Annotated in this window: 55 protein-coding genes and 2 tRNA genes (2 of these 57 only partly in view); 40 read left to right on the forward strand and 17 right to left on the reverse strand. The window is 44.6% G+C overall.

The features are described from left to right. The 6 genes from E7X56_RS03780 to E7X56_RS03805 all read left to right on the forward strand — a co-directional run. On the forward strand, positions 1-434 hold the 3' portion of the coding sequence (locus E7X56_RS03780) for a GyrI-like domain-containing protein (RefSeq protein WP_135605012.1). 37 nt of this gene lie to the left of the window's left edge; the window shows 434 of its 471 coding nt (coding positions 38-471); its start codon lies beyond the left edge, outside the window; its stop codon occupies positions 432-434. Positions 435-607: 173 nt separating this feature from the next. Continuing rightward, positions 608-1,393 (forward strand): HNH endonuclease, encoded by a 786-nt coding sequence (locus tag E7X56_RS03785; protein WP_167879438.1) that lies wholly within the window; start codon positions 608-610, stop codon positions 1,391-1,393. A 334-nt stretch (positions 1,394-1,727) separates the two neighbouring features. After that, a complete protein-coding gene (locus E7X56_RS03790) occupies positions 1,728-2,948 on the forward strand; it encodes a peptidase U32 family protein (protein WP_135605016.1) in 1,221 nt (406 codons plus the stop codon). A gap of 64 nt (positions 2,949-3,012) precedes the next feature. Then, on the forward strand, positions 3,013-3,444 hold the full coding sequence (locus E7X56_RS03795) for a nucleoside deaminase (protein ID WP_135605018.1): 432 nt from the start codon (positions 3,013-3,015) through the stop codon (positions 3,442-3,444). 272 nt (positions 3,445-3,716) lie between these two features. After that, positions 3,717-5,585 carry a DNA topoisomerase VI subunit B gene (locus E7X56_RS03800; protein ID WP_135605020.1) on the forward strand — a complete coding sequence of 623 codons (1,869 nt, stop codon included), beginning with the start codon at positions 3,717-3,719 and terminating at the stop codon, positions 5,583-5,585. 1 nt (position 5,586) lies between these two features. Continuing rightward, the gene (locus tag E7X56_RS03805; protein WP_135605022.1) at positions 5,587-6,708 is read left to right on the forward strand and encodes a DNA topoisomerase IV subunit A; all 1,122 of its coding nucleotides are present in this window, start codon (positions 5,587-5,589) and stop codon (positions 6,706-6,708) included. Between the two features lie 99 nt (positions 6,709-6,807). Here E7X56_RS03805 and E7X56_RS03810 read toward each other — a convergent pair whose 3' ends face one another. Next, a complete protein-coding gene (locus E7X56_RS03810) occupies positions 6,808-7,071 on the reverse strand; it encodes a hypothetical protein (RefSeq protein ID WP_135605024.1) in 264 nt (87 codons plus the stop codon). 112 nt (positions 7,072-7,183) lie between these two features. Between E7X56_RS03810 and E7X56_RS03815 the strand changes: the two genes are divergently transcribed. Genes E7X56_RS03815 through E7X56_RS03830 form a run of 4 tightly spaced genes read left to right on the forward strand, consistent with a single transcriptional unit; the run spans position 7,184 to position 9,914 of the window. Next, positions 7,184-8,194 (forward strand): bifunctional N(6)-L-threonylcarbamoyladenine synthase/serine/threonine protein kinase, encoded by a 1,011-nt coding sequence (locus E7X56_RS03815; protein WP_135605026.1) that lies wholly within the window; start codon positions 7,184-7,186, stop codon positions 8,192-8,194. After that, complete coding sequence (locus E7X56_RS03820; RefSeq protein WP_135605028.1) at positions 8,194-8,766, forward strand: Kae1-associated kinase Bud32; 573 nt, start codon at positions 8,194-8,196, stop codon at positions 8,764-8,766. Before E7X56_RS03815 ends, E7X56_RS03820 begins: the two co-directional genes overlap by 1 nt. Next, complete coding sequence (locus E7X56_RS03825; protein ID WP_135605030.1) at positions 8,759-9,304, forward strand: XTP/dITP diphosphatase; 546 nt, start codon at positions 8,759-8,761, stop codon at positions 9,302-9,304. The genes E7X56_RS03820 and E7X56_RS03825 overlap by 8 nt, the downstream gene beginning before the upstream one ends. A gap of 19 nt (positions 9,305-9,323) precedes the next feature. Beyond that, complete coding sequence (locus tag E7X56_RS03830) at positions 9,324-9,914, forward strand: hypothetical protein (RefSeq protein ID WP_244603390.1); 591 nt, start codon at positions 9,324-9,326, stop codon at positions 9,912-9,914. A 197-nt stretch (positions 9,915-10,111) separates the two neighbouring features. Here the strand turns inward: E7X56_RS03830 and E7X56_RS03835 are convergent, their stop codons facing one another. Next, entirely contained in the window at positions 10,112-10,750 is a 639-nt protein-coding gene (locus E7X56_RS03835) for a histidinol phosphate phosphatase domain-containing protein (RefSeq protein WP_135605032.1), read from the reverse strand. 187 nt (positions 10,751-10,937) lie between these two features. Here E7X56_RS03835 and E7X56_RS03840 point away from each other — a divergent pair, with 187 nt between their 5' ends. After that, positions 10,938-11,237 (forward strand): DUF211 domain-containing protein, encoded by a 300-nt coding sequence (locus E7X56_RS03840; RefSeq protein WP_167879274.1) that lies wholly within the window; start codon positions 10,938-10,940, stop codon positions 11,235-11,237. A gap of 51 nt (positions 11,238-11,288) precedes the next feature. On the opposite strand, the gene E7X56_RS03845 is transcribed toward E7X56_RS03840, so the two are convergent. Genes E7X56_RS03845 through E7X56_RS03855 form a run of 3 tightly spaced genes read right to left on the reverse strand, consistent with a single transcriptional unit; the run spans position 11,289 to position 13,700 of the window. Then, positions 11,289-12,068, reverse strand: a complete 780-nt coding sequence (locus E7X56_RS03845) for a 23S rRNA (uridine(2552)-2'-O)-methyltransferase (protein WP_135605034.1) — start codon at positions 12,066-12,068, stop codon at positions 11,289-11,291. 31 nt (positions 12,069-12,099) lie between these two features. Then, on the reverse strand, positions 12,100-12,675 hold the full coding sequence (locus E7X56_RS03850) for a hypothetical protein (RefSeq protein WP_135605036.1): 576 nt from the start codon (positions 12,673-12,675) through the stop codon (positions 12,100-12,102). Between the two features lie 11 nt (positions 12,676-12,686). Further along, positions 12,687-13,700 (reverse strand): Vms1/Ankzf1 family peptidyl-tRNA hydrolase, encoded by a 1,014-nt coding sequence (locus tag E7X56_RS03855; protein ID WP_135605037.1) that lies wholly within the window; start codon positions 13,698-13,700, stop codon positions 12,687-12,689. A 94-nt stretch (positions 13,701-13,794) separates the two neighbouring features. Between E7X56_RS03855 and coaBC the strand changes: the two genes are divergently transcribed. From coaBC to E7X56_RS03960, 21 genes are all read left to right on the forward strand, one after another. Then, entirely contained in the window at positions 13,795-15,039 is a 1,245-nt protein-coding gene (gene coaBC / locus E7X56_RS03860) for a bifunctional phosphopantothenoylcysteine decarboxylase/phosphopantothenate--cysteine ligase CoaBC (RefSeq protein ID WP_135605040.1), read from the forward strand. Next, complete coding sequence (locus E7X56_RS03865; protein ID WP_135605041.1) at positions 15,029-15,910, forward strand: pantoate kinase; 882 nt, start codon at positions 15,029-15,031, stop codon at positions 15,908-15,910. Before coaBC ends, E7X56_RS03865 begins: the two co-directional genes overlap by 11 nt. Positions 15,911-16,013: 103 nt before the next feature. Continuing rightward, positions 16,014-16,964 carry a prohibitin family protein gene (locus E7X56_RS03870; RefSeq protein WP_135605043.1) on the forward strand — a complete coding sequence of 317 codons (951 nt, stop codon included), beginning with the start codon at positions 16,014-16,016 and terminating at the stop codon, positions 16,962-16,964. A gap of 14 nt (positions 16,965-16,978) precedes the next feature. Further along, positions 16,979-17,731 carry a 4-phosphopantoate--beta-alanine ligase gene (locus E7X56_RS03875; protein ID WP_135605045.1) on the forward strand — a complete coding sequence of 251 codons (753 nt, stop codon included), beginning with the start codon at positions 16,979-16,981 and terminating at the stop codon, positions 17,729-17,731. An 8-nt stretch (positions 17,732-17,739) separates the two neighbouring features. Continuing rightward, the gene (locus tag E7X56_RS03880) at positions 17,740-18,378 is read left to right on the forward strand and encodes an HD domain-containing protein (RefSeq protein ID WP_135605047.1); all 639 of its coding nucleotides are present in this window, start codon (positions 17,740-17,742) and stop codon (positions 18,376-18,378) included. Between the two features lie 17 nt (positions 18,379-18,395). Continuing rightward, positions 18,396-19,700 carry an amidohydrolase family protein gene (locus E7X56_RS03885; protein WP_135605049.1) on the forward strand — a complete coding sequence of 435 codons (1,305 nt, stop codon included), beginning with the start codon at positions 18,396-18,398 and terminating at the stop codon, positions 19,698-19,700. Between the two features lie 70 nt (positions 19,701-19,770). Then, positions 19,771-21,006, forward strand: coding sequence for an adenosylhomocysteinase (locus E7X56_RS03890; RefSeq protein WP_135605051.1), 1,236 nt, complete (start codon positions 19,771-19,773; stop codon positions 21,004-21,006). Between the two features lie 395 nt (positions 21,007-21,401). After that, positions 21,402-21,478 (forward strand) — tRNA-Lys (locus tag E7X56_RS03895). A 45-nt stretch (positions 21,479-21,523) separates the two neighbouring features. Next, complete coding sequence (locus E7X56_RS03900; RefSeq protein WP_135605053.1) at positions 21,524-21,760, forward strand: DNA-directed RNA polymerase subunit H; 237 nt, start codon at positions 21,524-21,526, stop codon at positions 21,758-21,760. Positions 21,761-22,001: 241 nt separating this feature from the next. Next, positions 22,002-23,594, forward strand: a complete 1,593-nt coding sequence (locus E7X56_RS03905; RefSeq protein WP_244603391.1) for a DNA-directed RNA polymerase subunit B'' — start codon at positions 22,002-22,004, stop codon at positions 23,592-23,594. After that, positions 23,591-25,405, forward strand: coding sequence for a DNA-directed RNA polymerase subunit B (rpoB, locus tag E7X56_RS03910; protein WP_135605057.1), 1,815 nt, complete (start codon positions 23,591-23,593; stop codon positions 25,403-25,405). The genes E7X56_RS03905 and rpoB overlap by 4 nt, the downstream gene beginning before the upstream one ends. Before the next feature lie 11 nt (positions 25,406-25,416). Next, on the forward strand, positions 25,417-28,062 hold the full coding sequence (locus E7X56_RS03915) for a DNA-directed RNA polymerase subunit A' (RefSeq protein WP_135605059.1): 2,646 nt from the start codon (positions 25,417-25,419) through the stop codon (positions 28,060-28,062). Positions 28,063-28,115: 53 nt separating this feature from the next. Then, on the forward strand, positions 28,116-29,231 hold the full coding sequence (gene rpoA2 / locus E7X56_RS03920) for a DNA-directed RNA polymerase subunit A'' (protein WP_371413347.1): 1,116 nt from the start codon (positions 28,116-28,118) through the stop codon (positions 29,229-29,231). Between the two features lie 93 nt (positions 29,232-29,324). Next, a complete protein-coding gene (locus tag E7X56_RS03925; RefSeq protein ID WP_135605064.1) occupies positions 29,325-29,612 on the forward strand; it encodes a 50S ribosomal protein L30e in 288 nt (95 codons plus the stop codon). A gap of 18 nt (positions 29,613-29,630) precedes the next feature. Further along, positions 29,631-30,056, forward strand: a complete 426-nt coding sequence (locus E7X56_RS03930) for a NusA-like transcription termination signal-binding factor (protein ID WP_135605066.1) — start codon at positions 29,631-29,633, stop codon at positions 30,054-30,056. Positions 30,057-30,122: 66 nt separating this feature from the next. Beyond that, positions 30,123-30,551, forward strand: a complete 429-nt coding sequence (locus E7X56_RS03935; protein WP_135605068.1) for a 30S ribosomal protein S12 — start codon at positions 30,123-30,125, stop codon at positions 30,549-30,551. 4 nt (positions 30,552-30,555) lie between these two features. Beyond that, positions 30,556-31,116: a 30S ribosomal protein S7 gene (locus tag E7X56_RS03940; protein ID WP_091688695.1), complete on the forward strand. Its 561-nt coding sequence runs from the start codon at positions 30,556-30,558 to the stop codon at positions 31,114-31,116. Between the two features lie 47 nt (positions 31,117-31,163). Beyond that, on the forward strand, positions 31,164-33,356 hold the full coding sequence (locus E7X56_RS03945) for an elongation factor EF-2 (protein ID WP_135605070.1): 2,193 nt from the start codon (positions 31,164-31,166) through the stop codon (positions 33,354-33,356). A gap of 128 nt (positions 33,357-33,484) precedes the next feature. Then, positions 33,485-34,756, forward strand: a complete 1,272-nt coding sequence (tuf, locus tag E7X56_RS03950; protein WP_135605347.1) for a translation elongation factor EF-1 subunit alpha — start codon at positions 33,485-33,487, stop codon at positions 34,754-34,756. 32 nt (positions 34,757-34,788) lie between these two features. Continuing rightward, positions 34,789-35,100 (forward strand): 30S ribosomal protein S10, encoded by a 312-nt coding sequence (gene rpsJ / locus E7X56_RS03955; protein WP_048195085.1) that lies wholly within the window; start codon positions 34,789-34,791, stop codon positions 35,098-35,100. Between the two features lie 199 nt (positions 35,101-35,299). Next, positions 35,300-35,500, forward strand: coding sequence for a helix-turn-helix domain-containing protein (locus E7X56_RS03960; RefSeq protein ID WP_135605072.1), 201 nt, complete (start codon positions 35,300-35,302; stop codon positions 35,498-35,500). Between the two features lie 12 nt (positions 35,501-35,512). Here the strand turns inward: E7X56_RS03960 and E7X56_RS03965 are convergent, their stop codons facing one another. Then, positions 35,513-37,132, reverse strand: coding sequence for a PAS domain-containing protein (locus E7X56_RS03965; protein WP_135605073.1), 1,620 nt, complete (start codon positions 37,130-37,132; stop codon positions 35,513-35,515). 347 nt (positions 37,133-37,479) lie between these two features. Here E7X56_RS03965 and E7X56_RS03970 point away from each other — a divergent pair. Continuing rightward, positions 37,480-37,551 (forward strand) — tRNA-Arg (locus E7X56_RS03970). Between the two features lie 39 nt (positions 37,552-37,590). Here the strand turns inward: E7X56_RS03970 and E7X56_RS03975 are convergent. After that, the gene (locus E7X56_RS03975) at positions 37,591-37,998 is read right to left on the reverse strand and encodes a hypothetical protein (RefSeq protein WP_135605075.1); all 408 of its coding nucleotides are present in this window, start codon (positions 37,996-37,998) and stop codon (positions 37,591-37,593) included. A gap of 196 nt (positions 37,999-38,194) precedes the next feature. Here E7X56_RS03975 and purB point away from each other — a divergent pair, with 196 nt between their 5' ends. Together purB and E7X56_RS03985 are read left to right on the forward strand one after the other, a co-directional pair. Then, positions 38,195-39,535: an adenylosuccinate lyase gene (purB, locus tag E7X56_RS03980; protein WP_135605077.1), complete on the forward strand. Its 1,341-nt coding sequence runs from the start codon at positions 38,195-38,197 to the stop codon at positions 39,533-39,535. Between the two features lie 9 nt (positions 39,536-39,544). Next, positions 39,545-40,129, forward strand: a complete 585-nt coding sequence (locus E7X56_RS03985; protein ID WP_135605079.1) for an FmdE family protein — start codon at positions 39,545-39,547, stop codon at positions 40,127-40,129. A gap of 274 nt (positions 40,130-40,403) precedes the next feature. Here the strand turns inward: E7X56_RS03985 and uvrA are convergent, their stop codons facing one another. The 3 genes from uvrA to E7X56_RS04000 form a co-directional block, all read right to left on the reverse strand. Continuing rightward, the gene (gene uvrA, locus E7X56_RS03990; RefSeq protein WP_135605081.1) at positions 40,404-43,229 is read right to left on the reverse strand and encodes an excinuclease ABC subunit UvrA; all 2,826 of its coding nucleotides are present in this window, start codon (positions 43,227-43,229) and stop codon (positions 40,404-40,406) included. A gap of 91 nt (positions 43,230-43,320) precedes the next feature. Then, a complete protein-coding gene (locus E7X56_RS03995; protein WP_135605083.1) occupies positions 43,321-43,902 on the reverse strand; it encodes a hypothetical protein in 582 nt (193 codons plus the stop codon). Beyond that, positions 43,899-44,747: a TatD family hydrolase gene (locus E7X56_RS04000; protein WP_210409240.1), complete on the reverse strand. Its 849-nt coding sequence runs from the start codon at positions 44,745-44,747 to the stop codon at positions 43,899-43,901. Before E7X56_RS04000 ends, E7X56_RS03995 begins: the two co-directional genes overlap by 4 nt. A gap of 198 nt (positions 44,748-44,945) precedes the next feature. On the opposite strand from E7X56_RS04000, the gene E7X56_RS04005 reads away from it, so the two are divergent. The 3 genes from E7X56_RS04005 (at position 44,946) to E7X56_RS04020 (ending at position 49,360) form a co-directional block, all read left to right on the forward strand. Then, on the forward strand, positions 44,946-45,128 hold the full coding sequence (locus tag E7X56_RS04005) for a hypothetical protein (RefSeq protein WP_091688710.1): 183 nt from the start codon (positions 44,946-44,948) through the stop codon (positions 45,126-45,128). 55 nt (positions 45,129-45,183) lie between these two features. Beyond that, positions 45,184-47,409: an NADP-dependent isocitrate dehydrogenase gene (locus E7X56_RS04010; RefSeq protein ID WP_135605085.1), complete on the forward strand. Its 2,226-nt coding sequence runs from the start codon at positions 45,184-45,186 to the stop codon at positions 47,407-47,409. Positions 47,410-47,920: 511 nt separating this feature from the next. Beyond that, entirely contained in the window at positions 47,921-49,360 is a 1,440-nt protein-coding gene (locus E7X56_RS04020; RefSeq protein WP_135605087.1) for a dicarboxylate/amino acid:cation symporter, read from the forward strand. A 137-nt stretch (positions 49,361-49,497) separates the two neighbouring features. Here E7X56_RS04020 and E7X56_RS04025 read toward each other — a convergent pair whose 3' ends face one another. After that, the gene (locus tag E7X56_RS04025) at positions 49,498-50,775 is read right to left on the reverse strand and encodes an isopropylmalate synthase (protein ID WP_135605089.1); all 1,278 of its coding nucleotides are present in this window, start codon (positions 50,773-50,775) and stop codon (positions 49,498-49,500) included. 335 nt (positions 50,776-51,110) lie between these two features. Between E7X56_RS04025 and E7X56_RS04030 the strand changes: the two genes are divergently transcribed. Then, positions 51,111-51,614, forward strand: a complete 504-nt coding sequence (locus tag E7X56_RS04030) for an amino acid-binding protein (RefSeq protein ID WP_135605352.1) — start codon at positions 51,111-51,113, stop codon at positions 51,612-51,614. Positions 51,615-51,619: 5 nt separating this feature from the next. On the opposite strand, the gene E7X56_RS04035 is transcribed toward E7X56_RS04030, so the two are convergent. The 3 genes from E7X56_RS04035 to E7X56_RS04045 are packed head-to-tail and all read right to left on the reverse strand — an operon-like array spanning position 51,620 to position 54,804. Next, positions 51,620-52,819 (reverse strand): NAD(P)/FAD-dependent oxidoreductase, encoded by a 1,200-nt coding sequence (locus tag E7X56_RS04035; RefSeq protein ID WP_135605091.1) that lies wholly within the window; start codon positions 52,817-52,819, stop codon positions 51,620-51,622. A 47-nt stretch (positions 52,820-52,866) separates the two neighbouring features. Further along, positions 52,867-54,150, reverse strand: a complete 1,284-nt coding sequence (aroA, locus tag E7X56_RS04040) for a 3-phosphoshikimate 1-carboxyvinyltransferase (RefSeq protein ID WP_135605093.1) — start codon at positions 54,148-54,150, stop codon at positions 52,867-52,869. Further along, the gene (locus E7X56_RS04045; protein ID WP_135605095.1) at positions 54,151-54,804 is read right to left on the reverse strand and encodes a thymidylate synthase; all 654 of its coding nucleotides are present in this window, start codon (positions 54,802-54,804) and stop codon (positions 54,151-54,153) included. Between the two features lie 179 nt (positions 54,805-54,983). On the opposite strand from E7X56_RS04045, the gene E7X56_RS04050 reads away from it, so the two are divergent. Then, complete coding sequence (locus E7X56_RS04050; RefSeq protein ID WP_135605097.1) at positions 54,984-55,430, forward strand: DUF488 family protein; 447 nt, start codon at positions 54,984-54,986, stop codon at positions 55,428-55,430. A 5-nt stretch (positions 55,431-55,435) separates the two neighbouring features. Here the strand turns inward: E7X56_RS04050 and htpX are convergent, their stop codons facing one another. The 3 genes from htpX to E7X56_RS11945 all read right to left on the reverse strand — a co-directional run. Continuing rightward, a complete protein-coding gene (gene htpX, locus E7X56_RS04055; protein ID WP_135605100.1) occupies positions 55,436-56,293 on the reverse strand; it encodes a zinc metalloprotease HtpX in 858 nt (285 codons plus the stop codon). A gap of 366 nt (positions 56,294-56,659) precedes the next feature. Then, positions 56,660-56,911: a hypothetical protein gene (locus E7X56_RS04060; RefSeq protein ID WP_091688730.1), complete on the reverse strand. Its 252-nt coding sequence runs from the start codon at positions 56,909-56,911 to the stop codon at positions 56,660-56,662. After that, positions 56,911-57,671, reverse strand: the 3' portion of a protein-coding gene (locus E7X56_RS11945) for a hypothetical protein (protein ID WP_210409241.1). Its footprint extends 718 nt past the window's final position; 761 of the gene's 1,479 nt are visible here — the last part of the coding sequence; its start codon lies beyond the right edge, outside the window; it ends in the stop codon at positions 56,911-56,913. Before E7X56_RS11945 ends, E7X56_RS04060 begins: the two co-directional genes overlap by 1 nt.

Genomic DNA, 57,671 nt, shown 5'->3' on the forward strand with positions numbered 1-57,671 from the left:
TGGTAATTGGCATGAGGAGGACTGGGAAGTATGAGCAGATCGCAGTAATGCTTCCTGAACTTTTCCAGTATACTTTTGATAAGGGTATTGAGATCACAGGTGGTCCAATATTCGTCTGTCATGAAGCAGGCGAAGAAGAGGCCATGAAAGCTGATGCTGAAGGAACTGCTGACGTAGAGGTTGCTATTCCTATAGCGAAGAATGTCGAAGATACTGACAAGGTGAAGTGCTATGAACTTCCCGGTGGGAAGATGGTAAAGACCATTCATAAAGGTCCTTACGAGGATTGTGGGCCAACGTATCAGGAACTTTTTGCATGGATCGCTGAAAAAGGATTGACTATAACAGGGCCAACAAGGGAGATCTACCTGAACGACCCTGCAGAAGTTCCGCCTGAGGAGATCCTTACTGAAATTTATGCACCGGTGGATTGATTCTGTCGGACTTTATTTTTTTCTTTAGTATTTAATGGAGAAACCGATTATTGATTCCATGAAAATTATCTTTATGGGAATCTTTTTATTTCCGATCATTCTTTATAAATATTGTAAAGTGTAATATTTACCAATTAAAATATTTTATGTCAACAAATAGGATGTTAGTGACAATGCGCTGCTTGTTTTGCAAAAAAGAATCTACAACATCTAAGAGCGTTGAACATATCATTCCAGAGTCACTCGGGAATCTGTCGCATATTCTGCCAAAAGGCGTAGTTTGTGACAATTGCAATAATTATTTTGCTAGAAAAGTCGAAAAGCCATTTCTTGAACTGCCAGCTATGACTATTCTACGATTTAATCAAATGGTACCAAATAAACGTGGTAGTACTCCTCCAGTTTCAGGCTTTCTTATGCCTTCTAAGTGTCCGGTTGTACTCCAAAACCATTTAAAAGGACCCTCTACTATTTCAGTAGAGGTGCCCGATGAAGTATTTGAAAGTTTGCGTAACTCAAATAAAATGAGTGTAATTCTTCCAACTGAAGCTCCTCTGCCAGAAGGCCCAATAGTTTCAAGATTTTTGTCAAAGGTTGCTATTGAAGCTATGGCATTGAAATTGGTTGACCATCCTAAAGGATTAGAATATATAGTTGATGAAAAGCAACTTGATCCTATCCGCAACCATGCACGCTATGGACAAAATACTGAATGGCCATACCATTCTCGGAGAATTTATGATGCAAACAAGGGGTGGAGAAACAAAACAGGTAAAAACATACAAGTAATTCATGAATTTGATATATTCAAAACTGAGGATGGAGAATATTATTTTGTTATTTGCATATTTGGGTTGGAATTTTCAATCAATTACGCCGGTCCAGAAATAGAAGGCTATACTAAATGGTTGAAAAATCATAATGATACAAGCCCCTTATACTCGAGAAAAAAACCCTAAAGACAACTATCATTCTGAGATTGCTAGTCATGAGTATCTATGATAAAAACGCAAAATCTATTATTACTACTTTGTTAACAGTTTGGAAGTCCTAGGGGATATTAAAAAACTGAAAAAAGTGTGTTCTTAATCATAAGACTCAAGTAGGGATTAGAAGGGAATGTATTTTTGTTACTGCATCCCTATTTTTCAGTGTTCTTGAAATCATCATGCTTTTATTATAGAGGAGTATTTTGGTCTGGATCACTCTCCTTTTTTTGTATTTTGTCAGCGTCTGCACGAATGCAGAACTCTGACAATAACTAATTTAAACCATCACTTACGATGCTAACCCATGGACCAGCCTGATAAATCCGGCAAGATTCCGGAACTTATGATGGGTGTAAAGAACCGTGCAGCCCTTTCTGCATGTAAGGATCATGCTGATGGCGTTTATTTTTCCGTTGATAGGTTCAGTCTCAGGGCAAGGGCCTGTGATATTACTCTTGATGACCTGAACTCATTTGTTACTGATGTTAAAGAGCAGGGCATGAATGCTTACCTTGCACTGAATACTGTGATCTATCCTGATGATCTTCCTGAGCTTGACGATGTGATCGACGCAGTGGCATCATCTGATGTGGATGCTGTCATTGCCTGGGACCCTGCGGTGATAACAAAAGCCGTGGATGCGGGTTTGCGGGTTCATATTTCCACACAGGCGAACGTGTCCAACTGGCAGACGGTCAATTTCTATGCATCTCTTGGAGCTTCCCGTGTGGTGCTTGCAAGGGAACTCAGTCTTGAGCAGATAAAGAATATCCGACAGAATACCGATACAGAACTGGAGGTTTTCATACATGGTGCCATGTGTCAGGCAATATCAGGCAGATGTTATCTTTCAGCCTACATCCTTGGCAAGTCCGGCAATTGCGGAGAATGCTCCCAGCCATGTCGCTGGGGCTGGAAACTGGTAGGTGAGGATGGAAGTGAAGTTGATGTTGAAGGTAAGTACCTGCTGAGTGCAAGGGATCTCTGCATGATAGAACATATTCCTGAACTCATCGATGCAGGTGTGGATGCTTTCAAGGTTGAAGGGCGTTTAAGGGATACGAGATATACTTCAACCGTTTCCCGATGTTATCGTGAAGCACTTGATGCATACAGGGATGGAACGTATAGTCGGGAGAAAGCCGCTGGCTGGAAAGAAGAGATGGCATCGGTGTTTAACCGGGGTTTTTCCACAGGCTTCTATTTTGGTGTTCCAGGTCCCGATGGCATGTATGTCGAGCAGGATATGAATATCTCTGTTGTTAAAAGACAGGCTGTAGGTGTAGTGACCAACTACTACAGGAAACAGGGTGCTGCAGAAATAAGACTTATGGAGTCTGGTCTTGAGGTGGGTGATGATATTATCATTGAAGGAAAGAATACCTATCTTGAACAGAAGGTCACAGAGTTAAGGAGTGATGATGGTCCTGCCCGGAGAGCTGAACCTGGGGATGAGGTAGGTCTTGCTGTCGAGGCGAAGGTACGTGAGAATGACAGGGTTTACAGGTTGGAAGTCCCGGATTAAATTCAATTGAGAAGTTATTTCTAACATTAAAGTATTTTTGTTTGAAGTATCTGGATGTGATGTTATGGATAAATTTATGCAAGTAGCAATAGATGAGGCAAGATTGGGACTTAATGATGGCGGAATTCCTATTGGTTCGGTTCTTGTAAGGGATGATAGTATCATTGGTCAGGGTCATAATTTACGTGTTCAGCAGGGTGATCCAATGGCACACGCTGAAATTTCATGCCTCAGGGATGCAGGAAGGATCGGGCATTACCGGGATTCAATTCTTTATTCCACTTTGATGCCGTGCTATCTTTGTGCTGGCGCTGTCGTTCAATTTGGAATAAAAAAGGTCATTGTCGGAGAATCCAGGACCTTCCCGGGTGCAAGGGTGTTCATGGAATCCCATGGGGTTGAAGTGGTCGACCTTGATGCCGATGAATGTGTATCCATGATGGAAGATTTCATTAATAAGAATCCGAAACTCTGGAACGAAGATATTGGTGAATGATCCTGACATGGCATGACATGACATGATCTGATCTATTCTGATATGATATGGTCTAATGCGGTGATCGGTGCAGTCTTCATCGATTTAACCTTTTTGTGGAAATATTTTGAAGAAATCGTTTTGTAGTACTCACACCGAAAGTTGTGATGGCTGCAAACTAATAAATATCTTGTATTCCTTTTTTTACTGATTACAGCAGTAGGCCCTGAAATTCTCAGGAAATGTACAGTCGTTATTCCTATCAGTTTTTACCATAGCAGGATGAATATTTTATGGCAGCCCCAATTGCAGAAGAACTTGCAAAAAAGCAACAAGCGATAAGTGTTGCGGAATTTTTTGAAAAGAACAGGCAGATCCTTGGTTTTGATTCAGCCCCTCGCAGTCTGATCACAACCGTAAAAGAAGCAGTGGATAACTCCCTTGATGCATGTGAAGAAGCGGAGATCCTCCCGGATATCCTGCTTCATATTGAACGTGTGGGAAAAGATAATGTTTCTGTGATCGTGGAGGATAATGGTCCGGGTATCGTTAAAGACCAGATCCCGAAGGTATTCGCAAAACTGCTTTATGGTTCACGATTCCATGCATTAAAGCAGAGCCGTGGACAGCAGGGTATCGGAATATCTGCTTCTGTTCTTTATGCCCAGCTGACAGCAGGTCATCCTACCAAGATCATCTCCAAGATAGGCAGCGGTTCCCCTGCTCATCACTATGAACTTATGATCAATACCAGTACAAATGATCCTGAGATCCTTCGTGATGAGGTAATTGACTGGGACCGTCCTCATGGTACACGTGTGGAACTGGAAATGGAAGCATCCTATGTCAAAGGACGCAGGCAGTCCATCTATGAATACCTGAAGGCTACTGCCATTGTTAACCCTCATACCAGACTCACATTGATAGAGCCGGACGGCAATGAAGTGGTCTTTGAAAGAGCAACAGACAAACTTCCTATACCTGCAAAGGAGATCCTGCCACATCCCCATGGTATCGAACTTGGTACGCTTATGAAGATGCTTCGCTATACTGAGCGCCAGAAGCTTGCACCATTTTTGCGATACTCTTTTTCCAAGATCGGTTTGCTCACTGCTGAGGAGATCTGCAAAGCAGCCGGACTTGATCCCGAGTTGCCTCCTTCGGAAATATCAAGGGATATGTCTAAGAAACTGCTGGATGCATTCAAGAAAGTAAAGATTATGTCTCCTCCTACCGATTGCCTGTCTCCTATCGGTGAAGACCTGATCTACAAAGGTCTTGAGAAAGAATTCAATGTTGACTTTATTGCAACCACCACCCGATCAGCTTCCGTGTTCTCAGGAAATCCTTTCGTTGTGGAAGTGGGTATTGCATATGGTGGCGATCTCCAGAAGGATGATCGTATCGATATAATGAGATTTGCTAACCGTGTTCCACTTCTCTACCAGCAGGGTGGTTGTGTAACAACCCATGCAGTAGAGGGTATCAAGTGGAAACAGTATGGACTGAACCAGCCCGGAGGCGGGATGCCTACCGGACCTGTAGTACTTCTTATTCATGTTGCATCCACCAATGTTCCATTCACTTCCGAGTCCAAGGATGCTATTGCAGAGATCCCTGAGATAAGGGATGAGGTGGAGCTTGCTATCAAGGAAGTGTCAAGGAAATTGAACCGTTACCTGAACCGCCAGGGTACATTGAAGAAGAGGCGGGAGAAAGAGGTCATAATTACCAAAGTGCTTCCTAAGATGGCACAAAAACTTGCTGATACCCTTGAGCGCGAAGTTCCTGACATCAATCCTGTGGTTGCAAAGGTCATGGGTAATCTCCTTGTGATGCGAAAGGTTGTGCAGAATGGTGATGGAGGGGTGAATGTTTCCGTAACGGTGAAGAACTATGGCAACAAGCTTGCTGAATTCAAATTGCATGACATGCTTCCCTATGAGATCAAGGATGTTGTTCCCGAACCGAAGATCATCTCAATGGGAAGTGATTTTGATTATGTGTGGGCCATGAAACTTTCTCCTGAAGCTTCCAAGGCAGTGACCTATGATCTTGAAACCATTGCCGAAGCTGAGGTAGCAAGGCTTCCGCAGTTGATCGTCGAGGGTCTTGAGGAAGAGCTTGTTACAGGTGCAAAAGCTATCAAAGGGGTGATCTGAAATGGCAGATGATGTCAATTCCAAATATTCAAAACAGAAAAAACAGCATGATCTGCTGGCAAAGAACCGCTTGCTCGGCTTGACCGAGAATTTGTATGACCAGTTCGTAGACGAGATCGTCCCGAACGTCAGTATTTCAAGTCGTACCAAGAACAACATCGAGTATAGTGAGAAAAGTGATGTCTGGGTCTATGGTGATCGTGAGACCCAGAGGACCGCCAAGACCGTCAAGGGAGCTTTCCAGCTTCTCAAGACCGTGTATTCGATCGATTTCCTGGTAAAGAACCATCTGGCACAGGACCGTGGTTCGACCTTGAGGGAGTTATATTACATCTCAGAGAACTGGGACATTGCCAAGTTCCGTGAACAGGCTGAGAGTAACAGGCTGATCGAAGACCTTGAGATCATAACAGCACTCCAGAGGGAATATTTCCACATGCGTCCTGAGGAGGACGGTGCTACCATGTTCGGTCCTATCAGGATACGGGAGGAAACAAAGCGTGGTGCACGTGTCATACATTGCCAGGAAGATATTGGCGAAAGTGGTTACCAGATACCATTCAATGTTGAGAATATAGAATTCCTTGACCACGATGCCAAGTTCATTATTGCGATCGAGACTGGTGGTATGTACGCGAGGCTTATTGAGAATGGCTTTGATGAAAAGTACAATGCCATCCTTGTGCACCTTAAAGGACAGCCTGCAAGGTCAACACGCCGTCTTATCAAAAGAATGAACGAAGAGCTGGGCATCCCTGTAGTGGTCTTTACTGATGGCGACCCGTGGTCCTACAGGATATTTGCATCGGTCGCTTACGGTGCTATCAAAAGTGCTCACCTTTCGGAGTTCATGGCAACACCTGCAGCCAAGTTCATTGGTGTACAGCCGTCCGATATCGTAGAGTATGAACTTTCCACTGACAAGCTGACCGACAAGGATATTGATGCATTGAGAAGTGAGCTGACAGATCCGAGGTTTGCAAACGACTACTGGAAAGAACAGATAAGCCTGCAACTTAGCATTAAGAAAAAGGCGGAACAACAAGCCTTTGCAGGAAAAGGACTTGATTTCGTGACGGATACTTATCTTCCGAACAGGTTGAGTGAGATGGATATTATCTGATCCATCCTTCTCTTTTTATTCCTTTTTTAGTTAGTTTTTTGATGAAATGATCTGAATGATAGGTTTGCTTCAGATCGTCTCACTTCAAATCGTCTGAATTTAGAGTGTCTTACCTTTCAGGATCTTTTCCACAACAGTTTTTTTATGAAGGTTATCACTGATCCTTGCTTTGTCGATCCACATATCTGCTGGTGATTGTAATCCGGCTGTCTTATGCGGCATGAACTCAATTCCATCAAGGGCAGGAAGTTCATCATTTAGTGATGGCGGAATGTGTGTTCCAAGATGTGGCTGACCGATGTTCCGCAGGAGTTCCTCGGTAGTGATTTCTGGTTTACTTGTTCTTTTGTTCTTCTCTTCCATGGTGGTGGATTGTCTTGCTAACTACTAAAACGTTTCTCAACTGGTAAGTTATATGTAAGGAAGCAAGGTTAATACACACAAAAAACGATTACTTTTCAAGGAGACTTATTTATTGACCACAGTTCTTGGTATAGAAGGCACAGCATGGAACCTGAGTGCAGCTATTGTTAACGAAGACGATGTTATCGCAGAGGTCACGGAGACATATCGTCCGGCGACCGGGGGAATTCATCCCAGGGAAGCTGCCCAGCATCATGCGATGTATGCATCTGCTGTTATCGAAAGGCTCCTTAAGGAACTCAGGGATAAAGGTCATCATCCACAGGACATTGATGCAATTGCATTCTCCCAGGGCCCGGGCCTTGGTGCTTGTCTCAGAACGGTTGCCACATCTGCAAGGGCACTTGCAATGTCACTTGATGTTCCTCTGGTAGGGGTGAATCATTGCATTGCTCACATTGAGATAGGGAGGTGGAAAACACCTGCAAATGACCCGGTCGTACTATATGTCAGCGGGGGCAATTCTCAGGTCCTTGCACATAGGGCTGGAAAATACCGGATATTCGGAGAGACTCTTGATATTGGAGTCGGGAATGCACTGGATAAGTTTGCAAGGGGTGCGGGCTTAAGCCATCCCGGAGGACCAAAGATCGAAGAATATGCAAAGAAAGCTACAGGCTATGTCAGGCTACCTTATGTCGTCAAAGGTATGGATTTCTCCTTTTCCGGACTTTCAACAGCTGCTAAAGATGCGTTAAAGTCCTCGCCCCTTGAGGATGTCTGTTATTCTTTCCAGGAGAATGCCTTTGCAATGCTTGTGGAAGTTACAGAACGTGCACTTGCACATACCGGCAAGAACGAGGTGCTGCTTGCAGGCGGGGTAGGTGCGAACATGAGGCTCAGGGAGATGCTGGATGTGATGTGTGATGACCGTGGTGCCCAATTTTATGTTCCGGAAAAGAGATTTATGGGTGACAACGGGGCAATGATCGCATATACTGGGCTCCTTATGTTCAGATCAGGAACCACCACTCCAATCGAAAATTCACATGTTGATCCAAGCTTCAGACCGGATACTGTGGATGTTACATGGATCGCGGATAAGCATCAGGAGGTGCTTTGATGTACCTGAGAAGTGGTGCTGAGGCCAATGTAAGCCTTAAAGGTGGCTTCGTGGTCAAGGAACGCATGCCTAAGCGATACAGGGTTCAGGAACTGGATGAGCGGATTCGCAAGGAAAGGACGCGAGCAGAAGCACGCCTGATGTCAGAAGCACGGCGATGTGGTGTTGCGACCCCGATAATACATGATATCTATGATTTTACCATTGAGATGGAATTTATCGATGGGAAACCATTGAAGTATATGGTGGATGCTAACCGGTGTGAACTTGTGGGTGAGGTTATCGGAAGACTTCACAGCGGTGGGATCATTCATGGAGATCTTACCACTTCCAATATGATCGTAAAGGATGGTCGTATCTACCTGATAGATTTTGGTCTGGCATTCGTTGACAGTTCTGTGGAATCCAGAGGGGTGGATGTTCATGTGCTGTTCCAGACATTTGAAAGTACACATACAAATTATGAAGACCTGATAGAAGCATTCTGTCGTGGTTACAGAAGGAAACTTGACAAAGCAGATGATGTTCTGCTTCGGGTAAAAGAGATCGAGAAGAGGGGTCGCTATGCGTAAAATGGTATTCGTTACTGGAAATAAGGGAAAGTTTGGAGAAGCAAAGGAGATACTGGCTGCAAAGGATATTGAGATGATACAGAACACTGATGGTTATCCCGAACTTCAGGAAGATGACCTTGAACCTATTGCTGCATACGGTGCAAAATGGGCTGCTGAAAAGCTGAAACATCCTGTCATGGTGGATGATTCCGGTCTGTTCATCAATACGCTGAATGGTTTTCCAGGTCCATATTCCGCATTTGTGGAGGACAATCTTGGAAACCAGAAGGTCCTTAAGCTCATGGAAGGTGAGGATGACAGAAGTGCCGTTTTCAAATCGGTGATCGGCTATTGTGAACCCGGGGGAGAACCTTCCGTATTCACAGGTACTGTGGAAGGCAAGATCGCTTTTGAGGAGCGCGGTACCGGCGGGTTTGGTTATGATCCTATATTCGAATACGAGGGTAAGACATTCGGTGAACTTGGGACCGAGATCAAGAACACTATCTCTCACAGGCGCAGGGCACTTGACAAGTTTTTCGAGTGGTTGGATTGATCCTGTTTGGTGAGTAATTGTGGACTACCTTCAACGTTTTCTCGCAGATACGCGTGGTGTGGATACCATCCCACTGAAAATGGTGGTCTATCTTACAATTACCGCTCTGATAGTTGTGCTTGCAGCCGTTTCATGGAACAACATTGCTCCTGTAATGGATGATGCGGATGTTGACAGGCAGCTGGAAGATGCTGCCTTGAAGATCTCATCCATACAGCATGGCTATGCCAGGGAGATTACTTCAAAGGGCACGGATGGGTCGATGTGCACTGTGGAACTTTCCCTGCCGGAACATGTGAATTATGTTGCTTTCGGAGTTGATCCTGACCCTGATTCAGATGGGAATCTTACGAATTTAGAATGGTCTGTAGAAGAGAATACAATTATTTGCAGCTATTCCAGTGGAGTGAAAACACGTGTTCTTATCAGCGGTGAACCTGTGGAATTCAGGAAAGGTATCCAGGATGAAGGTGGCAAATGGATATTCCATGAAGATTTCTATCCTGATGGCAGCCTGAGCGAGGGCGTAGTGATAGAAGGTCCGATAAACGGGGATTTCAGCTTCGAACTCGTTTTCGATGGGGGAAAGCAGACTCTCAGTCATTTCTAACTTCAACAGCTTTCAAAAAGGAATGATAATATCTTTTTGTGAAAATGTACTATTCGCAGAACCAATTTTGATAAAGACCAGCTATCATCTTAAACTGGCTCCATTTGAAAAAGGTAGAATAAAAAGAATTATGTGTCGGATATACGCCGACACGAATGTACGTTGTTCTTACAGCCGGTAATTAGATCGTCCCGGCATTATTCGATGAAGCGGACAGAGTTCTCGAGAACTTTCTTTGCCTGGTCTCCTGTCAGTCCGGCTCCCATGGCGACTTTCAAAGCTGTCTCTTTTGTGATAAGGTTTTCAGGGCTGTGGGTATCGGTATTGACGACCATGGTGGCACCGACCTCAGTACCGATCCTGGCAACGTGTCCGTTAGTTCTGTTGTGTCCGTTCCTTGCGGTGATCTCAATGCAGATATCGTTATCCACTGCCATCTGTGCTTCCTCGATGGTGAGGAATCCCGGGTGTGCAAGGATGTCGACATCTTCACAGGCAACAGATGCGGCATTGGTTCCAGGTGCAACGGGTTCTACCGGTGATTCTCCGTGAACTACTACGATCTCTGCTCCCAGCTCCTTTGCCATCTTTGCAAGAGGTGCGATCTTTGCAGGGTGGACGTGTGTGAGCTCAACTCCCGGCAGTATCCTGATGTCCATGACCTCTTCCATGTATTTTGCTTTCTTTACGCATGAAAGTACATGTTCTATGTTAGTATAATCAACGTGGTCCGTTATTCCTATGGCTCGGTATCCGAAGGTGACAGCCCGACGGACGAGTTCGCTTGGGATGAGTTCTCCGTCACTGAAAACGGTGTGTGTGTGTAGGTCTATCATTTTTTCACCTGCAAAAATGTATAAAATGAATGGTCTCTAAATGTCATTCCAATATAAATCGTTTATGTACGAACAGTATTATAATCAATATTTATATAAAGTTTGCTGACAAAATCTAAGATTGATCATCATATTATGTTGTCTGTATTTCTATAATTCTCCGTAACTATCGGAAACTTTGGGAAGGATGAACAAATTGACAGGAATAAGAAGATTGGTTCTGGATGTGTTGAAACCTCACCATCCCTCTACCATTGAACTGGCAGAAAATTTGAGTGTTATTGATGGTGTTACTGGTGTGAACATCGGTTTGTATGAAGTCGATCAAAAAACAGAGAACATCAAGATCACTATTGAAGGTGATCAGATCGACTATAATGTGATAAGGCAATCCATCGAAAATCTTGGTGCAGTTGTGCACAGCATAGATGAAGTGGCTGCAGGCAATCGGCTTGTAGAAGAAGTGGAAACCCTTCAGGATCGCTGAAGGGATGATTTTTTTGTTATTAATTCAACTAATTTAACCTTTTTATTGGAGTCATTGCTCTTCATAACGTTCAATGACCTTTGCAAAAGCAAAGTTCGGTTTGACATCTGTGATCTGGATCTTCACAGAGTCTCCTTTTTCTGCCATTTTAACAAAAACCACGAAGTCCTCAATATAGGCAATGCCATCTCCGGATGCGCCCATTTCCTTGATAACGACATCGAACTCATCGTTCTTGTGCAAAGGTGCGGTGAGGAACTTCTTACCGATCACATATATCTCTGCGCTTTCAGACCTTGATGCCTGTGGTGAGTATGCCTTGGTAAATGTGAAACTGTCGCGAACCTTGTCAATGAAGTCTTTGAACATATCTCCCTGAAATACCTTCACAACAAAGTGTCCATTGGGTTTGAGTATTTTCTTTGCGCATTCCAGTGCAGATGTCGTAAGGTCTATGGACCGTGCATGGTCAAGGCTCCAGTTACCTGAAAGGTTTGGTGCGGCATCACAGATGACAACATCGGCTCCATCTTCACCGACCATGTCTATGATCTTCCTGATAGTCACATCGGATGTGATATCTCCTTTTATTGTGTCCACGCCTTCGATCTCTTTGATGCGTCGAAGGTCGACTCCGACGACCTTTCCTTCTGAGAGCTTCTTTGCAACCTCAAGCCATCCACCAGGTGCAGCTCCAAGATCTACAATGGTATCTCCTTCCTTTATGACTTTATATTTCTCGTTGATCTGGAAAAGCTTATAGGCTGCCCTCGAACGATATCCTTCTTCTTTTGCACGCCAGTAATAGGTATCTCTTCTATGCCTTGCCATATCTATCTTCACCTCTCATCGCATACAAACATCAAATATCTTGTGCTGCTCCCAGGGCATCGATCTGTTTGCTAATATCCAGTATCTCAGTCTCCATCTCTGTGATCTCACCTTCAAGCCACGAATCATAGTCATAGTAGAGATTTAACAGGTCGCTGTATCTGTGTTCGAGGGTCGGGATGTCAATGCTATCGTTATCTCCCTTAGCAAAGTCCTCTATATTATGTCTGATCTTTGTAATTCTGGCTTTCAGTCTTCCGGAAAATCGCTTTGTGATCTTATCCGGATCGATCTCTCGCCTGCCCAGTTTCAGGATGTCAATGACCTCGCTCAGATCGAATGGAAACTTCGGGAATGCATGTGGACCTACAATATAATAGTTAACATCTTCACTGTCCTTAGCATCAACTTCGCTAAGTTCCTCAATGGATATTGCTTCAAGCAGGTGTTGGGAGACTGCCTTTTCCAGCATTATTGTGATCTCTTCCTCGTCAGGTATATTCTCTTCTCTTTTATAGGCAAGTTCCTGGGCGAGTTCTACAATTTCGTCATGTGTAACAGCCCCAAGTGCATCTGCCATGCCTTCGATCTCTTCCGGTTCTACCATGTTCGCTCCTGTTATAGTTTATATCGGCGGCAGCTGAAGATACTTCTTATTATGCTGTCAATATCATGTTTTTCGATCTTTGCATCAATGTTCCTTTCCATGATGGGTATGTCAGTATCGATATTTTCAAGGATATAATTTGCCAGCACATTGTCCCCGCATATGATGATCATGTCAATATCAACTGTAGCATGCTCAAGCATGTTCTTCAGTGCGCTCCTGACCTTTTCCACATGATGGTCAATATCTTCATCCCTGAGCCTTTCAAAGCGCCTCTGGCTGAAGCCACCCTTTGTATGTTTGGCTTTTACACTGCTCCGGATGATCATATCTTCCTCAAATTCGGTCTTATCGGAAGATATGCCGATAAGTGATTCTCCGGCGTGGGCCGCGAGGATACATACGTTTATGTCCTTCATGAGGGTGCTCTTTAGCGTCCCGGTTCCAAACGAACTGGACATTTCTACAGAACTTCTTTCAAATGGAAGTGCAGGAACTACTACCTCTTTGACCATCTGCATCCTGTCATAGAATAGTGCATATCCGGTGTCGCTTTTGATCTTCTGTATCAGGTACTGGCTATTCTGGTCTATCTCCCTCATACCATCTTTTAAGATTCCGACATTCAAATTCATCTCATTTTCAGTAATGTAGGCAGTTAGCAGTGAATCGCGGTCAGATCTTATGGATGCCAGCTGGTCAATATAGGATGTCATCTGTGACGGTGTGACCTCTTCGATAAGGGCAAATGAGATCTCTTCTGAGACTTCCGTTCTCTTCTCTTCAAGCTGGTAGGTGAGTGTTTCGATCTTTACGTTAGCAGCTTTGAGCTTTTCCTCCGCTTCCTGCTTTGCCGCAAGGGCACGTTTTGCATTGGTTTCGTTCTTCTCAAACCTTTTCCTGTCGATCTCCAGCTCAAGGATGTGTGACTGGAGCTTGTCGATCTCATCCTCCAGCTTTTCCTTCCCTGAATACTTGTTGAACAATGTGTTCAGGTTTCCTGTGACTTTCTTTTTTCCAGCCATTCATCTCAAGTTAAGTGTTTCAGGAATAAAAAGAATGCCATTTTTTGGAAAACTTTCAGTAAGCTACTTATCATTAGAACACAAAGTGGATTTGATGAAAATGTCACGTCATCCTACTATGTGGATAAAAGGGCAGAGCAGTGCTTCCCTTTCCGGAAAGGTCATCGTTATTGCTGTTACTGGCAGTATAGCTGCAGTACGTGTTGTTGAACTTGCACGTGAACTTATACGCAACGGTGCAGAGGTTTATGCTGTAATGAGCAAAGAGGCGCAACATATCCTTCATCCTTATGCGTTGCATTACGCCACCGGTCACGATGTTATGACTGAGATCACCGGTGAAGTTGAGCATGTGAAGTTCTTCGGTTCAGAAGGCTGTGCAGATCTTCTTCTGGTGGCACCTGCAACTGCTAATACTATCGGCAAGATGGCATATGGTATAGATGATACTCCTGTTACGACGTTCGCGACCACAGCAATGGGCTCCGGCGCTCCTGTGATCGTTGTTCCTGCAATGCACAATTCTATGTATGAGCATCCTGCTGTGATGGAAAATATCAACAAGCTTCAGGATTGGGATATCTCCTTTGTGGGTCCGCATCTTGAAGAAGGAATTGCAAAGATCGCATCCAATAGCCAGATAACACTTGCAGTAGAGCGTTCTCTTGGCAGCAGTGCACTTGCAGGGAAAAAAGTTCTCATAACAAGTGGTGCAACGGCAGAGGCAATTGATCCTATCAGGGTCATCACCAATCGTTCATCAGGTCGTACCGGCAGGGAGATCGCTCTGGAATTCTACCGCAGGGGTGCGGAGGTCACAGTGGTCCATAATGGCAGGCTCGACTCTGAAGGGTTGAACGAGATCCTGGTCGAAAGTGCTGGGGAGATGATCGATGCAACTCTCAGGGAACTTGAGAATGGATATGATATGTTGATAAGTGCAGCAGCAATCTCTGACTACACTCTTGATGCTCAGGACAATAAGATCAAATCAGGTGGGGACCTGACCCTCAAATTCAGGAGCACCCGCAAACTGATACGGGAAGTGCGTGATGCTTATCCTGATATTTCCATTGTTGGGTTCAAGGCAGAGACCGGTATAACCGAGGATGAACTTATCTTACGTGCAAAGGAAGCTTTGAGAGCTACTGAACTTGATATGGTGGTTGCAAATGAGGTAAGCCTCACTGGAATGGGTACCGTGGAAAATGACGTTCATATAATATCTGCAAGGAATGATGAGATCACTCATGTCAGTGGAAATAAGCGGCTGATAGCTGAAACACTGGCAGATAATGTAGAAGCTATCTTTGGGAACAGAGAATCCGATGTCAATTAAAAGTCCTGTTGGCAGGGCCTTTGCTCCTGGCCACATAACAGGTTTTTTCGAGATATATGATGATCCTGATCCACGTAGGAAAGGGTCAACTGGGTGTGGTGTTGTCATTGATGGAGGCATAGATACTGTTGTCACCAAGGGTGTGGAACACACTGAGGTATTTCTTGATGGTGTTTCTGTTAAAGCAGATACTACCTGCTCATTGATAGAACAACTGGTGGATTTTCCTGTTCATGTAAATTGCACCTCATCAATTCCTATCGGTTGCGGGTTCGGTGCATCCGCTGCAGGTTCTCTAAGTGCTGCTTATGCGCTCAATGATGCCTTTTCACTGGGCCTGACTTCCAATCAGCTTGTGGAAACTGTTCATATCGCAGAGGTGAGCAACGGCAGTGGCATGGGGGATGTCGAAGGTCAGTATTTCGGAGGTGTCCCTATTAGAAAAGTGCCGGGGTGTCCTCCTTACGGTGTTCTCGATCGTGTACCTTCACCATCTTTTGAGGTTCATTGTATAGTACTTGGTGAACTTTCCACCGGTTCGGTGCTAAATGATGATGGACTGATGAGGGATATCAATTCTGCAGGCAGGTCTGCATTGCGTTCTTTGCTGTCACGTCCCACAGTTACGAATTTCATGGAGATCTCTAAGCAGTTCACGGTAAAATGTGGTCTTGCAAGCGATCGTGTAATGGATGCTATCGAGGCAGTAGGTGCAGCAGGTGGTATGGCTTCCCAGGCAATGTTGGGGGAAACCGTTTTTGCCTGCTCGGTCGAAGAGACAAAAAAGGATGTGGTCGATGCACTTTCAACTTTTGCTGAGGTTACTACTTATAATGTAACGTCGTGTTATGAACATCCTGTAAAATTTTAAGTGTATCAATACTTCCGTTCGTAATGTCACGAAAGAGATATTAATAAAAAGGATGTAGTCTTCAATTCAGTTAGATCATATATCAAATAAGGAGTAAAATACTATGGTAATGGAAGATGAATGGGATATTAAAGATCCCAAAGAGGGTAAGGAATCCCCTATGCCTGAAATTAAGATCCCTCCAATGGTAGGAGTGGTTCTTCGTGGGGCAGCTATTGTTCTAACGATACTGATCATCTTTTCAGTATTATTTGGATCGATCTTCGTATCTATAGGTGCTGGTGAAGTTGGTGTGAAGTTCAGCCAGTTCGGCGGTGTTCAGGAAGATGAGCTTGGTGAAGGTCTGCATATTGTACCTCCGTGGGTAAGTGTCACCAAGTATTCTGTCAGAAGCGAGATGTATACAATGAGTGCCAAAGCTGCAGAAGGTGAAGTTTCCGGTGATGACCAGATAAACGCATTGACCAATGAGGGCTTGACGCTAGGGCTTGATATCTCTGTCAGGTACAGGCTTGTTTCGGAAGATGCAAGCGTTGTTCATACAAAACTTGGTACTGCTTATGCAGAGAAGATCATCAGACCTACGATAAAGTCCGTTATCAGAGAAGTTGTTTCCGGCCATACGGCCATGGCCATATATGGTGAGCAAAGAGAGCTTGTAGCTACTGAAATGCAGGTAGAGATGGAAAAGTCTCTCGTTGGCGATGGTATAATCGTTGAAGAGGTTCTGCTCAGGAATGTCCAACTTCCAGCAAAGATCGCTGATGCTATTGAATCCAAGCTTCAGGCGGATCAGGATGCCCAGAGGATGATCTTCGTGAAACAGAAAGAGCAGCTCGAAGCTGAAAGGAGGATCATCGAAGCTAACGGTATCGCCAACGCTACGATCGTTCAGGCAACGGGTGAGGCAGAGGCTCTGCGTCTAATTAATCAGGAGCTTGCAAAGAACCCGAAGCTTATCAACTACAAGTACATCCAGATGCTCGACGGACAGGAAGTGCAGACTATAATAGTGCCTTCCGATCAGGGAATCATTCTTGATGCTACTACGTAAGATCAGTGGTATCTATGAGTGATATTCCTAAGGATCACCCTCGATATGTTTCCCTTATGACAAGGGAGAAGATCGTCGAAGGTGTTGAACTGGGAATCACGAGTCAGCAGGGTCTGGTCGCACAGGGTCGGGGCGAATGTTTCGATTACCTGACCGGTGAACAGACAACTGACTCTGCTCTTATGGCAGAGAAGGTGGGTGTTGCCATGCTGCTCCTTGCGGAGCGACCGGTACTATCGGTGAATGGCAATGCTGCTGCACTCGTCCCTGATTCTCTTGTAAAGCTCTCTGAAGTTACAGGTGTCCCTCTTGAGGTGAACCTGTTCCATAGGAGTGAGGAGCGTGTCAACCGGATAATCAACCATCTTAAAGATCACGGTGCATCGGATGTTCTTGGCAGCAAGGCCGATGCACGTCTTGCATTGCATCACAGCAGGGCGATCGTGGATAGTGATGGTATCTACAATGCGGATGTGGTACTTGTCCCGCTTGAAGATGGTGACCGATGTCAGGCGCTTGTGGATATGGGTAAAAGTGTGATAACGATCGACCTGAATCCGCTATCTCGGACATCCCGTACTGCGAATGTGACCATTGTGGACAACGTGGTCCGTGCTATGGATAACATGATCGATCTGTCCTATGGGATGAAAGAGCTTGATGAGGCTGAATTACGCAAATTGGTCGGAGAGTATGACAACTCCCGTACACTTTCTGATGCAGTCCGGCAGATGATAAGAAAGCTTGAAGAACTTTCAGATACGTGAGGTGTCTCATGGATCTGATCGACAGGACTCGAAAATTTGTTGCAGGCGTGCTTGCCGATGAGCCAAGTTCTCATGAGATGTCACACATCGAGCGTGTGGAATCCACTTGTATGAAGATACAGGCAAAGGAAGGTGGTGATCTTCGGGTCATCAGACTTGCAGCTTTGCTTCATGATGTGGGTGTTGTCAGGGAGCATCGGGAAGGTGGCGATCATGCTGACTACAGTGCAGAGATCGCACGAGATTTTCTTTTAAGCGAAGGTATGGATGCTCCTACAATCGATCACGTCGTTTCCTGCATAAGGACTCACAGGTTCAGCCGCGGGCATAAAGCGGAATCTCTTGAAGGCCGGATATTGCAGGATGCAGATCGTATCGATGCTCTTGGTGCTATCGGGATATTCAGGGCAGTGATGTCCATGGGTGCATTGCGATGTTTGAAGCATGCAAGTGGGGTGGAGAAAACCTCTTCAAAGAATGCATATGCAGAAGATCCTCTGGATGGGTTTGCCGAGTATATGGAAATGAAACCTTTTAAAATAATGAATAGATTAAATACTGCCGCTGCAAGAGAGGTCGCAGAGGATAGGCTTAAGATAATGCATCAATATCTTAATGCATTGGAAGACGAGACGTCCTTCCGATAACAGGTATAGGGATCATAATGGCTGATATCATAATAAAGAACGGGTATATTCTGACAATGGATCCGTCGGTTGATGACATCAAAAATGGTGTTGTCGTTATAGAAGATGGCAGGATCACGGATGTATGTGAAAATACAGAAGAGACGGCTGATACTGTAATAGATGCACAGGGCAACGTTGTGATGCCTGGTTTTGTGAACACTCACACCCATGCAGGAATGACCCTTTTCAGGGGATACGCTGATGATCTTGCTCTCTCAGACTGGCTTGAGAACCATATCTGGCCGGCAGAGGCAGAACTGACAGCTTCTGATGTTTATGCAGGTACTCGTCTTGCATGTCTTGAAATGGTCAAAAGCGGAACCATCGCGTTTGCAGATATGTACTTCTTCATGGATGAGGTTGGAAAAGTAGTTGAAAGTTCAGGCCTTCGTGCTGCTCTGTCCTATGGCATGATCGAGCTATGGGATGAGGAGAAAGGCAGGACCGAACTGAAGAAGGGCAAATCATTCGTTAATGAGTGGAACGGGAAAGCAGGTGGCAGGATATCCGCCATGTATGGTCCACATGCTCCAAACACATGTTCAAAGGAGTTCCTTATGAAGGTAAGGGAGCAGGCGACTGTGGACAATGCGAAGATCCACATCCATGTCCTTGAGACAGAAGCGGAACTGAACCAGATGAAAGAGCAGTATGGTATGTGCTCTGTGAATATGCTGGATAGCATTGATTTCTTTGGCCCTGATGTCCTTGCTGCACATTGTGTGTGGCTCTCTGATGGTGACATGGATATTCTGCGCAACAATAATGTCAATATTTCACATAATCCTGTAAGTAATATGAAGCTGGCATCTGGTATTGCTCCTGTTACGAAGTTGCTTGATCGCGGAGCGAACGTCTGTCTTGGTACGGATGGTTGTGCTTCCAACAATAATCTTGGTATGTTCGAGGAAATGAAGGCTGCAGCGTTGCTCCAGAAAGTTGATACAATGGATCCGATGGCACTCCCTGCAAGGCAGGTGCTTGAGATGGCTACGGTCAACGGCGCAAAGGCACTTGATATTAACAGTGGGATGATAAGGAAAGGTTATAATGCAGATGTTATTATTGTTGACATTAACAAAGCACATTTAACTCCATTATATGATGTTCCTTCTCACCTGGTGTACTCGGCTGGTAGCAGTGATGTGAGAACTACGATTGTAAATGGTAAAGTGCTTATGGATGATTACAGGGTCATTTGCATGGATGAGCAGAAGGTCATCGATGAGGGCCGGGATGCAGCAGAGGAATTGATATCCCGCGTGGATGCGAAGAAATGATATGATAATTCGTTCCATTACATTGTTTCTCATTACATTATATATTACGCTTTAAATTGGAGATTCGAATATGAGTGAAAAAGAACTAATAGAATCCGGTGATATGAAGATCGGCTGGGTGCGTAATCACATGCCTGTGCTATCTATCATCAGGGAGAACTTTGAGCGCGAGCAGCCTCTTAAAGGGCATAAGGTCGCAATGGCTCTTCATGTTGAAGCAAAGACCGCTGCTCTTGTTGAGACCCTTGCAATAGGTGGTGCAGAGGTAGCTATTACTGGGTGCAATCCACTGAGCACACAGGATGATGTCTCAGCTGCTCTCAATACAAGGGATAATATTGATTGTTATGCTAAGTATGATTGTTGCGGCGATGAATATTATGAAGCTATTGACAAAGTGCTTGATATGAAGCCTGATATCACTATAGATGATGGTGCAGATCTGATTTTCAAGCTTCACACCGAGCGTCAGGACATGCTTCCTGAGATCCTTGGTGGCTGTGAGGAGACCACCACTGGTATCCACAGGCTCAAGGCAATGGAAAAGGATGGTGCACTGAAGATGCCGGTAATTGCTGTCAATGATGCAATGACCAAGTTCCTTTTCGATAACCGCTATGGTACCGGTCAGTCTTCCTGGGATGGTATCATGAGAACCACCAATCTGCTTGTTGCAGGAAAGACCGTTGTCATTGGTGGATATGGCTGGTGTGGGAAGGGTGCAGCAATGCGCGCATCCGGGCTCGGTGCAGATGTCGTTGTGACGGAGATCGATCCTATAAGGGCACTCGAGGCACGTATGGATGGACACCGTGTAATGTCAATGACAGAGGCTGCAAAGTATGGTGATATATTTGTGACAACTACTGGTAACGTAGATGTCCTTACAAGGAAGCATTTTGAAGTTATGAAAGATGGTGCAATTCTTGCAAACTCCGGTCACTTCAATGTGGAGATCAATCTTGAAGAGCTCACTGCAATGGCAGGTTCTATCAATATCGTCAGGAAGAACATCAAAGAGTACAATGTTGCCGGCAGGAGAATAAACGTACTTGCTGATGGAAGGCTTGTGAACCTTGCAGCAGGCGATGGTCATCCTGCAGAGGTCATGGACATGAGCTTTGCAAACCAGGCGCAGTGTGTTAAGTACATTGCTGAGAACAAGCTGGAGGCGGGTGTACATCCGGTTCCTCGTGATCTTGATATTCATGTTGCCGAGCTGAAATTAAAGTCACTTGGAATAGAGATCGATGAACTTGAATCCTATCAGACCGAATACCTGGAAGGCTGGGAATGTGGGACATAATTGTCCTGCATTATTTTTTTATGATAGTGTTTTCCCTTCTTTTTTGAATTTGGCTCATATGTTTTAAAATCTTTAAAATAATGATTAGAACAAGAAACTTATGGATTCGTTGGTGAGCAAAGCTGCTAAATTGCAAAAAAAGGTGTCGGAGAATTTTGCTTACTGAATTCAGGCCTGCAACTTTGTAAAAGTCATAAATTATATTATATATATGTATTGAATCGTTGTATGTCCGACCATTGATTCAATCATAGATTTTTTATATGTCTTAACTGTTTATGGGGCAATTACAAAAATCAAAGGCAGTCCCATGGGAACACTTAAATAGTATTATTCCCTTGTTGACCCGTCGTACGAGGCTTGCAATATGTGGCACTCGTACAATGTATCGTCATGGGCTCGTAGCTTAGTCAGGCAGAGCGTCTGGCTTTTAACCAGACGGCCTAGGGTTCAAATCCCTACGAGCCCGCCAGCAATCCTGGAATAATTGCTTGCATATTTTTAAGGAGGAGTAAATTTGAGTAAGTTCAGCCTGCTTGACCACGATTTGATCCCCAATCATGAGATTATGGATGAGGATGAATTAAGGACTGTCCTGAAGCACTTTAATGTAGAGAGGGAGCAGTTGCCTAAAATAAAAGTAACGGATCCTATTGCACAGGAGATCGATGCGATGCCTGGTGATGTTGTTAAGATCACTCGCAAAAGTCAGACTGCAGGTGAAGCACTGTATTACAGATATGTAATGGAGTGAACACGAGGTTTTCAAATTTGAGGTATTTCGCTTATTTTTTATGTACTTTTTTTGGCCGCAGTATAATGCATATTTTCCATATTACGGTCGGTCTAGTCAATACTGCGTCCATTCCATTGAACGCTACTACTAATCATAATCGCTTTATTACTCTTAAATATCCAATTAACTAAAAGAGGGTGCCATCATCGCATTAGATACAAGCATACTATCAGAGGCCTATTTCACAAAGGACAAGATTGTGCAGCATCACATTGACTCTTACAACAAGTTCACCAGATCTGGTCTCCAGAAGATCATTGATGAGCAGGGTATAATCGAGACAGATCTTGAAGATATCTATGTAAAGCTTGGTAAGATAAGGGTGGAAAATCCGGTAGTTAAGGAAGCTGACGGTGCAATTGAGAAATTGTATCCAAATGAAGGAAGATTACGTAATCTTTCTTATTCAGCTCCCCTTTTCCTGGAGATGTCTGTTGTACAGAATGGTGAGGAACAGGAACCAAGGGAAGCCAAGGTCGGACAGCTTCCTGTAATGATCAAATCGGATATCTGTAATCTTGTTGGTATAAACGACGCTGAAATGATACAGCATGGTGAAGATCCGCTCGATCCGGGAGGATATTTCATAGTAAATGGTACCGAGCGTGTTGTAATGACCCTCGAGGACCTTGCACCTAACAAGATACTTGCCGAGTTCGGTGAGCGTTACGGTGATACTATCGAGGTTGCAAAAGTATTCTCTCAGAGGAGAGGTTACAGGGCTCTGGTAGTTGTGGAAAGGGGGCGTAAATCCCTGCTGGAAATTTCTTTCCCATCCATATCCGGTCGTATTAACTTCATCACATTGATACGTGCTCTTGGAATTGAGACCGATGAGGATGTTGTGAAGGTGGTTTCTACCGACCAGGAGATCATGAAGTTCATGTTCGAGAACCTTGAGGAAGCCGAAGTGGACACAATCGAGGATGCCATCGAGAAGATCGGTGGTCGTGTTGCTTCAGGCCAGGCAAGGGAATACCAGATGAAGCGCGCAAATTACGTCATTGACCGTTATCTGCTCCCGCACCTTGGTAACGATCCGGCAGACAGGATCGCAAAAGCCCACTTCCTTGGAAGGATGGCAGAATCATGCTTCGAGCTTGCCCTTGGAAGGCGAGCCGGCGATGACAAGGATCACTATTCTAACAAGAGGTTGAAACTTACGGGTGACCTGATGGAAGATCTGTTCAGGGTAGCATTCAACCGTCTTGCACGCGATGTAAAATACCAGCTCGAGAGAGCTAACATGAGGAACAGGGAACTGAACGTAGCCACTCTTGTGCGTGCAGATGTACTTACTGACCGTCTGCAGCATCCGCTTGCTACAGGTAACTGGGTAGGTGGAAGAAGTGGTGTTTCACAGTTGCTTGACCGTACAGACTACATTTCAACTCTGTCCCACTTAAGACGTGTGATATCACCATTGTCAAGGGCACAGCCTCACTTCGAGGCCCGTGATCTGCACCCCACACAGTGGGGTCGTCTTTGTCCGTCAGAGACTCCTGAAGGTCCAAACTGTGGTCTTGTGAAGAACTTTGCCCAGATGGTCGAACTCTCCACAGGCGCTGAAGACATTGATGCTATCAAGAACATCATGTATGGGGTTGGAGTTAGTCCTGTTGAACTATATGTCCCTGAGAAGGTGCTTGATCACTCAGTTGATGCGATCTATGCAGAAGAGCTTGATGTAGCACCCGAAAAGACTGAGAAACCAGAGGTTGAATATCATGATATTATGGATGAGAACGCTGATCCTATCGGCGATGATAAACCAGAGGGGGTTACTGAATGACTGAAGCAAAGGTCTTCCTTGACGGGGAACTTATCGGAACACATAACAATCCGGTAGAACTGGTCGCAGACATCAGGAAGCAGCGCCGCAATGGCATGCTATCCAGTCAGTTGAATGTAACTCTTTACGAGGACATTCATGAAGTTATCATCAGTTCGGACATGGGTCGTGCCAGAAGGCCGGCTATCGTCGTAGAAGACGGTGTTCCTCTGGTGACAGGTGAACATATAGAGAAACTGAATGCTGGTGAAATATCCTTCCTTGACCTTGTAGAGCAGGGCTGTGTCGAATATCTGGATGCTGAGGAGGAGGAGAATGTTTTCATTGGTCTTTACGAAGAGGACCTTACTCCAAATCACACTCACCTTGAGATCGACCCTTCACTGATCCTTGGTATCTGTACCGGTATGGTTCCATATCCGGAACACAACGCTTCTCCAAGGAACACAATGGGTGCAGCGATGATCAAGCAGTGTATTGGTGTCTCCACCTCTAACATCAAACTTAGGCCGGACACACGCGCACACGTTCTTCACTATCCTCAAAAGGCACTTACTCACACTCACACATGTGAGTCAATTCACTTTGATGACCGCCCTGCAGGGCAGAACTTCGTAGTTGCTGTTATGTCCTACGAAGGTCACAATATTGAGGATGCACTTGTCTTCAACAAAGGTTCTATTCAGAGAGGTCTCGGAAGAAGTCACTTCCTGAGGACATTCGAGGGAGAAGAACGCCGCTATCCTGGTGGTCAGGAAGACAAGTTTGAGATCCCTGACTCTGAGTTCAGAGGTGCTCGTAGTGCAGAAGCATATGCAAACCTTGACATTGACGGTCTTGTAAACCCTGAGACCATCGTAGGTCCAAATGCTGTGCTTATCGGAAAGACAAGTCCTCCAAGGTTCCTTGAGGAGCAGTCTGATTTCGGTATAACGGTTGAGCAGCGCAGAGAAAGTGCAATTACCATGCGTTCCAACGAGAAAGGTATCGTTGACACTGTCATCCTTACAGAATCTATTAACGGAACCCGTCTTACAAAGGTTAAGATAAGGGATCAGAGGATCCCTGAGATCGGTGACAAATTCGCATCAAGGCACGGTCAGAAAGGAGTTATCGGTTTGATAGTTCCATATCAGGATATGCCATTCACTGAATCCGGTATGGTTCCTGATCTTGTTATTAATCCACACGCGATCCCTTCACGTATGACCGTTGCTCACGTTCTTGAAATGATCGGAGGAAAGGTTGGTTCTATCGAAGGTCGCCGCATCAACGCAACTGCTTTCTCAGGTGAGACCGAAGATGACATCCGTGATGGTCTGAAGAAGCATGGTTTCTCACATACCGGAAAGGAAGTATTCTCCGATGGTGTAACAGGAAAGAAGATCCAGGCCGATGTGTTCGTAGGTGTGATCCTTTACCAGAAGCTGCATCACATGGTTGCATCAAAGATACACGCCAGGTCCAGAGGTCCTGTACAGGTATTGACCCGCCAGCCAACAGAAGGACGTGCTCGTGAGGGTGGTCTGAGGTTTGGTGAAATGGAAAGAGATGTCCTGATCGGACACGGTGCTGCAATGACCCTGAAGGAGAGGTTGCTTGATGAATCTGACAAGGTGGTCGAGCTTGTATGTGGACACTGTGGAATGGTTGCTACCTTTGACAGGACACGTAATATGAGGTACTGTTCGAACTGTGGTGCAGAAACAGATATTCACCCGGTAGAAATGAGCTATGCTTTCAAGTTGCTCCTTGATGAGATCAAATCTCTGGGAGTTGCTCCAAGACTTAGACTTGATGATGCAGTGTGATGGTGATACAGATGGATAATATGATACCTTCAATACCAAAAAGGATCGGTGCGATCAAATTCGGTCTGATCTCTCCTCGTGAAGTTAGGAAGATGAGTGTCACATCGATCATAACTGCGGACACCTATGATGATGACGGGTACCCGATCGATATGGGACTTATGGACCTGCGTCTTGGTGTTATTGATCCCGGTCTCAAATGTAAGAGCTGTGGAAGCCGCGCCGGAGAATGCCCCGGTCACTTCGGTCACATTGAACTTGTGGCCCCTGTGATACATGTGGGATTTAACAAGACCATTCGTAAGATCTTACGTTCAGTTTGTTGCAAATGCAGTTCTCTGATGCTTGAGGATAGCAAGAAGGGGGATTATCTCGAACAGCTCTCCAAGTGTAAAGGCATGGGGCATCTTCCTGATGATATCATCAATGATGTTTTCAAAGAGGCAAGAAAGCCAAAGGTCTGTCCGTATTGTGGCGAAGCACAACTCGATATCAAGTTCGAGAAACCAAGCGAGTATATCGAAGATGGTCACAAACTGACCCCTACTGAGATCCGTGACCGGTTCGAGAACATCTCAGATGACGATATTCGTGTCATGGGAATGAACCCTGATACTGCCCGCCCTGAATGGATGATACTGACCGTACTTCCGGTTCCTCCGGTCACGGTGAGACCTTCCATTACACTTGAGTCCGGTCAGCGAAGTGAGGATGACCTGACGCATAAGCTCGTAGATATCATCCGTATCAACCAGCGTTTCCAGGAGAACAGGGATGCTGGTGCTCCACAGCTTATCATTGAGGATCTGTGGGAACTGTTGCAATATCATGTTACAACATATTTCGATAATGAAGTTTCAGGTGTACCACCTGCAAGGCACAGGTCAGGAAGGCCGCTGAAGACACTGACCCAGCGTCTTAAGGGTAAAGAAGGACGTTTCAGAGGAAGTCTGTCTGGTAAGCGTGTTAACTTCTCTGCACGTACGGTAGTTTCCCCGGACCCCAACCTTAGTATAAATGAGGTGGGCGTACCTTTTGAAATTGCAAAGCATATGACGATCCCGGTGAGAGTTATCTCAAGGAACCTCGAGCTCATGAAGGAATATGTCCGTCGTGGGAAGAAGGTCCATCCGGGTGCGAACTATGTTATCCGTGAGGATGGTCGCCGTATCAGGGTAACAGATATCAACACTGAGGAACTTCTGGAGAAACTCGAACCAGGGTGGATCGTTGAAAGGCAAATGCAGGATGGAGATATTGTTCTGTTCAACAGGCAGCCTTCACTTCACAAGATGAGTATCATGGCACACCGTATAAAGGTACTTCCTGGCAAGACCTTTAAGCTCAATCCAGCAGTATGTCCTCCATACAATGCTGATTTTGATGGTGATGAGATGAACATGCACGTGCTCCAGACAGAGGAGTCCCGTGCAGAGGCAAGCATCCTCATGCAAGTACAGGAGAACATTCTATCTCCACGTTTTGGTGGTCCGATCATAGGTGGTATTCACGACCACATTTCAGGTTTGTTCCTTTTGACAAGGAACGAGAAGTTCATCAGTAAGAATGATGCTCTGGAACTTCTCCGCAAGTCAGAGCTACGCGAGTTGCCAGAACCTGCAGGACATCTTGAAAATGGTAATCCCTACTGGAACGGTAAACAGATCTTCAGTCAGATCCTTCCCAAGGGTCTTTACGTGGAGTTCCCTGCACAGGTATGTTTCAAGTGTGACGTTTGTAAAAAGGCAGACTGTGAATATGATGCTTATGTTGTTATCGAAGATGGCGAACTGCTTCAGGGTACCATTGATGAACAGTCCATTGGTGCTTTCAAAGGTCTTGTCCTTGACAAGGTGGTAAAGGAATTCGGTGCTGCGGCTGGTGCCAAGTTCGTAGATGATTTCACAAGGCTTGCGATCAGGGGTGTAATGTACACAGGGCTGAGCTTCGGTATCAGTGATGAGGATATTCCTCGGAATGCTAAGGTGGAGATCGCAGCAAGGCTCAAGGATGCTGAAGATGAGGTCTCTAAACTTATCAGTGCATATGAGGCCAAGGAACTTGAACCATTGCCAGGCAGGACCCTTGCAGAGACCATTGAAATGAGGATCATGCAGACGTTGGGTAAGGCCAGAGATGATACTGGTAGGATCGCCGATAACCAGCTTGGTCTGGAGAACTCTGCGGTTATTATGGCAAGATCTGGTGCTCGTGGTTCTATATTGAACCTGACTCAGATGGCCGCTTGTGTCGGACAGCAGGCTGTTCGTGGTGAGCGTATAAGAAGAGGATATGCCGGAAGGACATTACCTCACTTCTATAAAGGTGACCTCGCTGCAGATGCACACGGTTTCGTCAAAGCAAGCTATAAGAGCGGACTGAACCCGACCGAGTACTTCTTCCACGCGATCGGAGGTCGTGAAGGTCTTGTGGATACTGCAGTACGTACTTCCCAGTCAGGTTACCTGCAGAGGCGTCTTGTGAATGCACTTCAGGATCTTGAGGTCCAGTATGATCGATCTGTGCGCGAGACCAGAGGTGTCATTGTACAGTTCAAATATGGGGAGGATGGTATTGACTCCACTAAGAGTGATTACAGTAAGCCTGAGGCAATACACCGTGTTGTCAGGGCTGTTACGGGAAAGGAGGTGGCATAATGTCCATCAGTGAAGCTACGATTGATTCTATGGTAGGTGGTCTTCCACTTCCAATGACCACACTTGCGACTCTCAAGGATGATGTAATGAAGGTCGGTGTGACCAAGAAAGAGCTGGAAGAGATCATCGAACGCGTCATGGCGGATTATGAGTATGCATGTGTTGAACCTTGTGAAGCCGTGGGTGTGGTGTCTGCTCAGTCCATTGGTGAACCGGGTACTCAGATGACCATGCGTACTTTCCACTACGCTGGTGTTGCTGAGATCAACGTTACATTGGGTCTGCCACGTCTTATCGAGATCGTGGATGCAAGAAAGACGCCAAGTACTCCTATGATGACAGTTGCACTCAAAGAAGGTTATGCAACTGACAGGGATCGTGCAAGGAAGGTTGCCTGGGAGATCGAAGCAACTCACATCGCGCATCTTGCAGATGTTACTACCGATCTTGCCAACATGAACCTTGTTGTTGATCTGAACGAGAAAATGCTCATTCAGAGGGATATCGCTGTGGATGATGTTGCAGAGAAGCTCGGGGATGAGCTTGGAGTTTCTGTTAAGGTCTCAAGTGCTGTGAACAATCAGATAATTGTCCAGCCCAACGAGCCATCATACAGGGAACTGCTTCAGCTTGCCAAGAAGATCCATACTATTACTCTCAAAGGTATTGAAGGTATCAAGAGGGTAGTTATCAGGAAAGATGGTGAGGAATATACCCTTTACACAGAAGGTTCCATGCTCAAGGAAGTCCTCTACATTGAAGGTGTGGATATTACAAGGACTTCCACCAACAACATTGGTGAGATCTATGAGGTATTTGGCATCGAAGCTGCTCGTAATTCCATTATAAAAGAAGCAAGTGATACTTTGCGTGAGCAGGGTCTTACTGTGGATATTCGTCACATAATGCTTGTGTCAGATATCATGACCTGTGATGGTGAAGTAAAACAGATCGGTCGTCATGGTATTTCCGGAGAGAAAGCCAGTGTCTTCGCCCGTGCTGCATTCGAGGTTACTGTTAACCACTTGCTTGATGCAGGAATGCGCGGTGATATTGATGAACTCAATGGTGTTACTGAGAACATCATTGTTGGCCAGCCTATAAAACTTGGTACAGGTGACGTTCATCTGGTGGCCAGAAATCTTCTTAAAGATTCTAGTGAGCAGTAAGTACAACCAGAAAGTACAACCAGAAAGTAGATATAATGAATCAGTTATTAGAATACAAATCTCAAATTGACAATATGTATGAGTTGATGTAAAATGGATATTAATGTTGATAAAGCACTGATCAAAGTTATCAGGACAGGCTCTGTTATCATAGGGGCAAATCGCACCATTGAGGCAGCTGTCAAGAACGAGGCAAAGATGGTAGTTCTTGCATCCAATTGTCCTGCAGAAGTAAGGGAACAGATCGAAGCAACAAACGTGCCGGTCCTGAACTATACTGGAACAAGTGTAGATCTTGGTCCTGCATGTGGTAAGCCATTCACTATTGCTGTAATGGCTATAATGGATGCAGGAGAATCTGATATACTTGCAGCAGCTTAAGATCAGGAGTTGTATTATTTGAGCGAGATCAGACTTTCAACAGAATGTGTAAGGCATATTGCCTTGTTTGAAAGTATGACCGACGCTTCAATTAAGGATTGTATTATCGATGATGGCAGGGTCATCTATGTCGTGAATACTGGTGACATGGGTGCTGCTATTGGGAAACGTGGAGACAACATTAATCGGGTCAAAGGATCCGTTGATAAACACATAGAACTCATCGAATACTCGGATGATCCGGTTACATTTATAAAGAATGCTTTCGGTACTGTGTCTATCAAGTCCGTCAAGATATCCAATAAAGATGACAAGAAGGTTGCCTATGTGGATGTATCTGCAAGTGAGAAAGGGCTTGCTATCGGACGTAATGGAAGTAACATTGATAAAGTAAAAATGGTAGTTAGTCGCCATCACGATATCGATGATGTGATCTTAGAGTGAACTTTCGTTCACCAATGATAATAATTTCAACTCATTATGTACGGAACACTATTGGGAGGATAATATATGCCAAATGGAAAATATGCAGCTCACAGACTTCAACAGGTCCGCAAAGATGCCAGGTGGAAAGACAGCCGCTACAGTAGGCGTACTTTAGATCTGAACGTTAAATCTGACCCGCTCGGTGGCGCGCCACAGGGTCGTGGAATTGTTCTTGAAAAGGTAGGTGTCGAGGCAAAACAGCCTAACTCTGCTATCAGGAAATGTGTAAGGATCCAGTTGATCAAGAATGGTCGTCAGGCAACAGCATTCTGTCCAGGTGACGGTGCTATCAACTTTATTGATGAGCACGATGAAGTGACCGTGGAAAGGATTGGTGGCCGTATGGGTGGTGCAATGGGTGATATTCCCGGAGTGCGCTTTAAGGTCATTGCAGTTAACAATGTCTGCCTGAGGGAAATGGTCATTGGAAGAAAGGAAAAGCCAAGGAGATAATTCCATGTATAAGTTATTCGGAAAATGGGACCTTTCAGAGGTAGAGGTTAATGATGCTGGTATTAAGAGATACGTGAATCTTGATCCTGTGATCATACCACACACATCAGGTAAGCACGCAAGACAGCAGTTCAACAAGTCCGATCTATGCATTGTTGAACGTCTTGTCAACAATGTGATGCGCAATGCGCAGAACACCGGTAAGAAGCAGATCGCTATGCGTATTGTGGACGATGCTTTTGATGTGATCAATAAGAGGACACAGAAGAACCCTGTTCAGGTACTTGTGGAAGCTATTGCTAACGCTGGTCCAAGGGAAGAGGTTGTAAGACTCAAATACGGTGGTATCTCTGTACCAAAAGCGGTAGATACTGCACCACAGAGGCGTATTGACACTGCATTGAGGCATATCTCAATAGGTGCAAACCAGGCAGCATTCAAATCAAAGCGCTCTGCATCCGAATGCCTTGCATCCGAGCTGATCGCAGCTTCCAACCGTGATGCAAAGTGCTTCTCTATTAACAGGAAGGACGGAAAGGAAAGAGTCGCAAAGGCAGCACGTTAACCGTGTTGTTCTTTATTTTTTCATAAGATTCAATTGTAGGTTTTATTATGGGACGAAGGAAAAAAATGGTTGAGCGTGTAACAGCGCTGATGAGCAACCCAGAAATGATCAGGAACATCGCAATCATCGCTCACATCGATCACGGGAAAACTACCCTTTCAGATAATCTTCTTGCAGGCGCTGGTATGATCTCCAAGGAGCTTGCAGGTCGCCAGTTGTTCATGGACTCTGATGAAGAGGAACAGGAAAGAGGTATTACGATCGACTCCGCAAACGTGTCAATGGTACACGAGTACGAGGGTGAAGAGTACCTTATCAACCTTATCGACACACCAGGTCACGTTGATTTTGGTGGTGACGTTACACGTGCAATGCGTGCAGTAGATGGTGCTGTTGTAGTTATTGATGCTGTGGAAGGTACTATGCCTCAGACCGAGACCGTTCTGAGACAGGCACTGAAAGAGCATGTAAGGCCAGTACTTTTCATTAACAAAGTCGACCGTCTTATCAACGAGTTGCAGGTCGATGCACAGGAAATGCAGATCAGGCTCGGTAAGCTCATTGACCACGTCAACAAGCTTATCAAAGGAATGAACGAAGAGCGTTACAACGAAGGCTGGAGGGTTGACGCTGCAGAAGGTACAGTAGCATTCGGTTCAGCTCTTTACAACTGGGCTATCAGTGTTCCTATGATGCAGAAGACCGGTGTCAGCTTTGGTGAGGTCTTTGACTACTGCCGTGCTGAAGATATGAAAGCACTGGGGGAGAAATGTCCGCTCCACGAAGCTGTCAATGACATGGTCATCCGTTTCCTTCCAAGTCCTATCGATGCGCAGGAAGACAGGGTCGGTGTCATCTGGCACGGCGATCTTGAGACTGGTATTGGAAAGCAGATGGCTGTTGCTGATGCAAAGGGCGATCTTGCATTCATGGTAACTGATATTTCCATGGACCCACATGCAGGAGAAGTTTCAACAGGCAGGCTTTTCAGTGGTTCACTTTCACGTGGTATGGAAGTTTACGTATCAGGTGCAGCAAAGCAGAACAGGATCCAGCAGGTTGGTGTTTTCATGGGTCCGGAGAGACTTGAAGTGGATGAGATCCCTGCAGGTAACATTGCTGCAGTTACGGGTCTTAGGGACGCTATGGTAGGTTCTACTGTAACCACTCTCGAAGGCATGTCTCCATTCGAGAGCATCAGACACGCAAGTGAGCCTGTAGTGACCGTAGCTGTGGAAGCAAAACACATGAAAGACCTTCCAAAGCTCGTTGAGGTTCTGCGCCAGGTCGCAAAGGAAGACCCAACACTTAAGATCACACTCGATGAAGAGACCGGTGAACACTTGATGGCAGGTATGGGTGAACTTCACCTTGAGGTCATTGCTCACAGGATCGAGCGTGACAAGGGTGTAGAGATCTCAACAACACCGCCTATTGTGGTATACCGTGAGACCATCACAGGAACAGCAGGTCCTGTTGAAGGTAAGTCCCCTAACAGGCACAACAGATTCTATGTTGTTGTCGAGCCACTTGAGCCTGAAGTACGTGAGCTTATCCGTGAGGGCGAAATCTCCATGAGAATGCCTGAACTTGAGAGAAGGGAGAAGCTTATGGCAGCAGGTCTTGGCAAAGATGAAGCAAAGAGGATCGCAGACATCTTTGAGAGCAATGCTTACTTTGATATGACTAAAGGTATCCAGCACCTGAACGAGACAATGGAACTGGTCCTTGAAGGTTTCGTCGAAGTTATGAAGGCCGGTCCACTTTCAAAAGAACCATGCATGGGTGTAAAGGTAAAGCTCATGGACGCAAAGCTCCACGAGGATGCTGTCCACAGAGGTCCTGCACAGGTCATTCCTGCATCCAGGCAGGCAATTCAGGCAGCAATGCTCATGGCAGATGATACGCTCTTTGAGCCATACCAGAAGGTATTCATCCAGACCCCACAGGAACAGATGGGTGGAGCTACAAAGGAGATCCAGGGTCGCCGCGGTGTCATTATTGATATGACATCAGAGGGTGACACAACGATCATCGAATCCAAGGCACCAGTATCCGAATTGTTCGGCTTTGCCGGCGATATCAGATCCGCAACAGAGGGTCGTGCTATGTGGAGTACAGAGTTCGTAGGCTTTGAACCACTTCCAACCAACATGATCACTGAAGTCGTTTCCGGTATCCGTGAGCGCAAAGGACTCAAGAAAGACCTTCCACAGGCACAGGACTTCATGAGCATGTAAGATGGATATTTTATCCATCTTTTTGTTATGAAGTATTCCATCCGTTGGAAAGGTTTAAAAGTAGAAACAACAATTTAGGTCAAAATTATAAATATTACTATCTGACAATCAATAATAAAGGAGAATGTATTATGGCTGAGAAACCACACATGAACTTAGCAGTTATCGGGCACATTGACCACGGGAAATCAACACTCGTCGGTAGATTGATGTTCGAGACCGGTGCAGTACCTGCACACCTTATCGAGAAATACAAGGCAGAAGCAAAAGAGAAGGGTAAGGAATCCTTCGCATTTGCATGGGTTATGGACACACTCAAGGAAGAGCGTGAAAGGGGTATTACCATCGATATCGCACACAAGAGATTCGATACCGATAAGTACTATTTCACCATTGTGGACTGTCCAGGCCACAGAGACTTTGTCAAGAACATGATCACCGGTGCATCCCAGGCTGATGCAGCTATCCTTGTGGTCGCAGCACCTGATGGTGTAATGGACCAGACAAGAGAGCACGTCTTCCTTTCCAGAACACTTGGTATCAACCAGCTTATCATTGCTGTTAACAAGATGGATGCTGCAGATTACAGCGAAGACAGGTACAACGAGGTCAAGAAGGAAGTATCACAGCTTCTCGGTATGGTCGGTTTCAAGGCAGATGAGATTCCATTTATTCCAACATCTGCATTCGAAGGCGACAACATGAAAGAACCAAGTGCCAACACTCCATGGTATAAGGGTCCATCTATTCTTGAGTCTCTTAACGCTCTTGTTACACCTGAAAAGCCAGACACACTTCCACTCCGTATTCCAGTACAGGATGCATACACTATTTCCGGTATCGGTACCGTTCCAGTAGGTAGGGTTGAGACCGGTGTCATGAAGAAAGGCCAGAAGGTCACATTCATGCCAAGTGGCGCAACTGGTGAGGTCAAGTCAATTGAAATGCACCACGAAGAAGCTGACCAAGCTGTACCTGGTGACAACATCGGTTGGAACGTAAGGGGTATCGGAAAGAACGATGTCCGTAGAGGTGACGTATGTGGTCCTGCAGACAAGCCACCATCGGTAGCTGAGGAGTTCACCGGACAGATCGTTGTCCTTCAGCACCCATCCGCTATTACAGTTGGATACACACCTGTATTCCACTGCCACACCACCCAGACTGCATGTACTCTCATGTCCCTCGACAAGAAGCTGGATCCAAAGTCCGGTCAGGTCAAGGAAGAGAATCCAACCTTCATCAAGGCTGGAGATGCAGCAATCGTTACAATCAAACCAACCAGGCCAATGTGCATTGAGCCTGTAAAAGAGATTCCACAGCTCGGCAGATTTGCTATCCGTGATATGGGTATGACAATCGCTGCCGGTCTGTGCATGAGTGTTAAACAGAAGCAGTAACACTCTTCTCTTTCTTTTTAGAGGAGATAAAAATGGCACAGAAAGCAAGAATACGATTATCAGGCACAAGTCCTGTGAATCTGGATGGTGTTTGTGATCAGGTGAAAGCCATCGCAAACCGCACTGGAGTAAGCATATCCGGTCCAGTACCACTACCTACTAAGAAATTGGTAGTTCCTGTAAGGAAGAGCCCTAGTGGCGACGGTACAGCATCATGGGACCACTGGGAGATGCGTGTCCACAAAAGACTTATTGACATTGCAGCTGATGAGCGCGCATTAAGGCAGCTCATGAGGATTCAGGTTCCAAAAGACATCAATATCGAGATTGTACTTCAGAATTAAGTACTTCGATATTGGTCAAAATGACCTGGGACTACGTTACAGATTTTAATCTGTAACAGTTCTCCTCCCCATTTCTTTAATTATTTTTGAATTTTTTATCTAAGCTGACATTTAATACTGTTGCTTATTGGTCAGTACTCTATTTATCTATAAATAATGTTTATATAGTACACATTTCATATCAATATGAGGTTGTATCATGAGTGAAGAAACATTAACTGAAAATGAATCAACAGTACTAAATGCTCTGGAAAGCTCTGACAAATCCTTAAGGCCTGGTGACATTGCAGAGTCTACTGGTCTTGATAGTAAACTGGTTAGTAAAACAATTGCATCACTGAAGAAAAAGGGTCTTGTTTACTCCCCTAAAAGATGCTACTACGATGTTTCAAAGGAATGATCCTTTCATTTTTTATATTTTATCATTTTCAGATAGATCAGTTGTGTTTATCTCAGGTTTTAGGGGTATTATAAAGGTAAAACTGCTACCTTTGTTGAGTTCACTGCGAACATTCAGGGATCCTCCATGCAATTCTGAGTATTTTTTTGCAAGACTAAGTCCAAGTCCCATTCCTCCATGAGCTCTTGTTGAAGAAGGATCGATCTGAGTGAAAGGGTTGAAGAGTTGATCCATATTTTCTTCTGATATGCCGATTCCTTTGTCTGATACTTTGAAGACTATATCTTTGTCAGTATTCTGAATATCAACTTTGATGAGGCTGCCATTTTTTGAAAACTTACTGGCATTATCTATGAGATTAATGAGACTTTGTTCCACCTTTTCGATATCTGCTATAATATATTTAATATCTGTGTTGATGTTAAATGATAGTGCTTGCTTTTTTTCCAGAACAATTGTAATAAAATATTTCCTGAGTGTATCGATCAACTCTCTTAGTTCTATCGTTTTATAATCAAGTTTAGCCACTTCGGACTCGACATTTGAAACTTCCAGCATTAAATTAAAAACACCAAGAAGGCGTCTTCCACTGGTATATATATTGTTAATGTATTTTTCCTGTTTTTCATTAATATCTCCAAACTTCTTTTCAAGAAGAATTTCAGAGAATCCTATCACTGAGTTAAGGGGTGTACGCAGTTCATGGCTCATGTTTGCAATAAAGATGGTCTTTGCCTGATTTGCAGTTTCAGCCTCAAGTTTTGCAGATAATAGCGCTTTTTCTGCAACTTTCTTTTCAGTAACATCGATTCCGGAAGCAAGTAAACCACTGATGTTTCCATTATTATCATAAAGTATCGAATTATTCCATGAAATTATCCTTTCTTCACCGGATCTTGTGATGATCGGATTGTCGTAATATTTAAATTGTTCGATATCACCTGACATAATTGTGTTGAACATACCCTCGACATTATCATAGATGTTCTCAGGTATGAACATGTTTAACCAGTTGCTGCCAAGTAGTTCCTTCTCAGAATAACCAAGGATCTCTACAGCTTTCCTGTTCACAAGAGATATCTTTTGGTTCCTGTCAAGAGCAACGAAAATCACATTGGACACATTAAGATAATGTTGTGCTTTTTCCTTTTCTTTCATCAGCTCGAACTCAACTTTTTTGAGCTGGTCAATATTTACCATGATCCCATTAAGGCCAATAACTTCTCCGTTCCTGACAATCCCTTTGGAAGACGTATGTACATGTGTTATCTTGCCAGATTTTGCAATAACTCTGAACATATAGGGTTTGTGTTCTCCTTTAAGGGTCAGGTCCATATCGTCAAGAAGACCTGAAAGATCTTCAGGGTGTATGTATTTGATAAAAGCTGTACCTATCACTTCTTCTGGCACATAGCCGGTAAAATTTTCAATAGCCGAGCTTATGTATGTAAAGTTACCTTCCTTATCGATACTAAAGATAACATCATTAAGGTTATCAAGATGAAGTTTGTAGAACTCTTCTTTTTCCCTAGCTTCTTTGTTAACAAGTTCGAGTTCGTCTCTGAGTTCTTTGATAGTCTTTTCCAACACTTCTATCTTTTCAGAGGTCTTATCTTCGTTTTTCATTGTCATTTTCTTGTGTTAATTGAGGTCATTTTTGTAAATATTGTTGAAGTTAATTCAAATTATACCTGTGCTTTAATGTATTTAAATGTGTATTAATATGTTTTGAAAAATAATGTTGTATTGATGAACTAACATTAGATGAATGCATTGCAAAGACTTCGGTTATATGTGGAAAACCTTCTACTACATTCTATAATGTTTATTATGTGTTGTTTGAAGTGCCTTTTATATTATGCATTTTGTGAGTATGTGTCTATCTCTCAAGTCTCTATTCCAAAACAATAATATAATAATCGGGTTATCGTACAGTCAGTTATCGTTGTTACTAACCTGATGGCATATCTTTATACAATGGGCCTGTAGTGTAGTGGATATCACTTTAGCCTCCGGAGCTTAGAACCCGGGTTCGATTCCCGGCAGGCCCGTTCTATTATAATTTATATCAAATCGTCCGGCCTTATTTTTTACAATTTGTAGAGTTTTTCAAGATAGCTTTTTATCCTGCAATAAATGAAATTCCTGTAGCCGATGGTATCAGGAATGTCGAACGTAACTATTCCTTCCACGTTCCAGAATACATTTTTAACGATATCTCTTTCTTCCATGTCATCTACGAAGAATCTGACCTTGCTGAAATCATCAACAGCCTGCCTCCAGTCGCCGGCTCTCATTTTTGATGGGTTCTTGCTACACATCACTTCAAATTGCTGCAGACCGAATGCGTATGTTTCTAACCATTGCCTGTCATCCTTTGTCATTGCAATGATGCCCTGTTTCGAATCTTCTGCCATCTGTTTCAGAAGCAAGTCTATATCCTTATTCGTAAACTCATTGTTGTCGAGCTTTTCAAGAAACACATGTAATTTTTCCACGATTACTTCCCCCTGTTTATAATATAATTTATGGTGTCTATCAATAGATAAACATTGCTTTCTTATGGTCCTTAAGTGTCTCATTCTAAAGCAGAATGGGCTTCCATGCTCAAAGCTTATTTATGGGTTTGTTGTTTATGTACCCCATATAGTTCATTGGTAAATTTAGTTTCACAATCCAAGGAGACCAAAAGATATGGCAATCCATCCTATTGAATATCGTTACGGTACGGACGAAATGAAATATGTCTGGAGTGAGGCAAATCGCCTTGAAAAGCTCTTAAAGACCGAAGCAGCACTTTCACAAGCCGAAGCAAAGATCGGGATCGTTCCTACCGAAGCTGCAGCACAGATCGAGAAAAGCATAAATCATGTGAAACTGGAAAGGGTCACAGAGATAGAAGATGAGATCCACCATGATATGATGGCTATCGTTCTTGCGATCTCCGAGCAGTGTACAGAGGATGCTGCTAAGTGGGTGCACTTTGGTGCAACATCCAACGACATCCTGGATACAGCTACTGCTCTTCAGATGATGGATGCTGTTGCTATTCTTGAGGATAAGGTACGTACACTTCTGGATGTCTTACTTACAAAAGCAGAAGAGCACAAGAACACTGTCTGTGCTGGAAGGACACATGGTCAGATCGGTGTGCCAACAACATATGGTCTCAGGTTTGCTATCTGGGCAAGCGAGATGGCAAGGCACCTTGAGCGTTTGGGCCAGCTTACACCACGTCTTCTGGTAGGTCAGATGACCGGGGCTGTAGGTACACAGGCAGCATTCGGAAAAGATGGCATTGAGATACAGAAGTACGCGATGGAATATCTTGGTCTTGGCAGCGTTGATGTTTCAAACCAGATCATCCAGCGTGACCGCCATGCAGAATTCGTCATGTGGATGGCGAACACAGTAACAACCCTGGACAAGATCGCTGTGGAGATCCGTTCTCTCCAGAGAAGCGAGATCGCAGAGGTCGAGGAGAGCTTCAGGAAGAAACAGGTGGGTTCTTCCACAATGCCTCACAAGAGGAATCCTATCAAGTCAGAGCAGATTAGTGGTCTGGCACGTATCGTTCGCTCAATGGTCGAGCCTGAACTGCTGAATAATACTCTCTGGGACGAACGTGATCTTACAAACTCCTCATGCGAAAGGGTCGTTTTCCCTGAAAGCTGTGTGCTGACAGACCACCTTCTCAAACTGGCTATTGGTGTTATCGAGAACCTCAGGTTCTATCCTGAGAATATACGCAAGAACCTTGATCTTCTGCGTGGTCTTAACATGGGTGAGGCTGTCATGATCGAGCTTGCAAAGCGTGGTGTCGGCAGGCAGGAAGCTCATGAGATCGTCCGAAGCTCTGCAATGGAGGCGCATGAGTCCGGAATGCACCTTAAAGATGTTCTTCTTGGCAAGCCGGAAGTTACACAATACCTCAGTGAATCCGATATCACAGACCTTGTGAACCCTGACAGGTATATCGGTACTGCTGTGGAACAGGTCGAGAACGTAGCTGCAAAGATCAGAAGCCAGTTCTAAGGTGAGATCATGGAACTGGAAGATGCAGTAAAGTTCCATGGGCACCTGTGCCCCGGACTTGTTATTGGTTACAGGGTTGCAACCTATGCAGCCGAGCAGTTCAAGGACCGTTCCGAGGATGAGGAGCTTGTGGTCGTCGTTGAGAACAAGTCATGCAGCGTGGATGCCATTCAGGTGATTAATGGCTGCACCTTTGGAAAAGGAAACCTTGTCTTAAAAGATCTTGGAAAGCATGTTTATACTTTCTTCAAAAGGGGAGAGCGCGAAGCACTACGAATATCAATAAATCCGCGTCAGCGTCGGGAAGATCCACGTTACAATGAGCTCTTCCCCAAAGTAAGAAATGGCACTGCTACGGATGAAGAAATGGAAGAGTTCAAGAAAAGGCATGCTGAAAGGGGTCTTGCAATTCTTGACATTCCGGCCGATGAACTGTTCACTGCAACAAAAGTTGACATAGAGCCGCCTGAAAAAGCGATGGTATATCGTTCCATAGCATGTGCAGAATGTGATGAGGAGACAATGGAAACACGTCTTCGCGTAAAAGATGGAAAGATGGTCTGTCTTTCCTGTTTTGAAGGCCATGATATCTGACTTTCAGGTCAGATATCCTTTTTTAACCCTTTAATTTTTTTAACCATTTTGGTTCTCTTTAAGATCGTGTGGGTAATTTCACCGTCCTACAAGCAAATATTCGCAATTCTAGATTATCTCCCTGCACAATCCTTTAATTATGATTTGGTCTTTTTGGCCATTCGATTGCGATTTGCATTATTTCTTTGAATTCCATGACGTTTGAAAGGTAATGGAAATAAATTAAGTTACCCACTCAATGTTGAGGAGATCCACCATTTTTAAGTTTTTCAACTTATTTTTTGAGCACTCTTTTCAGGAATTCGCCTGTATAGGATGCCTTGCTCTTTGTTATTTTCTCGGGTGTACCTTTAGCAATGATATTGCCACCACGTTCTCCACCTTCAGGACCCAGGTCGATCACCCAGTCTGCTGTCTTGATAACATCAAGGTTGTGTTCTATCACAATGACCGTATTGCCTGCATCCACAAGTCGCTGGAGCACATCAAGAAGCTTGTTCACATCGTCAAAATGAAGTCCCGTTGTGGGCTCGTCAAGAATGTAAACTGTCTTTCCGGTAGAACGCCTACTAAGCTCTGTTGCGAGCTTAACACGCTGTGCTTCTCCTCCTGACAGGGTTGTCGATGACTGGCCAAGTTTAATGTAACCAAGACCAACATCGTAGAGTGTTTGAAGCTTGTTCTTTATCTTTGGTATGTTCTCAAAGAATTCCAGTGCTTCCTCTACGGTCATGTCAAGTAGATCAGCGATGGTTCTGTCCTTGTAGGTGACCTCAAGTGTCTCACGGTTGTATCGCTTCCCGTGGCAGACCTCACAGGGCACATAAACGTCAGGCAGGAAGTGCATTTCAATTGTGATTATACCGTCACCTGAACAGGTCTCACACCTGCCTCCGCGTACATTGAAGCTGAACCTTCCAGGCTTGTATCCGCGTGATTTTGACATCTTTGTCTGTGCAAAGAGTTCCCTTATAGGTGTGAAAAGGTTAGTATATGTGGCCGGATTGGAACGCGGTGTCCTTCCGATAGGTGACTGGTCGATGGTGATGACCTTGTCTATCTGGTCAAGACCCTTGATGTCCTTGTATCTCCCGGGTCTGTCCCTTGCACGATGCAGTTTCTGGGCAAGCACCTTGTTGAGTGTCTCATTGATGAGTGTGCTCTTTCCTGAACCTGATACACCTGTGACACAGGCCATGACCCCAAGCGGGAATTCCACATCGATTCCCTTGAGGTTGTTCTGTGATGCACCCTTGAGGAGCAGTTTGCCTGTGGGCTTGCGCCTCTTCTTTGGCACTGATATCTCAAGTTTTCCGCTCATGTACTGGCCGGTAAGTGAATCCGGATGTGCCATAATCTCTTCAGGCGTGCCTTCTGCCACGACCTCTCCTCCGTGGATACCGGCTCCTGGTCCCATGTCGACCACGTGGTCTGAATTGAGAATCGTCTCTTCATCGTGTTCCACGACCACTACTGTGTTGCCGATGTCACGAAGATGTTTTAATGTATTAATAAGCCTGAGATTATCCCTCTGGTGCAGCCCTATGCTTGGTTCATCCAGAATATACAGCACGCCCATAAGGCTGGAACCGATCTGTGTTGCAAGCCTGATACGCTGGGCTTCTCCTCCTGAAAGGGTCGCTGCCGAGCGGCTCAGTGTAAGATAATCAAGTCCGACGTCCATGAGGAAACCAAGCCTTGCCTTTATTTCCTTGAGGATCAGCCTTGCAATGGAATATTCACGAGGGGTAAGAGTTGGCTCCAGTTCTTCAAAGAAATGCAATGAGGTCTCTACGGACATTTGTGTGACCTCAATGATGTTACTGTCATTGATGCTCACAGCAAGGCTGGCAGGTTTTAGCCTGTTGCCATTACAAACTGTGCAGGGTTTGGTGGTGATGTACTTCCTGAGCCTGTCCTTTGTGGTCTCTGACTCTGTATTATCATATGTCTTTGATATGTTTGAGATCACTCCCCGGAAACGTCCCTTGTGCTTCCATATGCCACCATTCTTACCGATATGCACGAAATCGATCATTTCGGTGGTACCATTGAAGATGATGTCCTTGTGTTTCTGGTCAAGTTCCTCGAATGGCATGTCCAGTGAGAACCCAAAACGCTGTCCCACAGATTCCAGTGCCTGCATGTAGTAGCCGTCTTTTTTGTTCCAGGTCTCGACCGCTCCCTCTCTCAACGTAAGGGTGGGGTCAGGAACAATAAGTTCAGGGTCGAACTCCATTGAAGTGCCAAGCCCATGGCATTCTTCACAGGCACCCTGGGGGCTGTTGAAAGAGAATGCAGAAGGTTCCATTTCCTCAAAACCAATTCCGCAATCCGTACATGCCAGGTTTTCACTGAATACCATCTCTTCGCCTTCAAGCACATTGACCATCAATGTCCCGCCACTTTTCTCAAGTGCGGTTTCCACGGAATCCGATAATCTTTCCTCCATTCCTTTCTTGATGACAAGCCGGTCTACCACTACCTCGATGTTGTGCTTGTAGTAGCGTCCCAGTTCGATGGATTCGGCATCATCGAGTGAAATGATCTCACCATCTACCCTTGCACGGGCAAAGCCTTCTCCCCTCAGGTCTGTGAGCAGCTTCTTGTACTCTCCTTTTCGTTCACGCACAAGAGGTGCAAGGATATGGACCTTTGAACCTTCCTCTATTTTCATGATGCTGTCAACGATCTGGTCAACACTCTGGGGCTCGATTACCTTCCCGCATTTTGGACAATGCCGGATGCCTATTCTTGCGTAGAGCAGCCTCAGGTAATCATATATCTCGGTAACTGTTCCCACTGTGGAACGAGGGTTCTTGCTGGTGGTCTTCTGCTCGATGGAGATCGCAGGAGAAAGTCCCTCTATGTACTCAACATCCGGTTTTTCCATGAGGCCCAGGAACTGCCTTGCATAAGCTGAAAGCGATTCAACATATCGCCTCTGTCCCTCTGCATATATTGTATCAAAAGCAAGGGATGATTTTCCTGAACCGCTGAGTCCTGTAATTACTATCAGTTTGTCACGGGGGAGGACGAGGTCGATGTTCTTGAGGTTGTGCTCTTTAGCACCTTTGACGATTATATTTTTCAGGGACATGGTTTCTTTTGAATTGTGTGTGCTTTAGGCAGAGTTTGTAGCATTTTAAGTTAGCATGCCATTAGACCATATTTCTTTAATTCTATCTGCTTTATCGCATCCATAGTTTATCTATCAAGTCCATATCAATATCATATTTTTTGAAGAATCTCTCTATTTTTTTAAAATATTTTGCTTCTTCTTCTTCACTAAGTAGATCTTCTTTATATGTGATCCATTTCAAATATGCCTGTTTATCTCTCAGCCATGATCGGTTGTCAATGCTCATAGTGATATAATCTATAACCAATTTAAATTCATGATGCATGATTGGTTGGCTGACTGCGTATCGGTATACATCTCTTAATATCAGTTGTTGTAATACTGTTTCAAAAGAATCAATTTCTTTTTCATAATTACATTTAATATCTTCAAGTAGTGCTATTAGTTCAATATCTTTAATTTTTCTATCTGTGAAATAATAGTAAATAGCAATTGTACTTTCTATATTTCTTATGTATGGGTAACAATTATATTTTTCATCCTCATAATCTTCTAAAGAATCGATTTGCAATATCTCTAAAGTATCAGGTTCTAATAATGATGCCAAACATTTTCCAGAAAAATCGATCTCATTCAGTTTCGATTTTTCTTCTCCCATTATCTTTTTTATAATATTACTTATCTCACTCATATATTGATCTCCACCTCATAGACCTCTTCGACATTCTCCTTGTGCACTTTCCAGAATGGTTCTTCCCCGTACTCTTCCACAAGTTTCAATGTCCTTCGGGGTATCGTCTTTGGTCCCAGTACAGCCCCCGGTCTTTCAGGATCATCGATATAATCGGTTTCCATCATGAACCGTGTTCCCTCTTCAAGGGCCTGCTCTATGGCTCCTTTGCCTGCAAGCACTCCCGGGAAGATGCCAAGCTTTTCACAAACGTTCACAAGAGGGGGTGCATAATGTTTGACCACCTTATTAAGCCGGATGCCTGTTCCTTTTGCCCTTTCAGTAATATCAATTAGTTCCGGCTCACCGACACTTTCAGTATGTAGCTGGATCGCACAGTCGTGGTCCTTTGCAAGCACGAATCCATGTTCCATGATGGCATTGGATGCATCCCATATCTCGTCTGAGACGGGGTAGTGTGGGCGTCCACTTTTTAATCCTACAGCAAGGCCTTCATCGACGTATTTTGCAGCTATCTCAAGACCGCTCTTCATAAGCTCAACAGCTCTGTCAAGTTCCATGCGTTCGGTCAGTTTAGTTATCTCAGCCGGATGTACACCAAGTACCGGGAATGCCTTGACGCCGGTCTCATTGATCTGTCTGGCAAGATCGATGGTCTCATCAAAGACGATCCTGTAGTCCTCTGGTCTTGTTACTTCCACGCCGATGGTCCATGTGGGTTTTGTAACAAGGATAATGTGAGTTCCTCCTGCATTCTGGAACTCTTTGACAGCTTTCAGTCCTTTTGCACGGGGGTCGATGTGCATGTGTTCATCGGTGATAGGGAGTTTTGGTGATATGTTCATGTGTTAATAGATGTGGTAAAGGCAAATAATGTTACTGTCTTTTCGCGACATTGTCATTTTAGAAGGAGGTTGATGGTGAGGTATGCCTGAACCAGCGATACTATCAGGGTTGAGATCAGTATGAGCAGTGAGATTGTTGTCTTGAATTCATCCCGACCTTTCCTTATGAAATACATCTAGGCTGTAAATGGAAAGATAATGCTAAGGCTCAGGATCAATGAGAAATTACTTACCGAAGAGACACTTCATGAAAAAGCTCAATGGACACCCTATAAAAACCAGAAAATAACAGGTTGGCCGGAGATGACAATGAGCCGCGGAGAGATCATTGTGCAAAATGACGAATTCCTGGGTAAAAAGGGATGGGGTCTTTTTATATAGAATAAAGCGCTTCGCTTCGATAAAATGTTATTAATTTACAGAGAAAAGGATTAACATGGCACAGAAATCGACAATCATTTATACGAAAACCGATGAAGCTCCGGCTTTGGCAACCAGTTCGCTCCTGCCTATTGTACAGGCTTATGTGAAAAACGCCGGAATCACTATGGAAACGAGGGATATCTCCCTGGCGGGAAGAATCATTGCCCAGTTTCCCGAAAGACTGACAGAGGACCAGAAGATTTCCGATGCCCTTTCCGAATTGGGAGGGATGGTCTTAACTCCGGAAGCCAACATTATCAAACTACCCAATATCAGCGCTTCAGTTCCCCAGATTAAAGCGACAGTCGCAGAACTCCAGGCTCAGGGATATGATCTGCCCGATTATCCCGAAGATCCTTCTAATGATGAAGAAAAGGCGATCAAAGCGAAATTCGATATTGCCAAGGGCAGTGCTGTTAACCCTGTATTGAGAGAAGGGAATTCTGACCGCAGAGCTCCTAAAGCTGTAAAAAATTATGCGAAAAAACATCCCCATTCCATGGGAGAATGGAAGTCCGATTCCAAATCCCATGTAGCCAGCATGACTGGCGGAGATTTTTACGGCAGTGAGAAATCTGTTGAAATTGAAGAGGCTACCAATTTCAGAATTTTCTTTACAGATGACGCTGGTAATAAAACACTATTAAAAGACAAAGCCCCTCTTCAGACCGGAGAAATCATTGATGCAGCTGTTATGAACAAAAAAGCGCTTCAGGCATTTCTGGCTGAACAGATAGAAGATGCCAAAGCTAAAGATGTCTTATTCTCCGTTCATTTGAAAGCGACAATGATGAAAGTTTCCGACCCTATTATCTTCGGTCATGTGGTTAAGGTCTTCTTTAAAGAGATATTTGATAAATATGGTGATCTGCTTTCAGAATTGGGTGTAGATCCCAACCAAGGACTGGGAGATCTCTATACAAAAATCCAGAATCTGCCTGAAGACAAACAGGCTGAAATCAAAGCAGATATAGAAGCTGTGTATGCCAAGAGACCGGCATTGGCTATGGTTAACTCCGATAAGGGAATTACCAATCTCCATGTTCCCAGCGATGTTATCGTCGACGCTTCCATGCCTGCAGCAATCCGCTCATCAGGCGGCATGTGGGGACCAGACGGGAAACTGAAAGATATGAAAGCCATAATTCCAGACCGCTCTTATTCGGGAGTGTATCAGGAAACTATTGAGTTCTGTCAAAAACACGGTGCCTTTGATCCATCAAAAATGGGAAGCGTTTCCAATGTGGGGCTTATGGCGCAAAAAGCTGAAGAATATGGCTCACATGACAAGACCTTTGAGATGACTGGTACAGGAAAAGTTCAAGTTATCGATGACAACAATAATGCACTCATTGAACAACCGGTAGAGGAAGGAGATATCTTCCGCATGTGTCAGGTGAAAGACGCACCCGTTCAGGACTGGATCAAGCTGGCCGTTAAACGAGCCAAAGCGACAGGCAATCCTGCAGTCTTCTGGCTCGATGAGAAAAGAGCTCACGATTCACAGCTCATTAAAAAAGTGAACAAATGCTTGAAAGATTATGATACTGATGGCCTGGAACTATTGATCAAAGCTCCCGTTGAAGCGACCAAGTTTTCATTGGAGAGAATTAAAGAGGGCAAAGATACAATCTCTGTGACTGGAAATGCTTTGAGAGATTATCTGACAGACCTCTTTCCCATTTTGGAAGTGGGAACCAGTGCGAAAATGCTATCAATCGTTCCCCTAATGAATGGCGGTGGACTTTTCGAGACAGGTGCCGGCGGTTCGGCACCCAAACACGTACAGCAATTTGAATCGGAAGGTCACCTGCGTTGGGACTCTCTAGGAGAATTCCTGGCCTTAGCTGTTTCTCTGGAGCATCTGGGCAACAGTTTTGATAATCCTAAAGCTCTGGTTTTAGCAGAAACATTGGATAAAGCGACAGAGCTGGTTCTGGAAAACAGAAAATCACCTTCCCGAAAAGTGAATGAGATTGATAACAGAGGATCTCATTTTTATCTGGCAATGTATTGGGCTCAGGCTCTGGCTGATCAGGAGAAAGATAGCGAATTAAAAGCGATTTTTGAACCTGTAGCTAAAGCTCTGATGGAAAATGAAGAGAAGATTGCCAATGAGTTGTTAGAAGCTCAGGGCAAAGCTATGGATATCAAAGGATACTACGCTCCAGATGAGGAGTTAAAATCCCAGGCCATGAGACCTAGTGCGACTTTGAATGGGATTATCGATTCTATTTAATTTTATTGTGGAAACAAAAGGAAAGCCCCGGTTTCGGCCGGGGCTTTTTAGTATCTAAATAAGCAATGTGATTAGGGAGCTAAAGCTTCCGCTTCTGCTTGGGTTGGGAAGACAGATGCTATCTTCAAGGCAACAGAGGATGTCATTGGAGAAGGCAAGTATCTTACCTACGATATGGGTGGAGATGCATCCCTTAGCGGAATGACCGATGCTATCATTGCAAAACTGTAAAACAATATTATACGTAAGTAAGTCCGACTCTGGCGAGAATGGGACTTTGAGTGTATGGGGTCTGCGGATCCTTTACACCATTCTTTTCTTTTTATTTCATGATTTTTCATAACTTTTACTAGATTGCAGTTGTTTCTAAATTCAAAGGTTTTAAATTATACAAAACAACTATTATTACAGGGACCTATAACGAGATAGATTTTGATTTACGTATAGATTGGTCGCAATGTACGTATAATTAAAAACTAAAATCACGAAACATACAATTAAATTTACGAACATGCCAAACAGATACCGTATTCCTGAGCCTCTTACCCTGATACATCCACGTTCATTGAAATATCTTAGCTTCCAGCTGCAGTCGCTCGTAAAGGGCAGGCTCTGGCTCAAGATACTTATTGGGATGTTCCTGGGAATTATTACCGGTCTGGTACTTGGACCATCGACGGGAATGGTAGGTCAAAATGTTTCATATGCGATCGGTGAATGGCTGGCATTACCAGGATACATATTCCTGGCGCTATTACAGATGATAGTTGTTCCTCTTGTTTTTGCATCTATTATCCGGGGTATTGCTGCCGGTGAGGACATGGAGCAACTCAAAATGATCGGGTTGCGTACGGTTGCATATTTTCTTGCAACCACAGCAATTGCTATACTGATTGGTCTTACTCTTGGTTTAATGATAAAACCAGGTAGCTATATCAGCAGTGAACTGGTCCAGAGCACAATGGGATCGGAAATACCTCAGGTCAATGAGGGTGCTTTTACAACTCCCGCCATTGCAGATATTCCGGTTATGGTCACAACCATCCTGCCTACGAATCCGCTTGGATCACTTGCTACCGGGCAGATGCTTCAGGTGGTGGTTTTCTCTGTCATAATAGGGCTGGCTCTGGTATCGATGTCGCCCACACAATCAAAACCCCTGCTCGATCTGCTGGGTTCACTTCAGGAAGTGAGCATGACAGTTGTACGATGGAGTATGTTGCTTGCTCCGCTAGCTGTTTTTGGTCTTATCAGCAAGTTCACGTTGAATCTCGGGATCGATGCACTTCTGGGAATGCTGGTCTATGTGGGAACTGTATTTTTAGGGCTTTTATCGCTACTTGCCGTTTACCTGCTGATAGTTTTCATAATTTCAAGAAAAGGTCCTATTGATTTCCTGGGATCTGTAAGGGATGTATTATTACTTGCATTCTCAACATCCAGTTCTGCTGTTGTCATGCCTTTGTCCATCAAGACCGCCGAGGAAAAGTTAGGTGTCAGACCTTCCATTTCCCAATTTATCATTCCACTGGGTGCAACTATAAACATGAATGGTACAGCTCTTTACCAGAGTATAGCAGCAGTTTTCCTCGCGCAGGTGTTTGGTGTGGAACTTGGTTTTGGTGCTCTTCTGCTGGTCATGATAACCGTGGTGGGTGCCTCTATCGGTACACCTTCCACACCGGGAGTTGGGATAGTGATACTTGCAATGATACTGAGCAGTGTTGGGATACCAACTGCAGGTATAGCACTTATTATCGGGGTGGACAGGATCCTTGATATGAGTCGCACATCCGTAAATGTCACAGGGGATCTCGTAACCTGTGTGATAATGGATAAATGGGTAGGCAGCAAGAAACCTGCAATGCAGGAACGTTTTGAAAGCTCAAAACGTGAAACACAAAGAAAGATCCTGGGGGAAGATGTTATTGTCAATTCGAACGATGGGTGATCTTGTTCTTCAACAAAGCTCTTTCTTGATCAGGTTCCTGTGAAAAAAAGAGCAATTCAATACTGAGATTACCTAAAAATTCAATATTGCTGATCTTAAAAAAAAGGTATACTTATCCGCAAAAAAGCGGACAAGCATTAGATCGTTTTTCTGCCCATGTTCTTCTCGATGATAGGTTCGAAGAGGAAATATTTCTCAACGTATGCCTGTATCTCTTCATCAGATATACAGGAAACACGCTTTTCCTTGTCATACAGTTCATGTATGTCGCTCTGGATAGATCTCAGGCGTGGGTCGTTCTTTTCGACGGTTATCTGAACTCCCATAAGGTCGTTCAGTGTATCCTGTACTTTGAAACGAAGTACTTCGATACCTGATGAATCGCCTATGAGGAAAGCCCTCTTTCCGCCTACGATCTCCGGTGGATATGGTTCGTAAGTGAATGGGTTCTTGATGACGCCTGCAGTGTGGATGCCTGATTCGTGAGCAAAAACATTTTTCCCTACGACAGACTTGTTCCTTGGGATCCTGATCCCGATTTCCGTCTGCATGAATTTTCCAAACTCTGCAAGACATTCAAGGTTATATTTGTCAAAACCTTCAATACGACGGCTAAGGAACAGCAACAACTTCTCCATTTCCGCATTTCCTGCCCTTTCACCAATTCCGAGGAAAGTTACATTGGACCAGTTTGCACCGTGCCAGTATCCTGCAATAGAGTTGGCAACTGCCAGACCAAAATCATCGTGGCAATGTGTCTCAATGTTCTTTGCATTAAGATCCTCTTTTAAGTGTTTCACCATCTGAGGTATACCGAATGGTTCATCCACATCTATAAATGGAACTCCAAAACCAATTGTGTCACAAAGACGGATCGTACAATCCGGATCGATCTCAAGTATCTTTTCGATAAGCGGATATACAAAATAAGTATTGTCAGCTCGTGTCATATCCTCAATATGTGCACGGGTACGAAGACCATGGTCCACTGCATACTGTAGTGCGTTCAGGTACTTCTCTTCTGCAGCTTCCCTGCTGGGGAGTCCCATCTTATCCAGGATATGTGCATCAGATACTGACATCAATATTCCTGTCTCTTCGATATCCTCAATATCCAGGACCATGTCTATATCAGCAGGTACGGCTCTTGCCCACCCTGTGATCTCAGGTGATTCATAGCCCCTGTCGAACATCATCTTAATAGCGTTCCTGTCACGCTCATTGTAGACGAATGTTTCCAGTTTTTCAATTCCTATCTGATGCAGAAACTCGTATATCCTGAATTTGTGATCTGCCTTTAAGACAATACCCGGCATCTGTGCCCCATCACGAATGGTACTGTCACTTATGCTCACTTCCTGGCCCTTTGGGAGCTTGACCTTTGGAAGATCGTCATAAGTTTTGTATATATTCATAAAATACCTCCTTGAACGTAATCGACTGTGAAACTTTGTAGTTTAAGCCATTTACAGGTCCTTTATATTTCTTAATGACAAAACGGTTTGAGAACAGTCCGTTTTTTGAATAGGAGCCTGCCTGTAAAAAACATCATTATCTGATTGATTTTTCTCTTTGATTTAACCCCTGTAATACTTTATCCTTAAAATGTCTTTCTTTTTTACCCTTAAAATAATTTGGAAGGAATGTTCTATAGTTTTTGGAGTCCCTTTAGTAACGGAACATTTATTAATTGCTTTTTTGTATGAATCAGAGCTTAAATCTTTATAATTTGGGAAACAAGATGGTAATCATGTGGAGCACAGTACTCAAAAAGTTCGAAAAGCATCCTGCACAGCAAAAGGTCATAAAGATCCTTTTTGAACGTGGATTTCAGGTGAATGATGAAGGGAAAGTGACATCCGGTTCAATTGAGATCCCTCATACACAACTGGCAAAAGAAGCAGGCGTAGATCGCAGGGTGGTCGATGCTACTACAGATACCATTCTCACAGACGAACTTCTGACTAATATTTTCCAGAATGTAAAATCAATACCATTCCTTCGTGATGTTGCTCCGTCCCTAGGCCTTGGTGTTATTATAATCACGCCGGACGATGCTGCAAATATAGGTATCCTTTCTAACGTTTCGAAGGTAATTTCCGATCACGGTCTCAGCATCAGGCAGGCAGTATCGGATGATCCGCATTTTAATAATGAAGCAAAACTGACCATCATCACCGACTCAAAGATCCCCGGTGAACTTGTTAGTGACATCCTGAATCTTCAAGGTGTCAAAGGTGTCAGCATATACTGAAAATGTTACAACACTGCTTTTGCAAAAGCTCTGCACACGCCTATCAAATGCCTTGAATTCATTGGGTTCAACAACTTTCTGATCAATATTGAGGGATGGTCCATATCCCCATATTTTGTGATCATTTCAAGTATGGCAGGATTGTTCATCGATGCTATCAGATCATCCAGTTGATTATCGTTCAATCCACCGACGAAATCATGTATCCTCATTCCAATACCAAGTTCACGGCCAAGTTCGGCCTGCCATCGTTTTTCGTATGAACTGAGCCTCTCTCCAGAAACATCGCCATCATGTACGGCTTTTGCTGCAACTTCACCTGCGATCTTCGCACAGGCAGCTCCTGTATATATGCCGCCTCCTGATGTTGGTTTCACCTGTCCTGCAGCATCTCCTGCAATGAGTACGCCATTCCTGTAAGTTCGCTTAAGGGGGCCTATAGGGATTCCACCCACCACAAGGTCAAGCATACATCGTGAGTGTCTGCTGGAAACGTGCGGGTTCGAAGAAAGAACTCCTTTGAGATAGTTTATTGCATTTTGCTCATTGCCTGGTTCAACAGCAAGTCCTATTCTTGATATATCCTCGCTGACAGGTACGGTCCATGCAAAAAAACCAGGTGCATTCGATCCAACGAACAGTTCCACAAAATTATCATCCTTTGATCGGTAGGGTGCTTCTATCTGTACTCCTGACAGGATCCTGTCGACTCTTCCCAGGCCTGCATATCTGGCGATATTGCTCTTTACGCCGTCTGCTCCGATGACAACCCTGGCCTTTATGTTGGTTGGTCTTCCCATATGCATTACTGAAAGGACCTGCATGCCATCTTTCTCTTGAAGCCCGGTCACACGTCCCTTTAGCATCAGTTCTGCACCGGAATCCACTGCCATTGAAACAAGGGTTCGGTCAAACATCTTTCTGGAAACGACATATGCCTTTGTCTTCCTGCCGTCTATGGGAAGACAGGTTCCATTTGGCGAATGGACAAAAGCACCACGTACACTGTTCAGTACGAAATCGTTATCTGGTGCAACATCACATTCAGCTACAGCACGTGTACTTAATAGTCCGGTGCACTCCACGGGTGTGCCGATAGATGAGTGTTCCTCGATCATGAGCACCTTTGCACCGTATTTGGCAGCATAACGTGCAGCTGTGGATCCTGTAGGTCCGGCTCCGACCACAACAACATCATAGATCATGGAAACAACTCAAAAAGTAAAAGAATAAAATGAACAATGGTTCGTTCTCATTGCTCACTAAGGATAACGTCAGCGCCTATTGAACGCATTGCATCAAAGAAGTTCGGGTATGAGATGAAGATGGATTCTGCGGTATCGATAATGGTATTACCGGCAACCATGCCTGCAAGTGTCAAGGCCATTACGATACGATGATCGTGCCAGCCGTGTACTTCTGCACCCTTGAATTCGCCTCCTCTTATTGTCAGGCTATCCTTTTCTTCCCTGCAAAAGATTCCCATCTTTTCAAGCTCCAGAGCCATTGCATGAAGTCTGTCCGTCTCCTTATAGCGGACATGCTCAGCATTGGCTATTATGGTCTCACCTTTTGCCATGGCACCAAGGACCGCAACTGTGGGCACAAGATCAGGGGTGGCACCTGCATCCATGGTGATGCCATGAAGTTCTCCACTTCTTGCGGTTACCGTTCCTGCTTCCATATCCCAGTAGATATTTGCACCCATTTCTTTCAGTATGTTTATGATGGCTATGTCACCCTGCATTGAAGGAAACAGGTTCTTGACGGTCACGCTGGAGTTTGTCATTGCAGCGGCTGCAAGAAGATACGATGCAGATGAGAAATCCCCTGGTACGGTGTATTCCTGAAGGTTATATCTCTGGTTTCCGGGAATGATGAACTTAGGGTTGTGATTGTCTTCAACGAGGATCTCAACACCTGCTTTTTCAATAACATCCAGTGTGACATCGATATAAGGTTTGGATTTTAGTTCGCCCTTGATAGAGAGGGTCGTACTGTTCTTTGTAAGCGGGCATGCGAGCAGTAATGCTGATATGAACTGTGAACTGATGGACCCGTCAATCTTGACAATAGCGCCTGTAAGGCCGCCGGTGACCACAATTGGTGCACACCCATTGTTACGGGTAGAATAGGCATCAACCCCAAGGTCGTTCAGGACCCTGAGAAGAGGGTCATTAGGTCTTGACCTTATGGAATTATCGCCTGTAAGCACAGTAGTTCCCTCGGTAAGTGCAGAGATGGCGGTCATGAATCGGAGTGTGGTTCCTGAATTTGCTACATCTATTACATCCTCGGGGATTTCCGGAACACCATCCACACCGCTGATCAGAAGGTCTTCTCCCTCCTTTTCGATGTATGCACCGAACATCTCACTGGCGCGGATAGTGGATTGTGTATCTGCAGATAGCAGTGGTCTGTGGACGATTGCATCTCTTGAAAGGGCAGCTATGGCGATAGCCCTGTGAGTGTAGCTCTTTGAAGGTGGTGCGAATACCTCGCCATGTACACTGGATCTTCCAACTGTTACTTTCATTTACTGCACCCCTTTTACAATGTTCTCGATCTTGTCCCAGTCATGGTCATAGATATGTGCAGAGATGCTCACCGTGGTGATGCTTCCTGCTGCTAGTCCTACATGTTCGGCAACGTATTCAAGAAGCTTTGAAAGGCCATAGAGATTAGCTGGATAAGCCCCTGCAAAGTCGTGGCTGCGGAATACTGTTGTGAGGTGGACCTTTTCATCCCTTATCTTAAAATCATCAATTATCATACAGGGTACTTCATCAACATGGGTGTCCACGGTCGGGATCCATGTGACTGCTGTAGCTCTTCGGGTCGTCCTGTTGTTCTTCAGTTTTTCAATGACATAGGCGATCTGGTCAACTTTCTCATCCCAGTTGCGAAGCCTCTGGCCATATGTATATTCGAAATCCTGTGCATTCTCACCAGTGATAAGCTGTTTTGCATACTCTTCCAGCCTTTCATGGTTCCATGCGATATCTGCAGGGATCTCGTCCCTGTATGGATCATCTATCACGACCATCAGGTTCATGAACTCTCGTATCTGGCTTCCTCTCTCATCTGTAATAACCTTACCGTGATTCCATAGTACATTGAGTCCGCGGTACCATGCATCACTGATGGTCTGAGCTTTTATGATCCTTCCAATTGCCGCATCCTGCGTCATGACAAATTCTCCCTGTAATGTACTAAAATAAGCATTATCCTCTAATATAGCTATCTATTTAAAAATAATCCGGGAATCGTCACGAAGGGGAATAGCACTTCGATCTATCTCTGAACTGAGCTTTGCTGATAATGTAATACAGAAAAAGTAATAAACTTCACATCCATTCAGTCATCCCGATGGATGAAGATACCCGATGCTATACCATTGGCTACGGAAACAGGTCACTGGAAGAATTTATCGATATTCTACAACAGTATGACCTCTCCTGCCTGGTGGATATTCGCAGTTATCCGCATTCGGTACGTGAAGAGTTCAATAAAGAGAACCTCGAGATCGTGCTGCCGAAATATAATATTGCTTATTCTCATTGTCCCGGGCTTGGAGGCTTGCGGGAAGAAAGCTATACCGATTATATGAGGACGAATGAGTTCAGGGGCTATTTCGCAAAATTGACCGGTAAGATAAAAGAGATCAATAGCAACGGCTCTGATGTCGTCCTTATGTGTGCTGAGAAAAATCCGAAAAACTGTCACAGGTATAAGCTGTCAAATGAGCTGGAAGCCAGTGGAATCAGAGTTATCCACCTGACCGATCCCGGCCAGGCAGATCTTTTCATGTTCTAATTATCTTACATTGCGTTCAAACGACGGATCCTTTCTTCTGTGGGTGGGTGTGTCCTGAAAAGTTTCATCAGTGAGCTACCTCTCAGAGGGTTGACGATGAACATATGTGCCGTGTTCTCGGAAGGCTGTACGTCGTTCCTGCGTGGGTGGTAGTTCTGTGTACCGGTTTCCAGTTTGGAGAGCGCGCTTGCAAGTGCCCATGGTTTCTGTGATATGCGTGCTCCTTCTGCATCAGCTGCGAACTCACGTGAACGGGAGATTGCAAGCTGGATTATGGTCGCGGCTATTGGTGCCACAATTGCAAGTGCAATGAATCCTACGATATTGGTTCCTCCGTTGTCGTCCCTGCCTCCGATGCCACCGAAGATAGCAGCCCATCTTGCCCATGTTGCAAGCATTGTGATTACACCTGCAACAGTTGCTGCAACTGCACTGATAAGTGTGTCCCGGTTCTTTACATGTGCAAGCTCGTGTGCCAGTACACCCTCGATCTCTTCCGGTGTCAGAAGATTCATGATGCCTGTGGTGGCTGCAACTGCTGCATGTTTAGGATCTCTCCCGGTTGCAAATGCATTTGGCATGGATGTCTCCACAATGTACACTTTAGGCATTGGGAGGTCTGCACGCATTGCAAGGTTTCGGACGATCTCATACAGTTTCGGACTTTCAGATTCTGTGACCTCTTTTGCATGATACATCTTCAGGACGATCTTGTCACTGTACCAGTAACTTCCGAAGTTCAGGACGATCGCAAAAGCAAAAGCTATGAACATACCGGTAGTGCCGCCAATAAGACGACCCACAATGATCAGGAGTCCTGTCAGGGATGCCAGCAATAATGTGGTCTTAAACATATTCTTCATTTTCTACCTCATTTTGGGGTGGATGTTTATTTAGTTGATTGGATCAACTACCATTAATATATCCACACATACCCTGTAATTCATTGAATTATAATTCTATATAAGTATTTCTCTCATGTCTGTTGTAATTATCTTCTATATATCATACGATTTGTGTCAAATAATATCATTAGTTTTATGAAGTTGTAACTATTTACAGAAGCAAAATAATTGCAAGGCATGTCCATGATTAAAAGAAGTTCTGGAAATGATGTAAATTTGATCTATAATACTGGGCTTTGCAATATTGTTCCTTTTCACAATAATGCTAGCCGGATTGGTTTGTATAAGATAAAAAAGAAAAAAGAAGACTGAACTGCAATCAGTTCAGACCTCTTCGATGGTCAGGTTCTCGTCCTCATCCAGTTCTGAAAGTGTGGCTTCCAGTTCATCAAGGTCACTTTCGAGATCCTCTATCTCTGAATCGGTCAGTCCGACCCCTTCCTCTGCAAGTATCTCGTCTGCAGTTGGTGCTTCGGCATCGACCTCGTCATCTGCAGCCTGATCTCCTACACAACCGGAGAAGGCAAGTCCGATGAGAAGTACGGCAATTATTCCAATGTGCTTAAAGCTGACCATTATTGCCCCCCATCCGTATTGTTTCCGTCATCAGTGCTGTTGTCGTCTGTATTGTTTCCATCATCGGTGCTGTTGTCGTCTGTATTGTTTCCATCATCGGTGCTGTTGTCGTCTGTATTGTTTCCATCATCAGTGCTGTTGTCGTCTGTATTGTTTCCATCAACGGTGCTGTTGTTGTCTGTATTGTTTCCATCAACGGTGCTGTTGTTGTCTGTATTGTTTCCGTCATCGGCGGTGTCATCATCTGCACCGTTTTCGTCATCGTCGCTCTCTTCAGTTTGCATTTCTACATCTTCACTTGCAAACTCCATCTCGACTGCTTCGTCACCTTCACCGACCTGATATGTTCCTTCTCCTGAGAGTGAAGCACTTCCGGTTCCTTCTGCGAAGACTGTAAGATCTTCTCCACTTACCATGACGGTAAGCCTTGTTCCGTTTATGAGGGCGTCACCTGTGAAGTTATCATATACATAGGCACAGCATCCGTCTTTTGTCTCTTCATTCACGAGATCAGATTCAGCTCCGTTGACATCAATTTCTGCATCCCCTGCAAGGTCCTTGATCACAAGCATTGCGTCTGTTGCACTGATGGTAACGTTAAGCTGACCAGAAAGAACGATGGTGCCGTCACCCTTTGCATTGAGGGCACCCTCGCCTGTCATGCTTACATACCCATCTCTGGACTCCTTCATATCACCCAAGATCTCTTTAAGAACCTCGTTGGCGTCTTTGGTTTTATCGATTGCATCCTCAAGGTTTC

This window comes from Methanococcoides sp. NM1 (assembly GCF_900774285.1).
GTDB lineage: Archaea > Halobacteriota > Methanosarcinia > Methanosarcinales > Methanosarcinaceae > Methanococcoides > Methanococcoides vulcani.

What these genes read in the sequence shown, in the direction of transcription:
- E7X56_RS03785 (WP_167879438.1), top strand. Translation starts at nt 608, where the DNA reads ATGCGCTGCTTGTTTTGCAAAAAAGAATCTACAACATCTAAGAGCGTT.
- E7X56_RS03790 (WP_135605016.1), top strand. Translation starts at nt 1,728, where the DNA reads ATGGACCAGCCTGATAAATCCGGCAAGATTCCGGAACTTATGATGGGT.
- E7X56_RS03795 (WP_135605018.1), top strand. Translation starts at nt 3,013, where the DNA reads ATGGATAAATTTATGCAAGTAGCAATAGATGAGGCAAGATTGGGACTT.
- E7X56_RS03800 (WP_135605020.1), top strand. Translation starts at nt 3,717, where the DNA reads ATGGCAGCCCCAATTGCAGAAGAACTTGCAAAAAAGCAACAAGCGATA.
- E7X56_RS03805 (WP_135605022.1), top strand. Translation starts at nt 5,587, where the DNA reads ATGGCAGATGATGTCAATTCCAAATATTCAAAACAGAAAAAACAGCAT.
- E7X56_RS03810 (WP_135605024.1), bottom strand. Translation starts at nt 7,071, where the DNA reads ATGGAAGAGAAGAACAAAAGAACAAGTAAACCAGAAATCACTACCGAG.
- E7X56_RS03820 (WP_135605028.1), top strand. Translation starts at nt 8,194, where the DNA reads ATGTACCTGAGAAGTGGTGCTGAGGCCAATGTAAGCCTTAAAGGTGGC.
- E7X56_RS03825 (WP_135605030.1), top strand. Translation starts at nt 8,759, where the DNA reads ATGCGTAAAATGGTATTCGTTACTGGAAATAAGGGAAAGTTTGGAGAA.
- E7X56_RS03835 (WP_135605032.1), bottom strand. Translation starts at nt 10,750, where the DNA reads ATGATAGACCTACACACACACACCGTTTTCAGTGACGGAGAACTCATC.
- E7X56_RS03840 (WP_167879274.1), top strand. Translation starts at nt 10,938, where the DNA reads ATGAACAAATTGACAGGAATAAGAAGATTGGTTCTGGATGTGTTGAAA.
- E7X56_RS03845 (WP_135605034.1), bottom strand. Translation starts at nt 12,068, where the DNA reads ATGGCAAGGCATAGAAGAGATACCTATTACTGGCGTGCAAAAGAAGAA.
- E7X56_RS03850 (WP_135605036.1), bottom strand. Translation starts at nt 12,675, where the DNA reads ATGGTAGAACCGGAAGAGATCGAAGGCATGGCAGATGCACTTGGGGCT.
- E7X56_RS03855 (WP_135605037.1), bottom strand. Translation starts at nt 13,700, where the DNA reads ATGGCTGGAAAAAAGAAAGTCACAGGAAACCTGAACACATTGTTCAAC.
- coaBC (WP_135605040.1), top strand. Translation starts at nt 13,795, where the DNA reads ATGAAAATGTCACGTCATCCTACTATGTGGATAAAAGGGCAGAGCAGT.
- E7X56_RS03865 (WP_135605041.1), top strand. Translation starts at nt 15,029, where the DNA reads ATGTCAATTAAAAGTCCTGTTGGCAGGGCCTTTGCTCCTGGCCACATA.
- E7X56_RS03870 (WP_135605043.1), top strand. Translation starts at nt 16,014, where the DNA reads ATGGTAATGGAAGATGAATGGGATATTAAAGATCCCAAAGAGGGTAAG.
- E7X56_RS03875 (WP_135605045.1), top strand. Translation starts at nt 16,979, where the DNA reads ATGAGTGATATTCCTAAGGATCACCCTCGATATGTTTCCCTTATGACA.
- E7X56_RS03880 (WP_135605047.1), top strand. Translation starts at nt 17,740, where the DNA reads ATGGATCTGATCGACAGGACTCGAAAATTTGTTGCAGGCGTGCTTGCC.
- E7X56_RS03885 (WP_135605049.1), top strand. Translation starts at nt 18,396, where the DNA reads ATGGCTGATATCATAATAAAGAACGGGTATATTCTGACAATGGATCCG.
- E7X56_RS03890 (WP_135605051.1), top strand. Translation starts at nt 19,771, where the DNA reads ATGAGTGAAAAAGAACTAATAGAATCCGGTGATATGAAGATCGGCTGG.
- rpoB (WP_135605057.1), top strand. Translation starts at nt 23,591, where the DNA reads ATGACTGAAGCAAAGGTCTTCCTTGACGGGGAACTTATCGGAACACAT.
- E7X56_RS03915 (WP_135605059.1), top strand. Translation starts at nt 25,417, where the DNA reads ATGGATAATATGATACCTTCAATACCAAAAAGGATCGGTGCGATCAAA.
- rpoA2 (WP_371413347.1), top strand. Translation starts at nt 28,116, where the DNA reads ATGACCACACTTGCGACTCTCAAGGATGATGTAATGAAGGTCGGTGTG.
- E7X56_RS03925 (WP_135605064.1), top strand. Translation starts at nt 29,325, where the DNA reads ATGGATATTAATGTTGATAAAGCACTGATCAAAGTTATCAGGACAGGC.
- E7X56_RS03935 (WP_135605068.1), top strand. Translation starts at nt 30,123, where the DNA reads ATGCCAAATGGAAAATATGCAGCTCACAGACTTCAACAGGTCCGCAAA.
- E7X56_RS03940 (WP_091688695.1), top strand. Translation starts at nt 30,556, where the DNA reads ATGTATAAGTTATTCGGAAAATGGGACCTTTCAGAGGTAGAGGTTAAT.
- E7X56_RS03945 (WP_135605070.1), top strand. Translation starts at nt 31,164, where the DNA reads ATGGGACGAAGGAAAAAAATGGTTGAGCGTGTAACAGCGCTGATGAGC.
- rpsJ (WP_048195085.1), top strand. Translation starts at nt 34,789, where the DNA reads ATGGCACAGAAAGCAAGAATACGATTATCAGGCACAAGTCCTGTGAAT.
- E7X56_RS03960 (WP_135605072.1), top strand. Translation starts at nt 35,300, where the DNA reads ATGAGTGAAGAAACATTAACTGAAAATGAATCAACAGTACTAAATGCT.
- E7X56_RS03965 (WP_135605073.1), bottom strand. Translation starts at nt 37,132, where the DNA reads ATGACAATGAAAAACGAAGATAAGACCTCTGAAAAGATAGAAGTGTTG.
- purB (WP_135605077.1), top strand. Translation starts at nt 38,195, where the DNA reads ATGGCAATCCATCCTATTGAATATCGTTACGGTACGGACGAAATGAAA.
- E7X56_RS03985 (WP_135605079.1), top strand. Translation starts at nt 39,545, where the DNA reads ATGGAACTGGAAGATGCAGTAAAGTTCCATGGGCACCTGTGCCCCGGA.
- uvrA (WP_135605081.1), bottom strand. Translation starts at nt 43,229, where the DNA reads ATGTCCCTGAAAAATATAATCGTCAAAGGTGCTAAAGAGCACAACCTC.
- E7X56_RS03995 (WP_135605083.1), bottom strand. Translation starts at nt 43,902, where the DNA reads ATGAGTGAGATAAGTAATATTATAAAAAAGATAATGGGAGAAGAAAAA.
- E7X56_RS04000 (WP_210409240.1), bottom strand. Translation starts at nt 44,747, where the DNA reads ATGAACATATCACCAAAACTCCCTATCACCGATGAACACATGCACATC.
- E7X56_RS04005 (WP_091688710.1), top strand. Translation starts at nt 44,946, where the DNA reads ATGCTAAGGCTCAGGATCAATGAGAAATTACTTACCGAAGAGACACTT.
- E7X56_RS04010 (WP_135605085.1), top strand. Translation starts at nt 45,184, where the DNA reads ATGGCACAGAAATCGACAATCATTTATACGAAAACCGATGAAGCTCCG.
- E7X56_RS04020 (WP_135605087.1), top strand. Translation starts at nt 47,921, where the DNA reads ATGCCAAACAGATACCGTATTCCTGAGCCTCTTACCCTGATACATCCA.
- E7X56_RS04025 (WP_135605089.1), bottom strand. Translation starts at nt 50,775, where the DNA reads ATGAATATATACAAAACTTATGACGATCTTCCAAAGGTCAAGCTCCCA.
- E7X56_RS04030 (WP_135605352.1), top strand. Translation starts at nt 51,111, where the DNA reads ATGTGGAGCACAGTACTCAAAAAGTTCGAAAAGCATCCTGCACAGCAA.
- E7X56_RS04035 (WP_135605091.1), bottom strand. Translation starts at nt 52,819, where the DNA reads ATGATCTATGATGTTGTTGTGGTCGGAGCCGGACCTACAGGATCCACA.
- aroA (WP_135605093.1), bottom strand. Translation starts at nt 54,150, where the DNA reads ATGAAAGTAACAGTTGGAAGATCCAGTGTACATGGCGAGGTATTCGCA.
- E7X56_RS04045 (WP_135605095.1), bottom strand. Translation starts at nt 54,804, where the DNA reads ATGACGCAGGATGCGGCAATTGGAAGGATCATAAAAGCTCAGACCATC.
- E7X56_RS04050 (WP_135605097.1), top strand. Translation starts at nt 54,984, where the DNA reads ATGGATGAAGATACCCGATGCTATACCATTGGCTACGGAAACAGGTCA.
- htpX (WP_135605100.1), bottom strand. Translation starts at nt 56,293, where the DNA reads ATGAAGAATATGTTTAAGACCACATTATTGCTGGCATCCCTGACAGGA.
- E7X56_RS04060 (WP_091688730.1), bottom strand. Translation starts at nt 56,911, where the DNA reads ATGGTCAGCTTTAAGCACATTGGAATAATTGCCGTACTTCTCATCGGA.